This window comes from Acinetobacter sp. YH12095 (assembly GCF_013419245.1).
Lineage (GTDB): Bacteria > Pseudomonadota > Gammaproteobacteria > Pseudomonadales > Moraxellaceae > Acinetobacter > Acinetobacter towneri.
The window spans coordinates 1-44054 of sequence record NZ_VPAL01000019.1; the positions used below are offsets into that span (position 1 = coordinate 1).

Consider the following 44054-nt stretch of genomic DNA (forward strand, 5'->3'; position numbering starts at 1 on the left):
CAGCGTAATCTTTCGCTTCACCACCAAACTTACGTGCACATACTGTAGCAATCGCAGCTGTTAAAGTTGTTTTACCATGGTCAACGTGACCGATTGTGCCCACGTTAACGTGTGGCTTATTACGTTCGAACTTAGCCTTAGCCATGAGATCTTCCTTTTTAAAACAACTCATGGAGGATCACTCCATGAGCATTAGGTTTTTTAACTATGAATTAGTTTGCGCTTATAGTAATCGAAAGATTACTCGTCGTCACCTTTTTTACCACCAGACTGGAATTTAGCAATGATGCCATCTGCCACGTTACGTGGAGTTTCAGCATATTTAGCAAATTCCATAGAGTAAGTCGCACGACCTTGAGACATAGAACGCATGTGTGTTGCGTAACCAAACATCTCTGCAAGTGGAACTTCTGCACGAATTGCTTTAGTACCACCAGGTAAGTCGTCCATACCTTGAACCATACCACGACGACGGTTTAAGTCACCCATGATATCGCCCATGTAGTCTTCTGGAGTTTCTACTTCAACTTTCATGATTGGCTCAAGAAGAACAGGATCTGCTTTCATGAAACCGTCACGGAATGCGTAAGAACCCGCCATTTTGAACGATAATTCGTCAGAGTCGACATCGTGGTAAGAACCGTCGAATAATGTCGCTTTAATGCCTACAACTGGGTAACCAGCCAAGACACCATTCTTCATACGTTCTTGGATACCTTTGTCTACTGCACCGAAGAATTCTTTAGGTACTACACCACCTACAACTTCTTCAGCGAATTCGTAGTCTTTACCAGCTTCAGGATCAAGCGGCTCTAAACGTACGAATACGTGACCGAATTTACCTTTACCACCAGTTTGACGTACGAATTTACCTTCTTGCTCAATCGTCTTTTTGATCGTTTCGCGGTATGCAACCATTGGTTTACCAATGTTCGCTTCTACGTTGAATTCACGCTTCATACGGTCAACGATGATGTCAAGGTGAAGCTCGCCCATACCCGCAATGATCGTTTGACCAGATTCTTCGTCTGTACGAACGCGGAATGATGGATCTTCTTTCGCCAAGCGACCTAAAGCAACTGACATTTTTTCTTGGTCAGCTTTAGTCTTAGGTTCAACAGCCAATGCAATTACTGGCTCTGGGAATTCCATACGCTCTAGTGTAATCACTGCGTTTTCGTCACACAATGTATCACCAGTGGTTGTATCTTTAAGACCTACACACGCTGCGATATCACCCGCACGAATTTCTTCGATGTCGTGACGGTCATTTGCGTGCATCTGTACGATACGACCAATACGCTCACGCTTCATTTTCACTGGGTTATAAACCGGGCTACCCGCTTTAAGAACACCTGAGTAAACACGTACGAACGTTAAGTTACCAACGAATTTGTCGTTCATGATTTTGAACGCTAACGCAGCAAACGGTGCTTCATCAGACGCTTCACGAGAACCTTCAGTTTCGTCTTTGTCGTCTAAGATACCTTTAATTGCTTCAACGTCAGTTGGTGCAGGTAAGAATTCAATTACTGCGTCCAACATACGTTGAACACCTTTGTTTTTGAATGCAGAACCACACATTGCAGGTTGAATTTCACCCGCTAATGTACGTTGACGTAAACCAGCAATGATTTCTTCTTTAGAAAGTTCACCATTTTCTAGGTACTTGTCCATGAGTTCTTCTGATGCTTCAGCAGCAGCTTCAACCATGTTAGTACGCCATTCTTCAGCAGTTGCTTGAAGATCAGCTGGAATCTCGCCGTATTCAAACTTCATACCTTGAGAAGCTTCATCCCAGATGATTGACTTCATTTCGATTAAGTCAACAACACCTGTAAATGTGTCTTCTGCGCCTACTGGAACAACGATAGGCACTGGGTTAGCACCCAAACGTGTCTTCATTTGTTCAACTACGCGGAAGAAGTTTGCACCAGTACGGTCCATTTTGTTAACGAACGCTAAACGAGGTACTTTATATTTGTTTGCTTGACGCCATACAGTTTCAGACTGAGGTTGAACACCACCTACAGCACAGTAAACCATACATGCACCGTCAAGAACACGCATAGAACGCTCAACTTCAATTGTGAAGTCAACGTGTCCCGGGGTGTCAATTACGTTAATACGGTGTTGGTCAAATTGGTTACCCATACCTTTCCAGAAGCATGTTACAGCTGCTGAGGTAATAGTAATACCACGTTCTTGCTCTTGTTCCATCCAGTCAGTTGTTGCTGAACCTTCGTGAGTTTCACCAAGTTTGTGACTTTCACCTGTATAGAACAAAATACGTTCTGAAGTTGTTGTTTTACCCGCATCGATGTGCGCAGAGATACCAATGTTACGGTAACGAGAAATTGGGGTTTGACGTGCCATGATTTCTAGCATTCCTAAATTTTGTTGTTTAAAACAGGCGCTTTAAGCTGAAGGACAGCTTAAAGCGATTCGATGACAGTTTGGCGTAAACCAAGCTATCACCCTCCTGAATAGGGGCTGTTTTAGTCGCTTAGAAGCGGTAGTGAGAGAATGCTTTGTTGGCTTCAGCCATACGATGCACGTCATCACGTTTTTTAACCGCTGCGCCTTTACCTTCAGCTGCATCAAGCAACTCACCAGCAAGACGTAAAGCCATAGTTTTTTCAGAACGCTTAGCAGCAGCATCTACCAACCAACGCATCGCTAAAGCAGTACGACGGGATGGGCGTACTTCCATAGGAACTTGATAAGTAGCACCACCAACACGGCGTGCTTTTACTTCGACCATTGGACGAACTTTTTCAAGCGTAGCTTCAAAAAATTCAACTGGGTCTACTTTAGATTTTTCTTGAACGCGGTCTAAAGCACCGTAAACGATACTTTCAGCAATAGATTTTTTACCATCTTGCATTACGTGGTTCATGAATTTAGCGATTGTTTGGCTGCTGAATTTAGGATCCGGAAGGATTTCACGAGCAGCGACTACGCGACGTCTTGGCATTTTAAACTACCTATAAATATGACACTTCAGGGTGATCCAGCCGTAGCACAAAGTGTCGTGTGCATTTCGCTGGCCTTACTACACGTCGCTTGAATTTCACAAAATTAAATGCAGAAATCAGACAAGCGAGACGATAAAGGATTGCAGTTCTACGAACTAATCTACGAACTAAGAGTTTAATCTTTAGAAGATTATTTCTTAGGACGTTTAGCACCGTATTTAGAACGTGACTGGTTACGATCTTTCACGCCAGCACAGTCTAAAGAACCACGAACGGTATGGTAACGTACACCTGGTAAGTCTTTAACACGACCACCACGGATAAGAACAACACTGTGCTCTTGTAGGTTGTGACCTTCACCACCGATGTAGCTAGAAACTTCAAAACCTGAAGTTAAGCGAACACGGCAAACTTTACGCATTGCTGAGTTAGGTTTTTTAGGTGTAGTTGTGTAAACACGTGTACAAACACCACGACGTTGTGGACAAGCCTTCAACGCAGGAACTTTTGATTTTTCAACCAAAGTCGTACGACCCTTACGGATCAACTGATTTGTTGTTGCCATGTGGCAATTCTCCCGTTAATAAAAAGCCCCAAAAACATACTACTTTTTGAGGGCATGCAATTGTAAGCGAAGATAGAAAAATGGTCAATATTTCATAGGCAGTTAAAATACCAACCAAATTTCTACTTATCACTTGTTTTTATTCAGCTTTTGGCTTGCGAGCACTTGTACGAGTTCTCGGCTTTTTTGTAACCTGCTTTGCAGTTTCTTTGCTTGATGTTACTGGATTTTCCGAAACAGTTTCAGCCACTTGAGTTGAATCTTCCACTGGCTCCAAAGCATCTTCCAGCCTATATTCATCAATTTCTTCTGCAGGTACAGCAGGTTTTTGCGGTGCAACTTCAGCATGTGGCTCTAGCATTTGATCTGCCAATTCTTCTAGACCTTGCTGAATATTTTCATCGAGTTGTGCTGCAGTTGTTTCCACTTTGTTCGATTTTTTCTGCACTTTTACCGTTCTGATACTTTCATGGTCTGATACGGTTTGCAGCAAAGCATCTGACGGCGCAGATTCTGCTCTCTCTTGCCCCTCTACTAATGCATCTTGCTCTGCATGTTTGGCTTCATTGCCCTTCAACTGCTCTAAGAGTTTAGGCGCAGCCTGTGCCAGCAATTCCAACGATTTTTCATACGCATGAATGGCAGATAAATTGCTGTCTTTATGCTGAATTAAATAGCTACGGGCATTGGAAAATACTTGCTGTGCCTTGTGATGCACATCTTCCACTAATTTCCAGCTATATACCGCACTCACCGATGCGGTTGCTACAGGCGTGAGTTTATTCAACATGGAAAACTTAGGTACATGATTCAACCACGGCCATTTGACTTGACCTTGCTCATTTAAGAAGTATTTCTTTAATACCTCATAATCATTGCTTGAACCGAGCATATTTTGTAATTGATGCACATCATGAGTTTGCAGCATATTAGATAAGGTTTTTAGCCCCATCAACACTGCTTGCTTTTCTGCAATGACGCCTAAATCAATTTGTTTAAAAATAAACTGAACAATTTCTTGCTCAGTGTCTTTATTCAGTTCAAAACCGTAGGCACGCCCAACCTGATAAATGGTACGTAAAGACATCACAATAGATGCAGGCACATCAATGGTTGAACCGATTACTCCTGTTGCACCTGTCAATGCGCCTTGCAGTGATGCAATCCATTTATTTTGTTCTGCAAGTGCCTGACTAATTCGTTTAGAACGATCTACATCTTGAGTCAATTCTTCTAAATCGCGCACACCTGCTTGATCAAGCACATCATCAACAGAGCTAATATTGGAGGTAAAACTATTCAGCTGATCAAATAAATAATCTGAAATTTTGTCGGAAAAATCGGGCGACACAAAACTCGCTACCTGATTGACGCGATTATAGTGACGTCCTAAAAGCTGACGTGAAACTTGTGGCACATGCTGTCTGAGCATGTGTTGAGGATTGTCATACTGACGCGCTTGAAAAGCACTAAAACTACGTGCCTGACCTTCAATAATTTGCCCTGATTTTGCACTGTGCTCATCCTTCGCTACAGTACCCGGTGCAACTTGCTGCAATACATGGATGCCTGTACTGCTGAGCTTTTTAGCCACCCCAATCGCATTCGAGAAGAATCCGCTTGATTGTTTATTCTTGGAATCTGACATTCTTACTCCTCAATTTTAATTTCTATGATTTATGGGTAGATACTAGGTGTAGTCTAAGTTTATCTCAATATGATTGTGTATCTTTTGGTTGGCTTCCTGCATCTCATTTACCGCTTCGCTGCGGTTTGATCTTCCCTGCAAAGTGGCATCATATTTGCCATAAGAATTCAAAATTCTTTCTGCTATTATGAACGCAATTGTAAGACATGAGTCATACCGTATCAGCGATTGCTTGGCAGTCACGGTGTTCGGCTCAACATTATCACCATAAAAGGGATCTGTAGATGAAACGTGTTGTAATCACCGGCATGGGCATTAACTCGTGCATTGGTAATACTTTAGAAGCTGTGACTCATTCTTTACAAAACGGTATTTCTGGGACACGTTCCAACCCAACTTATGCTGAACTTAATTTCAAAAGCCACGTAAGTGCAGCAGCAGAACAAAACTTTAACCACATTGACCGTAAATTAAAACGCTTTATGGGCGTGTGTGCGATGTACGCTTACAACGCTGCAGTAGATGCCATTGAACATGCGGGCTTAAAGCAAGAAGATTTAGCAGGCAACCCACGTTACGGTATCGCGGGTGGTTCAGGCGGTAACTCAACTGCATCTGTTGCAGAAATGATTGAGCTACTTGAAGAAAAAGGCGCACGTAAAATTGGCCCGTTCTTCGTACCACGTAACATGTCGAACACCATTACGGCAAACTTGGGTGTTGCGTTCAAATTACAAGGTATCGCGCACTCAATTACCAGTGCATGCGCAACTTCTGCCGATGCAATTGGTTATGCCTACAACCTAATTCAATTGGGTAAACAAGATTTAATGCTTGCAGGTGGCGGTGAAGAAGATCACTGGTCACAAAGCTTATTGTTTGATGCGATGGGTGCTTTGTGTTCTAAATACAACGACACACCAGAAACAGCATCTCGTCCGTACTCTGCAGACCGTGATGGTTTCGTCATTGCAGGTGGTGGTGGTTTCGTGGTTCTTGAATCACTTGAACACGCACAAGCACGTGGTGCAAATATTTTAGCTGAAGTGGTTGCGTATGCTGCAAACTCTGACGGTGCAGACATGGTTGCACCAAGCGGTGAAGGTGCAACACGTTGTATCTTGATGGCTTTAGACGAAGCGAAACAACACGGTGTAGACGCAATTGACTATGTGAACACACATGGTACTTCTACTCCAGCAGGCGACGTGACTGAATTGAAAGCCATGGAACGTGCGTTTGGTGAAGGTAAAGTGCCTGCTCTTAGCTCAACGAAGTCAATGACTGGTCACAGCTTGGGTGCTGCAGGCGTTCAAGAAGCAATTTATTCTGTCTTGATGATGCAAAACGACTTCATTGCACCAAACATCAACGTCACTGAACTTGATGAAGGCGCGAAAGCATTTGATATCGTACTTGAAAAACGCGACACAAAATTGAATACTGTGATGAGTAACAGTTTTGGTTTTGGCGGTGTAAATGCCTGCCTTATTTTCAAGAAGTGGGATGAATAATCTCCTATAGGATAGTCGATGGATGCACCTTCTGATGCTTTTTTATGGGTAAAAGCATTACATATTATTGCCGTGGTTTGCTGGTTCGCTGCATTGTTCTACTTACCACGTTTATATGTTTACCATGCCATGAGTGAAGATACACTGAGCCATCAGCGTTTTGAAATCATGGAGCGCAAGTTGTACCGAGGGATTATGTGGCCGTCTATGATTGCCACCCTCATCACGGCACACTTTTTGGTAGATTGGGGCGATGCGACCCGCAATTACCACGATGCGTTATGGTTTTACCTGAAAGTAGCATTGGTCGGTTTATTGGTGATTTACCATTTGGTTTGTGGCTATTACCGCCAAAAACTGATTGGCAATGCGCATTATAAATCACACAAGTTCTGGCGATTCTTCAATGAAATGCCGACTGTGCTGCTATTAGCGATTGTAATTTTAGTCGTGGTAAAACCACAGTTCTAAAATTTGAAACGCCAAGTATCCTGACATCTCAACCTGATTCGGTTGTAAAAAAACCTCAGTGCAAAGAACTGAGGTTTTTTTATGGGTGACAACTAAAAACAGCACTTATGCTTTAATTCAACGTATTTGTGAGTAAGGCTGAAAGCCCAATGCCGCTGCTTGTTTCTGCTGAGATTGAGGAATCGTGACAATAGCAATTTTTCCATCTGCACCACCACAGACCTGTGCATACATCCGCCCATCTGAACCTACACTGGCCCGCTTCACCTGAATCTGTGCTTGCTGTAAACGCTGAACAATTTCCGTAAGGGTTAAACCTGAATCTGGCTCACACTGTCGATGTTGCAATGATGTGTACATTTCGACCTGCGCAGTAGGTGTTGTGGATGTAGCAGCATGATTGGCACATGCAGTCATCAGTATTGAAACCGCTACTACTGCAATAGATTGACTAAATATCTTCATCACATACCCTCTTTCAATATTAAAATTAAATATTCAAATTAAATATTGAAGCACGATCTTTGCAATAACACTGCGCTAGAAATGCAAACAGATGTAAGCATCTCGCTCATCCAGATAACTGTTCAAGCACCGACAAAATTTGCGCAAAACACTGAATTCTATGTTTTGGTGCAGCCAAGTCTAACTCCTGAGCCGAACCATAGCCGTATTCGACTGCAACACAATCGACTCCATTGGCTCGTGCACCTAAAATATCGTGTTCACGATCTCCAATCATTAAACATTGTTCAGGTTGCAATTGTTCTTGCTGCAAAATATAGGCAATTAAATCCGCTTTATTGGTACGCTCACCATTTAGTTCGCTACCGTAGGGATATTCAAAATATTGCAATAAATCGAAGTGATCTAAAATTTGGCGTGCATAAATTTCAGGTTTGGCTGTTGCTAAAAACAGTCGATAGCCTTGCTGTTTTAAATCTGCCAATGTTGCAGCAACATCTTCAAAGACATGATTTTCAAATAAGCCTGTTGCAGCAAAACGCTCTCGATAGCCTGCTAAGGCTTGCTCTGCCAATACGTCATGCACATCTACATGAAGTAATTTTGCCAAAGAGGCTTTTAAGGGCGGCCCGATAATCCAATCAATATTTTCCGTATCTGCAATAGGATGTCCAACCTTAGCCAAACCATAACGCGCAGAAGCGGTAATGCCCTCTTTCGGGTCGGTCAGCGTGCCATCTAAATCAATTAAAAGGTTCTTTATCACAATGTCAGCCTATGTGCCTAAATGACTATCGAGTGTTACTCCAAAGTTGCCTATACTAACGTAAATAGAAGCAATTAAGGATATGTGTGTGCGACCAACAGTACTATGTTTTTCTGGTTTAGACCCTTCGGGTGGCGCTGGTTTACAGGCTGATATTGAAGCCGTTGGCAATAGCGGTGCACATGCAGCGATTGCCTGCACAGCACTGACCATTCAAAACTCTCAGCAAGTATTTGGCTTTAAAGCAACGTCTAAAGAATTGTTATTGGCGCAAGCCAATGCGGTGGTGAATGATTTGCCCATTAAAGTTGTAAAGTCGGGCATGTTGGGCACCACTGACAATATTGCAGCGCTGGCAGATTTTTTACGTGCACATCCTGATTATTTATATGTGCTTGACCCTGTTTTGGTTGCCAATAGTGGTGGTTCTTTAGGTAATCAAGCGACTTTGGTTCAGGCATTTGTCGAGTTGATTCCACTGGCGACTTTAATCACGCCAAATACTGTGGAATTACGTGCCTTAACGGGTGAAGATGATTTAGAACGCGCAACAGCTAAATTATTTGCAATGGGCGCGCAGGCCGTTTTGGTCAAAGGTGGGCATGAAGATACCCCTGATCATATTCGTAATGCACTGTATATTAACAATGAAATGGTTTCAGAAACCCGCTGTCCACGGCTTGAAGGTGAATATCACGGTTCAGGCTGTTCATTGGCGAGCTTTATTGCAGGGCGCTTGGCAATGGGAGATCAACTGAAACAAGCGGTACAACATGCTGAAACTTGGTTGTTTGGTGTGCTTAAATATGCGGAAACGCCTGTACCGAACGGACAGAAAATTCCGAAAAGGTTTTAGTGCTTATCGTTCAACTCCTTCAAACCCTGATCACCTTGTATCAGGGTTTTTCATTGCAACTTTTTAACGTTCGTGCCGTTGTTTCAAATTTTCGACATGTTGACGATTGGTTTTCCAAGACTTATCAAGTAGTTCTTTTTCAATTCTCAGCTGAATACGTTTCAGTTTCATCGGTGAAATGACTTCTTGCCGAAAACCTTTGACATACTCAACCCATGCACTGCCTTTAAAAACATTGTTGGGCAAAGAGGTCTTAAACTCACAGTCTGGCATAAATACAATCACAGAATGCAGATATTCAGGCTCGACAATATCGCTCAATACTGATTCCAAAACTTTTATATGCTTATAGTTCTGATAGACAGGATTTTGAAACTTGTAGGTCTTTTTATAAATTTTTTGTGTCCATACTTTTTGGCGTTCTCCACCAAAAATCCAGCCTTTATAGTTTTTTGTTTCAATCACAAAAACCCCAAAAGGACTCAATAAAATATGATCTATTTGAGTTGTTCCTGCGAACTCATCAGGCAAAGTTACATCATTCAACAAGATATAACGTTCATCTAAATACAACTTCACATGCGTACTTACTGCGAGTTCCCCCACCTTTCCCTTTAGAAAAGGTTTGAAAATTTTGATCAGCCCTACACCTGCAACAAGCAGAATAAGCCACCAAAACTGCAACAATAATGTTTTTAACATTTCCCCTGCTCTATTTTATTTTGATCAAAATTGTTGTTGAATCTCAGTCATTTAAACTTTTGAAGTTGAAGATTCTAACTTTAACAAAATCGCTTTATTATCCAACCCGCCTGCAAAGCCCACCAATTTTCCACTTGCACCCACCACCCGATGACACGGTGCAATAATCGAAATTGGATTTTTGCCATTTGCCGCCCCTACGGCACGCATCGCATTCTCACTACCAACTTGTTCGGCAATTTGCTTATAACTACGAGTTTCCCCAAAAGGAATGCTTAATAACGCCTGCCAGACTTTCTTCTGAAATTCAGTGCCTTCAAAATCAAGAGGCACATCAAATTGCTGACGCTGACCTGCAAAATACTCTTGGAGTTGCTGCTGAGTTTTGAGCAAAATTGGATGATCATCTTGTCGAACTAAACTGGCTAAACGTACCCGTTTATGATCTTCGTTATCCCACATTACCGCAACCAATGCGTGATCGTGAGCCACCAATTTAAGCACGCCTACAGGAGTGTCCATTTCAGTAAATGCCAATTGCATTATTTTTCTCCTCAAGCAGGTTGGGTATCAGGTCATCCTGTTTTTAACTCAAACCGATCTGTTATTGAGTACACACTAAAAGACTGCATTCCAAGTTAGCTGGATGAAATTTTCATAAGCACCAAACCTGAAATAATCAGAACTGCAGCCAACATACGCATAGCACTGGCAGGTTCGCCTAAAACAAAAATACCGACTAAAAATGAACCGACTGCGCCTATACCTGTCCAAATCGTATAAGCCGTGCCTAATGGCAAAGTACGCATGGCATAGGCCAAAAGCGCAAAACTTAAAATCATAAAAAAGATAGTCACGATACTGGGCGTTAATTTACTAAAGCCGTCAGACAACTTCATGGAGTATGCCCAAACCACTTCAAAAATACCCGCCAATATCAACATCATCCAGGCCATAACGCCCTCCTTCAATAGCATGAAATCAGGCCGTCCTGAAGATTTTTCTTGTCGAGTGTTCAGTCACTTTGACTATTTCTAAAAACCCAAACAAGGGAGGTCGTTCCTCCTGTTGCAATTTAAGCCACCGCGCAGCGATGATCCGTCTATTTTAAACTTAAAATTTTGCGCGCACCATTCAATACAAACATGGCCACAACTAAGCCAATAATCAGGTCTGGATAATTCGACCCTGTCAGCATCACCAAACCGCCCGCGATAATCACACCTAAATTCACAATCACATCATTGGCGGAAAAAATATAACTGGCTTGCATGTGGGTTCCACCATCTTTATGCCCTGAAATTAGCCATAAACAGGTGACGTTTGCCAGCAATGCCACAGCACCAATGACCATCATCAACATGGATTCAGGCTCACTGCCTAAGAAGAAACGGCGCAGGACATCAAAGATAACCAGTGCAACCAAACCCAGTTGTACCCAACCAGACAAATGTGCAGCTTTGAGCTGTTTCTTGGCGGATTGACCCACGACAAATAAAGCCAAACCATACACGGCGGCATCGGCAAACATATCTAAGGAGTCAGCAATTAACCCAGTCGAAGATGCAATTAAACCTGCAATTAATTCCACCAAAAACATAGCGGCATTAATACCAAGCAAGGCATATAGCACTTTTTGTTGTGCAGCGCTGTTAGATACAGGCAGTTCAGTTTGTGTATTGGCTTCAGTCTGTTGCAACACAGCACCCAAACCCAATGCTTCTAATTTATGGGTAATTTCTGTGGCAGATTGGTTGCTGTGATAAACCTTTAAAAGTCGTGCAGGTGAATCAAAAGACAAGGCTGCAATATCATTATGATCTGCCAAAGCAATCCGCACCATTTGTTCTTCTGCGCCACAATCCATTTTAGGAATATGGTATGCACTCACCCACGGACTCAAAAGTTCCGAATCCAAAATTGTTGCTTTATCTGCCTTGGCAGTCGTTGCAGATGTACAGCTATTTTGATCAGCACAGCTTTTTTCTGTATCGCAAGACGAACCACAGCCTGTATCGCCACATGACTTGGAGTGTGTAGGCGCAGTTGCACAAGGCTGGTTTACATTTTTTTGCGTATCACAACCACAGCCAGTATTGTTTAGATTTTGGTTTTCTAAGTTTTTATCTTGATTCGATTGAGGATCTTGAGTTGATGAAGACATACGCCACACCCAAAAATACAATAGGCTCAGTATAAACCAAGCCTATGTATTTAGGGACAATCTATTCTATTTAGAAGCAGCAACGATCCATTGACTTAATCATTGATAAATACCCCTAATCATTAAAACCTGAAACGCAAGCCTATCGCATATAAGCCGCTCTGCTCGGAATCGGTTGCAGACTGCCAAGCAGTGTGTTGATCACCTTTCGTATACTCATAACCTGCACTGATATACGGCATGATGTTCTTGCTGATTTCATAACGCATTTCCACACCCACAGCTGCGCGGTTGAGTCCTGTTTTTTTCGCATATTTGGCATCATCCTGCAGAATAACATCTACATCTAAATAAGGCTGTGCGATCAATTTCTGAGTCAATAACAGATCCCGTGTGGTTTCCAAACTCAAAGCCGCATATTGATCCTCACCCAAATAAAAATAAGCATCGGTTTCAAAAAAATATGGAGCTAAACCATGTAAGCCAAACACAGCGTCAAACTTATCTTCTCGGTCTGTTTGATGCTCTTGCTGATTCACTTCGTGTCGATAACGCACACCTGCTTGCACATCCCAAAAATCTGAAATCATACGACTGTATAACAACTTGGCATCATATTCAGTCGCTTGTGACTCTTGCTTATCGCTATGAATTTTCAAAAACAACTTGTTTTCATCAGTTCCGATACGAGTTTGTAATTTAGATTTGAGCACTCCCTCGGCATGATCATTCACTTGCCATTGCGTATCTAAAGTGCTGACCGCGTACACCTGCGCACCATGTTCTTTACGATGATCGTGTGACTGCGACTCTTGCACGGACGAATCGGATTGATGCGATTGATGCGATTGATGCGATTGATGCGATTGATGCGATTGATGCGATTGATGCGATTGATGCGATTGATGCGATTGAGTATCAGCCTGAGCTGCAATTGTTGCAATCTCTGCTGAACTGGCATGTGCACTATGCACCTCTGTCGCTGCTAGCCCAACTGTACTGATGCAGCAGACAGAAATACTTAAAACTGTTTTCGCAAAAAGATTAATGTTGTGCATGTGCTGCTCCTTTTTGCGCTGTCGCTGAAGGGGTTTGAGTGGCTTGAATTGCTGTGGTTGAAAGCGGTTCATTTTCACTCACCTGCGCTACAATCAATTTATTCATCATTCCCGCGCTCATGTGATAGAGCAAATGACAATGTATTGCCCATTCACCTAATTCATCTGCAGTAAGCAGTGCAGTTACAGTTTGACCTGGCGGCACAATTAAGGTGTGTTTATTCGGCATTTCTGCTGCCGTTTGACCATTTTCGAACTGCATAAACATGCCATGTAAATGCATTGGATGTGCCATCATGCTGTCATTGATAAATTTAATCCGAATACGCTCACCATATTTCACCTTGAGTGGTGTGGCATCACTAAATTTCTTACCATTGATTGTCCAGATATAACGCTCCATCGTACCGCCTAAACGCACGACCAATTCACTGCTTGGTTCACGTGTATCTGCTTGTGGCTGCAGCGATTTCAAATCTTCATAGTGCAAGGCTTTATGCCCCGCGGGTGTAGAAGCATTTGCCCATCCATATACCACCGCATTTTTGTGTTCTGTTGAAGGCATGCCATGTTGTGTATGCGTATTTTCAGACATTGTTGCATGGTTCATCTTGGAATGATCCATTTCCGACATTACCGCATGATTCATCTTGGAATGATCCATTTCTGACATCGCTACATGGTTCATCTTGGAATGATCCATTTCCGACATCGCTGCATGATTCATCTTGGAATGATCCATCTCCGACATTGCTGCATGGTTCATCTTGGAATGATCCATTTCCGACATCGCTGCATGGTTCATCTTGGAATGATCCATATCCGACATCGCTGCATGGTTCATTTTGGAATGATCCATTTCAGACATCGCTGCATGATTCATTTTTGAGTGATCCATTTCAGACATCGTTGCATGGTTCATCTTGGAATGATCATCGCCTGAATGCTCTGTAGCATGCCCCATATCTTGCATGGTGAGTAAAGCACGCGGGCGCGCTGCAGGGAGCTGTAGATTTGATGTTGCAGAATGAAGTTCACTCTGCAAGCTACCCACAGCAAAACCTGAGCGGTCTATTGATTCCGCTTCAATTTGATAATGCGCTGCTTGAGGTTCAACAATCACATCGTAGGTTTCTGCAGTGCCGATACGAAATTCATCCACAGTAACAGGTTTGACTGGCTGACCATCGGCACTGACCACTGTCATTTTTAAGTTTGGAATCCGCACATCATAAAACGACATGGCAGAGGCATTGATAAAACGTAAACGCACTTTTTCATTTGGCTTAAATACACCTGTCCAGTTCTGTTCAGGTGTCTTGCCATTCATTAAAAAAGTATAGCCTGTGACATCGGAAAGGTCGGTTTTCAGCATGCGCATCTGATTCCACATTTTGCGGTCTGACCATGTGGCTTTTAGCCCATCACGCTGTACTTGACGCCAAACATCACCTAAGGTTTCACGCTGATTTTGATAAAACTCGGCTGAAATTTTTAAATCTTTCTGAATTTGATTGCTAGATTTTTCATGAAAATCTGACAGCATCACCACATAATCACGATCTGTGTATTCATGTGCGTTTACGGCTGGCTTGGCTTTAGGATGAATCACCAAAGAGCCGTATAGACCATCTTGTTCCTGACCTTTGGAATGTGCGTGATACCAATAGGTACCACTTTGACGTACTTTAAATTGATAAACAAAATGTCCTTGTGGCTTAATCCCTTGAAAACCATTAAATCCAGGCACACCATCCATCAAACCGGGCAACAATAAACCATGCCAGTGAATAGATGAGTCCTGATTTTTTAATTGATTATTAACGTGAATTACCGCCTCATCGCCTTCTTCAAATTCGAGTGCAGGCGCGGGAAATTGTCCATTGACTGTAATACGTTGAACAGGTTTTCCCGTGATATTGACCGTTTGTTCTGCAATGGTCAGGTGATATTCCTTGACCGCAGCAAATGCAGAACTCGAACACAATGCACAGACTGTTAAAAACAGCGCAGGCTGATAAAATTTAGACATGACTTAATCCTTAAAATAAAACGTAAAGGTGTTTTGAATTCAGGATTAAGCTTTGGGTGGACGTAAAATTTGCTGCCAATGCCCAAGTAAATGTTGAGCTTGATAAGCAGGCAATAGAATATTGACCGATGTAAGTGCTATAGGTTGAATCAGTTCAGGGACTTGCACATTCAACACACTGTTTAAGCTTTGACAATGCAACTGCGCACAGTCCTGACAATTCGTCTTTACAGTAGAAAAATCAGCCGAGCCATAACAATCTGCCGCATTTAAATCGGTATCCGTTGCGGATGTGTGCTGACTGAGATGATGGTTGGCCTTGGCATCATGCCCAGATATATGCTGCTTGGTTTCAGGATACGTTTGTAAAGCTGTGGTATGACAATCTGGTAAAGATGTCATTTCACTCGCTGCGGTTGCAGAATGTCGAATCTCAGACCCTGCTGCCTGATTTGACATCATCCAATCATGTGCAGGTTTTACCGCAGCACTAACAATACCACTCCACCCTATGACAAATGCCATCAGGACAACAAACCACATTTGTTTGTAGGGTTGAGTCAGCACTAAATAAATTCCTGAGTATGAAAGATGCAGACCTGAACTTGCACAAGAATTGAACATTTTTGCCAAGTACAATCCACAATCTACAATGCACTCAATATAATTCAAGCCCCACTTATACACAATATCTTCTGCATTGAAAAACAGAGTGAATCCGTGCGATTTAAAAGCCAACTAAAACAATCAAGTTATATATTAAGCAACTTATTTTTATAATTAACTGAGTAAATACTCAATAAATTCAGTGTATTTAAAATAAACAAAAAGGATTCGATTGAATCCTTTTTATACTTATTTTGTATAAGTCATAAACAATTGATGTACAAATGTTTATGACTTAATCGGCTTATCCATAGTGTTATCAACATAGATATCCATACGGTTATCTACAAAGTTATCCACAGCATAAGCACTTGTGATTGTAGAAATTTATACTTCGACTGCGCCAACTTTTGCCAATTCAGCACGCATTTCATCAATCACCGTTTTATAGTCTGGCTTGCCAAAAATTGCTGAGCCTGCAACAAACATATCTGCGCCCGCTTCTGCAATTTCACGAATATTGGCAGGTCCCACACCACCATCGACTTCTAAACGGATATCACGACCTGAAGCATCAATGATTTGACGTGCCTGACGTAATTTCTCTAAAGTCATTGGAATGAATTTTTGCCCACCAAAACCAGGGTTCACACTCATGAGTAAAATCTGATCAACTTTATCAAGTACATAATCTAAATAATGCAGCGGTGTAGCAGGGTTAAAGACCAAACCCGCTTTTGCCCCACCCGATTTAATCAGTTGCAATGAACGGTCAATATGCTCTGAAGCTTCAGGATGGAACGTGATAATGTCTGCGCCCGCTTCTAGAAAATCACCAATCATGCGGTCTACAGGTTTTACCATTAAGTGCACATCAATTGGTGCAGTAATACCATAGTTTTTCAATGCCTTACATACACCTGCACCGAAAGTTAAATTCGGTACATAGTGATTATCCATCACATCAAAATGCACCACATCGGCACCTGCCTGAAGTACATTTTCCACTTCTTCGCCTAGACGAGCAAAATCTGCAGATAAAATAGACGGCGCAATTAAATAAGGCTTGGACATGGGAGAACCTAGCTGAATATTGGGATTGTGGCGCATTATAGCAAAGACTGCTTGATGTGGTGGATTCTGTTACGATTGGATCATTCAGTTCGATGATTCAGTTGGATCATCCAATTTAATAATTCTATATCCGCAACGCTCTGTTGCAGCATTCCACTGTTCTTTCAGTCTAGCTTTGTTATGGTGAACACCATTACTCATTTGAACAACATGCTGGTTTCAACAGATGATAAACAGTTCTGCCCATATTCAAACAACGCAAGCAAGCCGTATTGCCAAGCGTCTACTCAACCACTGGAAACATAAATTTGATGTTGTAGACAATCCAACCCAATACCAAATTATGATGCCAACTGCCACAATTCTGCTTACGCCTCAAACAGATGAGCTTATGGTTAAAATTCAAGCCAAAGAGGCTGAAACAAATTTACGTTACCTCGAACAAGTTGTGCTTGATCATTTAAGTCGTATGGGACAAACAGAATTGAGCGCGGTTTGGCAACGGTACTAACTGTTTCATGTTAAGGCGCTAAACGCTGCGTTTGTTCAAAATCCTTAACCGCTTGAATACGTTTTTGTGTTGCAGGATGGCTTTGTAAAAAATCCAAAGGGCTTTTGGCGGTGTCTTCACCTGCATCTTCTGCCAAACGCTCCAGAAAATGGGCAAAATGAATGGTTGGAATGCCCTGAGCATGCATCGTATTTAAAGCATAATAATCTGCTTCAGATTCAAAATTACGTGAATAATTTGCCCCCACGAGCGCCACAGGCAAGGTCGAAACTAAATCTGTACCATCTCCTGTAATCGCGAGCAAAATAATACTAAACCCTAAGCTCGATAAAGCCTGTTGCAAGCTGTGTCGTTCTACCAAATGCCCTTGTTCATGTGCCAACACGCCAATGATTTCCTGATCATTCTCCGCCAATTCCACCAATTCATCGGTCAAAATAATGGTGTTATTCGGAATTGCCAGAGCATTCGCGCCTAAGCGATCACCTTGTCGAAACAGCACTTTGGCAGGTGTATCTCCTGCAATAAGCTGTCGATAATCTGTTAGAATTTTCTGCTGACGCGCTGCGGGCAGTTGGCTTGGCGCTGTCATGTCTAAGATATAACGCTCTGCTTCATCACCAATTTGCTTTAAGGTATTCGCAGGCAACTGAAAAGCAACGTATTTGGATGCACTTGGGATGCCCCATTGCACTGTGGCAAATACCATCAACAACACAAAAACCAGACTAAATACAATTAGGCTTGGCGTACGTTCCAATTTCCAAATAGAATGCTGCACCTGTTTATTTCGCAGTTGAAACCATTCAGGCAAGGCTTGGGAAAATTCAATACGTGCATCGTCTTTAAGTTCAATGACAGGTTGAATTTTACCTAGTGCGCCCACCAACATCATGTCTTGATAATGATAGTGTCGTTGTTGCTCTAAATTTTCACCATAACGGATAAGTACCGACTGAGCATCTATAGGAGAGATTTTGGCTGCCCATGGTTTAGACACCACACCATCATAAAACACCACATCCACGATCTGTGCCGCCATCTTCATCTCCTACCTTACAGCGATACATCAATATCAAAAATATCACTGATTTCTTCTGCTAGTGCGCTATGTTCAGCTTGCAGTTGATTGATCATCAAATCTGGATCATTTTTTAAATGTAGACTTAAAGACTCAACCTGATAACGATATAAACGAATAGCTGCCCATGGGGTCATTAAACCCAAACTCAGGACTTTCACAATCCAATTGGTCACCACAATCCAAGTATAGTGCCACTGCCCACAATCGGTCTGAAATTCACTACGACTGATACTGGTATTGTTCCATGTAGTGATAAAAATTCGCGCCGACATTAGTGGCCAAATTAAAAACAACCCCAACAGATAAACCGCTAGAAATAACCAAACCAACTGCGCAGGATTACGACTCAACTGTCCTGCCAAAGCCAACATTATCCCGACTGCAAGCAAAATGCCAAAAAACAAGAGAACAGGTATATACATCGCGCGCATATATGCTGGCCAATCTGCTTTCAGCTTAAATTTAAGCTGTCCTGCATATAAATGGTCCAGGCAATAACGCTTATACATCCACACCAACACAGGAAAAAATAAGCCCAATGTAAACAGATTAATCACGATACATTTTAAAAATACCCAATAGGCTTCTTTGTTACTGCCTGAAAAATAAAAACGCGCATTGCCAAATTTACTATTTCGCGCCTTGAAACGGATGGTCGCTCGAATCAACCACGGCACAGCCAAATATAAAACCACCACGCCAATAACCATGGCTTTGACTGAATAATTGGAAACCACCGAGATCGCAACATAAATTCCAATGGCAATTAAACGTCCCAATAAAATTTTATGTGGGATGCCTGTAAAATCAAAACGACGTTTTATTAATTCGGTATTGCCATAAAAATAGCGCAAACGACGTACTTTTGCCCACGGTGCATACAGCCCAAAAGTCACAATCATCAACAAAATATTGACAATCCAAATGCCAAAATACTCTGAGGCGCTACCATGAAATTGAAAATGATGAATCCGTCCAAGTAATGGATTCCGCGTGGGTGGCGTCGTAGGCTCCGCTGGAAAAAAAGGGGAAGATGGCGTTGCTTGTTGTGGTGAATCCCATTCTGAATTGTGCATGTGATGCCTTATTTATTTTATTGTGCGGTCGTTATTCTACCCAGACGCTCAAACCCACATGAGCAATCTTTCCAAACGGTAAAAAAGCAAGTGTTCACCATTCTAATAAAAAGTGAACAACTTGCCTAGAAAAGTTTAAAAATCAATGTGTAAAATTGAGTGTTTGACTTAGTCTGCTTGCAATTGTACAGCATGGAATTGCAAATGCTGATCTATAAAGCTTTGAATGAAATAATAGCCATGATCATAGCCTGCATGTTCCCGCAAACTCAATTTTTGCCCAACCGCATCGCAAGCTTGCTGAAATAATGCAGGATTGAGCTGACTGTAGAATTGGTCTTTCAACCCCTGATCAATCAAAATTTCACTGAACAATGCACCTTTGACCTGCACCAACGCAGTCGCATCGTGCTGTAGCCACAATTGTCGATCTGTACCTAAATAATTCGAAAACGCTTTTTCACCCCACGGACATTGGCTTGGCGCACAAATCGGAGCAAAAGCAGACACGGATTTAAATTTTTCAGGATATTTAAACGCGAGGGTCAATGCACCATGACCGCCCATACTGTGCCCCATGATGCCAACGTGCTGTGCCTGAATTGGGAACTGTTGCAGCACCAATTGATAAAGCTCATCGGTGACAAAAGTTTCCATTTGATAATGTGCCGCCCACGGTGCTTGTGTCGCATTGATATAGAAACCTGCCCCCTGTCCAATATCCCAATGGTCGCCTTTGGCAACAGCTTCGCCACGCGGTGAAGTATCTGGACTAATCAAAATCAGTCCCAATTGCGCTGCCATGTGCTGCGCATGTGCTTTAATCGCAAAGGTTTCTTCGTTACAGGTTAAACCTGCCAAATAAAATACCGCAGGACAAGCCTGCCCCGCCAAAGCTTGTTCTGGTAAAAAAATGCCAAACTGAGTTTCAGTCTGTAAAGCATTGGAATGAAAACGATAAATTCGTTGCTCACCCTCAAAACAGCGGTTGTTCTGAATTAACTCCATCACCCTCTCCTCTTTGGCTTATTGAACAGATTGTGCACTCAATTGAATTTCAGCCGATGTTGCAACACTTTTTTGAGGAAACAAACGCTGCTCTAATTGTGGCAACATCAATTCCATATTTTTACCAATTGCCCATTGTGGCTCTGAAGGTTCAAAACCTTGCGCTTGCTCCCATTTCGCCACAGTCACTTTGGCTTCATTAAAAGCATTAGCAAAAGAGTTTTGCTCACGCATAGCCTGATCAAAAAAGGCACGACCAAAATAAGTATAGTCAGCTTCGTTTGAACAGCCAAATGACTCACGGTCTGCCGCCGAAGCAGTAATCACTAAGGTATTATCATCTTGCAAAGCAGATACAAAGCTACCTGAATAACAGGCTGAAATGACGATCACACGCCAACGAATACCCGATTTATCCAAAGTATCGCGTAACCATTTCGGATCGACCTGATTTAAGTCAAGTGGTGCATTTTCAATTTCAAAATGATCTTTTAAACCGTGTGAGGTCATATATAAAAACAGCACATCACTTTCACGGTTCATGCGCTGTCCAATACGGCGCAGCGCTAATTCAATACTGGTTTGCGAAGCAATTGGAATTACATTGCGGGTCATTGGGTTATTAATTAACACCATCGAACGCCCAAAAGTACCAAAACGAGTATCAAACTGTTCACGAATCCGTTCAATTTCAGACATAAATACGTCTTGATAACTCGCCCCTGCAACACCTAAAAAGTACCAATGCGATTGAGCAAATTCCCCATATTGAATACTGTCTAAAGCTTTATTGAGTACACGACTTTGTGCATAAAAAGCTTCTTCGCTTAGACTTGGTGGAACTTCTTCTACTTTCCAAATGGGCTGACTTTTCACTGACATTTGCCAAACTACCAAAGTGAATAAGGTCGCCAAAACAATCAGCGCACGTTCCCACCACGGCCAATGCAATTCACGTGAAAACACCCATACCACTGCCAAACTTTGCCAAACAAATAGCACCATAAAAATGGTAGGCAAATAGTCATACAACACATACGGCAAGACATCCATCATGCCCATGTATTGAATCAAGCTTTGTAATAATGCAACGTGAGTATCTAATACCAACCACAACAAAGCAGGTACTAACAATAAACGCGGGTTATTGACACGCTGAGAAAGAATAATTCCGACAATTAAGGCAATAAAGGGCCACAAGGCATAACTGACCAAACCTTGTGGGTTAAATTCACCCACTTCTCCCGCGACCAACCAACTGAATAAGGTATTGGCAAGACCACCTAAAATCCCCCAAAAAATCAGTTGTAAGATAGAAGGACGAATAATTTGCAAAGAGCGTCGCGAACCCAAAAATAACCAAACGCCTGCGGCTTGGTTGCTTTTAAAATCGTGCCAAAAATTAATGGAGGGTTTGAAGTCAATCATAGGATTCTGTTAATCGCAGCTCGCGTTTCCACACTCCAAGTTTATGCTTGTCGTCGTAATTATCAATTGTCAATTTTAACTATATAACAAATCTTTGCGCATTATAGAAGCATTGAACGCCTTGCCAGTGCTTTAGTGGTAGAAATCTACCCATTGTTCAAATTTGCTTGGAAATAGGCATCAAATCGGCAAGCATCACCCTGCCATTGATGTGTGGTTTCCTGCCCCGCCAAAAATACAGCCAAACGTGGGCGCTTCACCACAACACGTTTGGCAATTTGCTGTGCCAAACCCAATAAATGATCACCCAAATCCATTTCACCATCTTCAGGTAACAGCAAATGTAATAACTGCATTTGTTTTTTGACTTGTGCCTGCTTTTTCTGCGCCTGTTGATGTTGATCTCGCTGCGGAAACATCGGGTCTAAATACACCACATCAACCACTTTGCCCTGCGCTGCGCAGTTGCGTAAATAATCTGCTGAATCTGTAAAAACCAACTGGATACGGGCAACAACACTTGCTAAAAAAGGATCATCTGCGGCTTGGCGTTTAGCATCCTCCAACAAAGTAAAAAGAATAGGATGACGCTCCAACAACGTGACCTGAGCACCCAAGTGTGCCATGAGTAAGCTGTCGTGTCCTAATCCTGCCGTAGCATCAATTAGGCTTGGTTTTTCCGACAAATTACAGGCACGAGCAATCATTTCCGATTTTAAAGAGGCACGTTTCAATCGCCCAACTTCAGCTTTCCAATCGGGTTGCATTTTCATGCCATTGGCACACAACCACAACCCTTCAGCATCTACACACAATGCCAATTCAGGGTTCAAACGCAAAAAACGCGCATTGAGTTTTTCTACTGTTTCAATGCACGTTTGCACGCCTCTAGACAAAAGCACAGCAGAATAATGCTGTGCTTGAGTGAGCCACTCGGCTTCGGTGTATAAGCGAAGTTCGCTTACCATAGTTTCCAGCCTGTGAATGCGAACAATAAAATGATTAAACCTGAAGCAATACGATACCAAGCAAAAATCATAAAATCACGTTTCGCCACATAAGCCACCAATGCACGGATCAGCAAAAGTGCGGAAACAAAAGAGACGATGATCCCGAAGCTGAGTACGGTCCAATCTTCAGTAGTTTGGAATACATCATAGCTTTGATATAAGTCGAGCAAGCCTGCGCCAATAATGACAGGAATTCCCAAAAAGAAGGAAAACTCAGTTGCTGCTTTTCGCGATACACCCAAGAACATCGCGCCAATAATAGTTGCACCTGAACGCGAAGTCCCCGGAATCAGCGACAATACCTGAATTAGACCAATCCAAATCGCATCTCGATAAGTTAGTTCTTCAACCTCATGGGCACGTACTTGTGGTGGATGTTTTTCAATCCACATAATAATAAAACCGCCAATAATCAAACCAATCGCCACGGCAACATCATTAAAGAGTAATTCTTTTACAGTCTGCCCAAAGGTCAATCCAATCAGAATAATTGGAATAGATGCCATAATCAGACCAAAGCCCAAGCGTCGACCTTTTTCTTCGCCAGTAAACATGCCTGTGGCTGCGCCCCATAGACGTGTCCAGTACTCATATATGACCGCTGCAATTGCTCCCATTTGAATGGCAATCACAAATACATCGCTTTTTTCTTTGGTCCAAAAGTCCATTAGCTCTGCAGCGAGAATCAAATGTCCTGTGCTAGAAATGGGTAGAAATTCGGTAATCCCTTCTACAATACCCATAATTGCCGCTTTGAGCAGCAGTAAAAGATCCATAAATAACCCTAATTATGCCTTGCCTTGTTCTGGAATTTTTTTCCAAGCATTGTCACGTAAATAGACAGGCAATGCTTGTTCTGCGCTGACCCATTGCTGTTGCTGTGCACAGACGCGTGCAATAGTAGCAATATCTTGTGCGGTTGCACTTAAGCCTTTGTATTGTATTTGTTCTTGATCAATGAGACCTGCACCAGAACCGACCAATTGAAAGCGTACCGTCTGTGCAGCATCGCTATAATTCAATAATTGTTCCTGATCAACCGCCTGCATGATTCCTTGTGCATCTAGCTCAAAACTGGCGATATACACTTCATTCATGCGTGCATCCAACACAGCCGTAACCGCAGTTAATCCTTCAAGACGATAAGCCGCCTGCGCCAATGCCTGCAAAGTCGATACAGGAATTACAGGCACATCATGCGCCCACGCCAAAGCTTGCGTGACTGCCGCATTAATTCGCACACCGCTAAAAGAACCTGGGCCACGGCTAAAGGCAATTGCAGTCAGATCAGCCGTACTAATTTGAGTTTCAGCAAAGCCTTGCTCAATCATCGGTAAGATGGTTTGCGTTTGTGCTTTTGCTCGCGCATCTAATTGAAAAAAGAGTTCCTGTGTTTCATCTACAATCGAAACGGAACACTGCTCATTGGCAGTTTCCAATGCCAGCAATTTCATGCACAACCTTCAAGGAGTAAATATCAAAAATTGGCGTTATGATACTCCACTCCTGAAATTCACGCGAGGATTTACATGCCTTTGATTGCAATTCCTGAGTATAAAATTCTATGTAATTACAGCTAAAAAATGCGTTTGACTAAACGATGCAAATTCTATTTTAGAGTGTTGCAGGCTCTAGGTTTACAAAATGCTGAAAATGTTCAGCATAGTGCAGCGCACTCATTTTTAAACGTGCTTCTGCAGACTCATCCAAAGTCTTAACCACTTTACCGGGAGAACCCATCACCACAGAATTATCGGGAATCACTTTCCCTTCAGGAATTAAAGCATTCGCGCCAATAATACAGTTTTTACCAATCACCGCATGATTCAGTACCACTGCATTAATGCCAATCAGACTGTTATCGCCCACGGTACAACCATGTAACATCGCCTGATGTCCAATAGTCACATAATCACCAATCTGCATTTCAATGCCTGCATCGGTGTGCAATACAGCATTTTCCTGAACATTGCTAAAATTACCCAATTTGATTTTACTGTTATCGGCACGTATCACAGCCCCAAACCAAATACTGACTTTCTGCCCCAACTCAACCTGACCAATGACCGTGGCATTATCCGCCACCCAACCATCCCACGGTTGCTGCATGGCTTTAGGCGCATATCCTTTAAATTTATACAACATGGTTCCTTCCTATCTTCACATCAAAATTTTTCTATTTCTTAAATGTTGGTGAATTTAACAAAAACGGCCATTCTTTACGATAATCCAAACCATATTCAAATAAAGACACCAACATCCGCGCTGTTAAACCCCAAACCACTTCATCTTCAACCTGCATGCTCGGAAAATATAATTTTTGTTGTGCAAAGCTCACTTCATACGGCGTTGGTGGCGCTTCCATCAAATGCTGTAAAGAAGCAAAAAAGATCCGATCAATTTCTGAAGGTTGTGCAATTAGTTCTACTTTTGGGGGAATCAGCCCCACCACAGGTTTGACTAACATTCCATTACGGGCTTTTTGCATTGGCAAGTCACCAATCAACTGCACTTCAAATGGATTTAATGCGGTTTCTTCCTGCGCTTCACGCAATGCCACCACAATATTACTGGTATCTTGCGGATCGCGTTTGCCACCAGGGAAAGACACCTCACCCGCGTGATTATTGAGTAAGGTAGAACGGCGGGTTAGCAATACCTTTGGATCAGACTCGTCGGTAATGGCAATCAATACCGCTGCATGCGCTTCCATGAACGTTTTAGAAAAGCGCAAACGTTGCTGTAATAGATGCGTGAGCGAATGATCAATCATGCCTTATAATTCTCCTTGTCTAAGTTTTCATCATAGCTGAAATAGGTGGGCAATAGATAGAGAGGATGCCAAAGTTGAAATTTTCAGTTATTCTGAGAACTCCCTTCAACAATGACGATCACTATGAACTTTTGTGGAAATTGTGGACAAAAAACAACAATGAAAATTCCGCTTGGCGATCAGCAATTACGTCAAGTGTGTAGCGCATGTGGCAATATTCACTATGTCAATCCAAAAGTCATTTGTGGTGCATTGGTCGTTTGGGAAAATAAAGTATTGTTGTGTCGTCGTGCAATTGAACCACGCTATGGTTTGTGGACTTTACCCGCAGGCTATATGGAAATGTTTGAAACCATGGAGCAAGGTTCTGCCCGTGAAACCCGCGAAGAAGCCGAAGCGGAAATTGAAATCGAACAACTTTATTGCATGTATAACATTCCACGGATTGGGCAAATTTATGTGCTGTTCAAAGCTCAATTGTTGAATGGTCAATTTGGTGCAGGTGAAGAAACCATCGAATCACGCTTGTTTAGTGAAGATGAAATTCCGTGGTCTGAATTGGCTTTCCCAAGTGTAGAACGTACTTTACAACACTACTTTGCAGATCGAAAAAACAATCATTTTACGACCCACTTAGAAACCTTAGGTTCACGTACAGATCATACGGGTTAAAAACCCCACATGATGTTCATTTGAATCAAGCTAAAATTCGAATAATAAATAGCCCACTCTAAAGTGGGCTATTTTCATCACTATGTCACCTAAAATTAATGCTAAATACGCACTTTATTTGGGTTATAACACTCAGCAACATCTAGACTTACAGCTCCACCTTGGGCTTTCACCAAAGCTTTATCTGCATCAGTTGCTAAAGCAGGGTTTTGAGCCACGTAAGTTGCAAGTTGCGCATGATAAATATTGCTCCACTTCACTGTTGAGCCATTGAAATCAGACAATGTAATACGTGTAGAGTTGGCTGCAACTAAATTGCCAATATTGGCACGTGCACCGCCCACCACTTGACCATTTCCACCTTCAACCGCTTCAATTTTGGTATTCAAACCAATGACTGCGCCATCAAGTTTATGAAATTTTGGATTGGCTAAAATCATACGTAAAGTGACTGCTTTATTGTCGATATCGGTTGCACCTAACACACCTATACGGTATTGCTGCACACCATTTGTATCAACATATTCAGCACCAGACTGACGAATTGCTGCACACTGACCAGACATATCGGTTTCTGTGGCATTTGGTGCTATATCTGTACGAATATTGCCATCCTCATCTAAAACAACACCTAATTTGATGCTATCTGTAGTCGTTCCGCCATCAAAATTAAAGGTCAAGGTTGCATAAATTGGGAAAATATAGCGACTGCCTAAAGGTACATTTTTCTGGGTTTTAAAAACGCGATTATCCAAAAAGTTCACAGAAAAGAATTTATAGGCATCAAAAGAACCTTTGAACTGATCGGTACCTATGGTTTGTTGCCATTGACCATAATCTGCAGGATTCGCTGTTGTAGATTTGGTCAATAATTTATAAAAACCTTCCGTGCCTGCAATTAAATAATCATTAAACACCTTACCTTGGGTAATTTTAAAATCATCAGCCGCATTGTCATTCACACTAAAACGGAATGGCCCCTGAATACGTTTATTCAATGGGTTGACCCATGTGGTTTGTGCTGCTGCAACCATACGCTCAGGACGCACTTTACGAATCAATTCACCACTCACCGTTAAAATTGGGTTGGTGGTGTTTGCAGACACCGCACCTTTCCACTGCATACCATAACCGAAGGTATACCCTGAACGGTCTGTAATCAGTTGATACTGCCCAATGAGGTGTTTCAAATCTGCGACCGTAGATTTACAATCTGCCAAATTACAGCCATATAAACCCTGTGGTAATTGTGAATCTTCTTTGGCTAAAATTGGATAGTTAGCTTGATAAGATGCCGAGTTATTCATGTAAACCAAGGTGTTTAATGCTTGATAAGCATCATCTTGAGATACCTGTGACACATCTACCCACGGGCGTATAATACTGGCATAAGCCCCTGAACGATAGTCACCAAGCTCAACGGACTCAGCAACATTTGCCAATTGTTCTTTTTTGAGTGTCGTAATCGTTAAAGGCTGAATATCGCCTGCGACAAAATTTTTATTTTCAAGAGATAAAGCCTGTAAAACACGTACAATTGCAGTCGCGACCTGTATCGTTTCGTCACTACTACTTAAACTCGTTGCTTGGCGTCCTGTTAATCCACGTGCCATATCTAACACACTTAAACGTGGATAACCCGCGCCTGCAGTACTGACCATTCCAATATCAGACAATGATACTGTGCCTAAATCAATATATTGATTGGTCTTTTCCTGAATAAAGAAGTGGACTTTATCTCCTTCACTACATTTACCTGTTGCCGCATTACTTTTCGGCTCAATCATGGTGATGTAGGTTTTACTGGTATCACTGCTACAGGTAAAATTCAAACCATCCACAGGATAATCCAATGCAAATTCCACGCAGTTTTTTTTTGTACTGGCACAACTCCCGTTGATATACGCCACAGCATTAGGCTCTGGATTAATATTGGCACTTTCTCCACCACAGCCACTCAATGCCGCCATCAATGCTGTCGTTGCAAAAGGTAAAATATGTCTTGTTTTCATCCTGAATTCTCTTATTGTTGTTAGCGTATCGCAATGAGTTTTAATTGCCCTTGGTTACTGAGCGCGCGATGTTCCATATCCACTGCAGAAGCCAATGGCGTTAATAATACATAGTGGCTATTTTTTGGAAGTTGCAGCATGCCCTCTATCACCTCGTGTTGTAAGACATTGCCTGCAGTATCCTGATTTCTAAAACCACCAGCACCTTCAATCACACAGCCTTTTTGATCCAGAAAAACCACAAAAGGCCAATAAAAGGTAGGTTGATTTTGCTTCGTAGCATAAGAGTTGATTTGAATATTTTGAATATTGCCTTCTAACTTCACCAATTCATAATCAAATTTTTCGGTTAAGGGAGCTCTAGGCCACAAATTTAAATCTTGTTGTGCTTTTAAGGTTTTAGCTTTATTTTTTTTGCTTTCAGCAAAACATTGCTGCCCCAAACCCTCAATTGCTTCAGCTTGATTAACACGATAATAGTCTGCAGCCAAAACAATAGCGTGAGGCTCAGCAACCGATTGCTTTTTAAATAATTTATTGAGAACGGAACGGCTTACACCACGTTCACGTTCGACCACTTGCATACGAGCACCACCGCCATTTTTTGTGTCAATTATGCCTTCTGGCATACTATAAAAGCGTTTTTTTCCTTCTAAATTAAACTCCTGATCTTCCAAATACTCACTTTTAACATACTGTTCTCCCGCCATCTCCATAAAACCCGTTTGTTGGGCAGATGCATGCGATGCTTGATCTGGTGTTTTTTTAGAAACAGACACTGTGGATGGATCAATCGCAAATTGCTGAGGAAGCTGTTGTAAACCCTCTAGCACAGATGGTTTGACCGCGACTTTGTTGATCGCTGCTTCTTTTGCCAATCCTGTTTGATGAACAGATTCCGCACTGGAAATATCTTGCTGCACTGCATTTGGCTCAGTGTGTGATGCACGCAATGATGAGTTCTCTTTGCTTTGACTAGCCTGATTTTGTGACATAGCGGATTGTTCTGAGATATTCGGCTTAGACAAATTCAGTTGCTTGCTCGCCTGAACAGAAATATTTTTAGATACCTGAACGGATGTTTGAGCAGTTATCTGCTGTACTTGATGCACCTTGTCTTGCTTAAACTGGTCTTGTTGTTGGTTTTCTTGTAGTTGCTTTTGTTGGACTTGCTTTTGCTGTTGTGCGGTTTCCAACGCCTGTATCGTTTGCTTTTTTTCTGCAGCATTACGCTGCACCACAATTGGACGACCATCTGGTCCAATAATGGTGTAAAACTGATTCGCGTAACACACCGATCCCATACTGAAAATCAGTGTGAGTATCGACTTTGAAAATAAAGTCCGTTTTATTTTCCGTACTGAACTTACCATCGTGTTCTATAACTCAATCCAAGAATTGTAATTTTTGTATCCGTTTTCACATTCAAACCCGCATAAGGGTTTAACAGCAGGTTATTCACACCTTCCTTATTGGCTAAGCTACTGGTATTGGCTGGAATTTTATCCTTACTTTGTAAAAAGCCGATGGATAAATCAAGGTCTGTATCTGCATCAAAACGATATCCCACACCCAGACCGAATAAACGTGCATTATTAATTGGTACCATAGTGTTACGTTTATTGTCAGGAATCGCACTACCACGTGGTTCATAACCCGCACGCAGTTTTAAACGGTCTGTGGCTGAATATTCGATGCCAACACCCCAGTTCCACGGTGACTTAAACTCTAATGGCAAAGCTAAACTGTCATCAGACACATGCTCCGAAAGCAATTTTGCAATTTTTAATGCCGAGATTTGACGGTCAAACTCGAATTTGAATTTATCCCATGCTTTATAGTCAGTCCAGCCCACATCAAAATTGACTTGTAAATCAGGCATGACTTTATATTTTATCCCCGCTTGAAAGTGCGCAGGATATTCAAAATCCATAGAAACCAAACCAGACTCACTGGCTGGAATATAACTTGGGAAACCTAAAATTGCCGCTAAAATCTGACCTGTTGGTGAAGACATCAAACCATTAATTAACTCACGCGGTGCTTTCGAGTTATCAATATGATATTTGCCCTTTAAGCGCATTTTAGCTGCACTCTGATACACCATACCAAAGCTAAAATCTTCTGTCGGTTCCCACAAAATACCCAAGTTATAACTCGGGCTTAAACTTTGCTCAACCGCCAATTGCATTTGCCCAAAACGCGAAAATGGATTCATACCTTCTTCGGCATTACAAATCCCGAGCAACAAAATATCGGTAATGATGTCTGAATTTTCTTTAAATGGGGTACAGACGACCTCATCCACCATACGCAACATCCCGATTAGTTCATTCGGGAAGCGCAAATCGGTATTCATGGCGATAGCTTGGTAAGACATCCCAATTGACGCACCGACTGACAATTCATCATTGACTTGATAGGCAATAGATGGAGAAAGATAGGTGATACGTTCTAAGGCAACCTGTTGTCCCATAAAGTTACCAGGGTTACCATTTTCGGCACCAAAGCCTGCAATCAGCGGTGCATATAATGCGGTGGCAAAGGTTACTTTGGAACCAGGTGGATTATAGGCAATACCGTTGGTTGGCGCTGCCAGTGGCATACCCTTACCTAAATCGACAAATTTTTTCAGAATCGGGACATACAACGTTGGATATTCGACATCGGCTTGTACTGTACCTTTAAAATCGGTACAAAAATCGGCCAAAATTTCTGGCCCATCGTTACACACCACAGGGTCATCAGAATAACCAAATACGTCATAACCTGCTGGAACAGAAAGCTCACGCTGTACATCAAAATGTGCCAATACCCCTTGCACATCTGTTTGCAAACCTTCAATTTTGGTCAGTGCAGCAGGGTTAAAGTGAATCGCACTAATACCAGGAGGATCTGCAGTGACCGCATTCCCCATAGTCAAAGAACGAATATCGACAGATAAGTTTTGTCCAAGCTGCGCAAAAGCAGCCCCTGAACAGCCCGACAGTATAATTGCAGTCACTAACGGGCGAAGTCGTATCATTTTCATGCGACTAGCCTCTTAGCGAATTTTTTTACCGAAACCGAGAATATCCAGTGGGAATGACAAACCAAGTGATACGTCTGGCGCGTCTTCGGTCAGACCGATTCCTACCGTACCATTCACAATGGTTTCAGGCGAAACGCGCACGCCTAATGAAATAGCTAAAGTCGCACTGGTTTGGTCTGCAGGCGAATAGCTTTCACCTCCTTCATAAAAAAACTCAGAACCAGTATTGAAGCTCTGCTGATAAGACATGGTCATCGACACATCGTAGTTAAACGAATATGCAAAACCAAAAGCAAAACCACCACTAATCCCTGGCTCAAATTCTTCAATAATACGGCTACCGCGAATTTGATTGAGACCGCTTTCTTTAAAACCATAGTTGGCTGAAGCAGAAGCAAACAATACAACTGGGTCAATATACTTACGCGTACTTGCACCGATGCCTGCAGAGTAGTAACCCTTACCTGTTGATAAATCTTTAACAGGATTAATCTCGTAAGGACTATCCCCCGTTTTGGTCGATAAATTTGCGAATAAAATTAAAGGTAAACGCCCCGCTTTTAATGGGAATGGCTCCCAACGCGCACCTAAAGAAATATCCCCCAAGCCTGCTGCCGTGGCATCTTTTAACAAGTCTGACTTTGCAACCAATGGTACAGAAGCAGATAAAGTTAAATTGTCACGCAAACCATATTGTGCGGTGAAGGTGTTAGTTAATGCGTGGGACGCATTTTCTTGCACACGAAGCTGATACAACTGACCTTGAGCCATTTCAAGGTCGAGCTGCGTATCACGATGATAGGTATAATCAATATCATAATAAGATGAAATATCACCTTGTTTCATGAGCGAGTATTGACGCTCATTCGAGGTAAATACTTCTTCTAAATTCGCCTCTTTGGTTGCATCGCCCTCTTGCTGTTGCAAAGCAGATGATGCTGCTTGTACGCCATTTGTAGCGACAACCGCACTATTTGTTTCAGCACTTGTATCTGCAGTTGATGCTGCTGTATTTGATACTTCTGCCTGTTCAGCTGTAGTTTCATATTCCCCTAATTGCGTCTCCTCTGCGGCATAAGCCACCCCAAATGCCATTTGAATACTGAGAGCCAATAAGGTTTTATTCATCCATTTACGATCCATGATTTACCCCTTCCATTTTTTATTTTTGTATTTCGTGAACAACTAATTACTTGTTTTTATAGTAGAGTCTTAAAAAACGATGCTCGTACTGTCCATAATTTTCGGAATCTTTATTTACATTACGTTCCAGACGTATTGTCGATGCTTTATCGGCTATTTTTTCCATCGCAAATTGTGGATATTGAATATCAACAAAGGCATAACGATTCACTGTTGCATCTTCCACATGACGCAAGTCTTTTTCTTGTAATGCCAACATAGTTTGACGATTTTGCGGTGCGACATTAATTAGAAATAAGGTGTTATTCTCCCAAACTTCTTTAAAGCGTTCTTCATCGAAACTGATATTGCCTAATGCAGGGTCTGCCACATAGACACGTCCATTTTTATATGCCTTATACACCACAAAATGTTTAAAACCTGCATAGGAAATCGGCACAATTGCAGGCTGTCCTTGTTTAACTAAATCCGAAAACTCCCCGCGATATCCACCACTTTCCATGCCCAAAGCTGCGACAAAGCGCTTCATATCCAATAGCGAAAAACTACGACGTTCAATAATTCGGTCGTATTCTCCATAACGCAGCAAGCCACTCATGGTTTGTTGCTCGTTTAATTGTGTTCCTACATAACCATTCAGCAAGGTTGTTAAAGCTGCAGAACCACAACTATAGTCATAGGCTTGGCGCACAATTCCACGAAATTGATCTTCTAAAGCAGGTTTAATTTGCACAGGCTCTCTGTGCATACGGGTAAAGGAATTATTTCTAGAATCCAAAGTTTCTGTGTAACGCACAGTTTCAGGATGCTGTTCTTTTAAATCAAAGGCTTGTGTGGCAGCGTAATAGATCAATGCCGAGCCCAAAGCGATCTCTAACATATATTTTTACTTTTTAGTTCTCGGCAATACCTGCCTAATATTTTTATTTTAGAGTTTTCACTCTACTTCCTTGTATTTAGAAAGATACTCGTTTTATAGAAAAAAAAAAGAGCTTTCTTTATTTTTTTGCGAACTCATCAGTTTATTTGTAAAAAAAAGCGCGTGAATTCACGCGCTTTTTCAGTTTTTAAATTAGTGACCAGAAATAGTGATAATAGCACCTTTGGTGTATACACCAGCATCTGGACTAAAGTAAGTTTGTAAACCTTGAACTTCCATATCACCAATAGAAGCAGCACCCTTACTGCCTAAATGGATACCTGCTACATAGTTATCTTTAGCACCACCAGTACTCACAATACGGATATAACCATTGTTAGTACCTTCCTTACCAATCACACTAATGTTTTGTTTTAAGGTTAAGTCCGTAGAGTTTGCATCAGTAAGTTTAATGCTATCTACATAGATTTGGCCTGCTGCACGATTACCTACAGTACCATCTCCAGTACCTGCTTTAGTAGAGTTATCTAAAATACCTAGGTCTTTGATCTCTAAACCACCCACCATTGTGGTATCTAATTTAATCATTGCCCCTTGTGGCGCTGCGCCTAATTGGATGTTGGCATCCATTTTACCTGTTTTTAAAGTTAAACCAGATAAAATTGCATTATAGTTTTTCTCATCATTACCACGGCGGATAGAGGTTGTACTTGTATTTTCAGCATTTGATGCAGATACACCAATTTCACCAATCTTGATATCTAAGCCAGATACTTGAGCTGCAACATTAATAAATGCTCCACCTGCAGCAGTAGAACCTGCATCTGTATCAATGACCAAGTCTGCTAAATTACGCGAAGTTAATAAGTAAGCACCTTTATTATCATAGTTCGCACCAATCACAATACCATGCTTTTCGTTTGCATTTCCAGCAATACCATTGCCTTTAATTACAATCGCACCAGCTTTACCTGGAGTGGTAGCATCAACACGTAAACCATCATTATCATGGATTAAAAGTTTTTCGATTTCGATTTTAGAAATACCAATCCCGATGCTTAAACCATCTTGACCAGTAGTTGCGCTTAATGCAGTATCGTCCATTGCCTGCATTGCCATTGCATTTGTCGTTAACGCGATTGATGATACCAAAGCAAGTTTAGTAAATTTTTTCATCTTGTTACTCTCCCGAGAGTATTATTTTTTTGGTTTACCACTCAGTGCCAGTGATTGTGTTTTTATTTGATGAGGACAACACTGACACACATTCCTTGAGTAGCCGGTTTGCACATACAAAGGTATATCTGAGTTATTTTTTGTTCAACTGCTGTTGGTCGCAATCCACATCTTACCGACAAACGGTTATTTGCTTTTTATCTGCTGCAATCATGTAAAATAGCCTTTTAAAATCTTTCAGCTGTTTACGCTTTATGTCCTATCCTACTCATTTTAAAAAATTATTCTGTGAACCTGAATATGAGGCTGCAAGAATTTTGCAAGCTTTGGCAGCACTTTCACATTGTATTTATTTGCAAAATAATGGAAAGGCACGTATTGCATTTTTGGCTGAACGCTATTGTGTGCAGCAAAACCATCAACATTTTTACTTTCAAAAAACGGCATTGGATCAATATGAATTAAGTCCAACTCAATTAGATTTAACAGCTCATCTCGGTGCTTTAGAAGATGCTGACACCGCCCCATTTTGCAGTGTAATGGGGTTTGTTTCGTATGATGCAGCAGCACAGCAACACATCAATATGCAGTCTCGTCCCCAGCCAAGTATTTTTTTAGGTCAATTTAAAAGCTATTTACAGCAAGAAACTGATGGCTGGTATTTTTATAGTTCAGACGATGCTGCTACTCAAATCTTTGATTTTATTTTAAATTTATATACTCAATCAACCATAATTGAACAGTTCCAATTAAGCCAAAAGTGTCAAGCCCGCTGGAATTTCACAGATTACCAACGCGCCTTTCAACATGTTCAAGACTATATAGTGGCAGGAGATTGTTATCAAATTAATCTTACGCAAGAGTTTAGCGCTGAGGCTCAAGGTCAACTTTTAGAGACTGCAGCTCAGTTTTGGCAACTGACCAATGCACCTTATGCAGGTTATTTACGTATTGGTGATTTTGAAATTTTAAGTTGTTCGCCCGAACTCTTTATCGATTTTGAGGAAAATCGAAAAATTACCACAAAACCCATTAAGGGCACGATGCCACGTTATGGCGATCCTGAATTAGACCGACAATCGAAACAACAATTAAGTGAATCTAAAAAAGATCAGGCTGAAAATGTGATGATTGTGGATTTATTACGTAATGATTTAAGTGTTTATGCCGAAACTGGCAGCGTCAAAACGCCAAAGTTATTCAATATTGAGTCTTTTAACCAAGTGCATCACATGGTCAGTGAAGTGACCGCAACACTAAAAGCCGAGATGAATCCTTTTGATGTGTTGATGTCTGCCTTGCCAGGTGGGTCAATTACAGGCGCACCGAAAATTCGTGCCATGCAAATTATAGATGAACTCGAAGGTGCAGCACGTGGCGCCTATTGCGGCTCTATGGGTTATTTTGATGCCGATGGAACGGGTTCTTGGAATATCCTGATCCGTTCTATTCAGAAATATCAGCAAGATGTTTCATTATGGGCTGGTGGTGGCGTCACGATTGCATCTGTTTGTGAAGCAGAATATCAAGAATGTTTTGACAAGGTTTCAGCGATGTTGGACTTATTGAACCGCTGGTACAAACCTGCGCAATAGCATGTCGCAAAAACAAAAAAAGCGAGTGAATTCAATGCTTCACTCGCCTCTACGATATTTTACAATTAAGCCAAAATATCGTATTTTAAAGTATCTACTAAGCGTTGATTTTGATCATCTGTACCAATAGTAATGCGCAAATATTGATTGATGCGTGGTTTATTAAAATAACGCACAATAATACCGCGTTCACGTAATGCTGCAGCTAATTCACCCGCATCCTGTTGAGGATGTGATGCAAAAATAAAGTTGGCGTGTGATGGCAATATCTTAAAGCCCAAGCTCGTTAAATCCGTCACCAATTTCTCACGGCTTGCAATAACTTTTTGGCATTGTGCTTCAAAATACGCCTGATCTTGAAAAGATGCCACCGCTGCTGCAATCGCAAAACGATCCATTGGATAGGAGTTAAAACTATTTTTCACGGCTTCCAGTGCGGCAATTAAATGCGGTTGCGCAATCGCAAAACCAACACGTAAACCTGCCAAAGAACGTGATTTAGATGTGGTTTGACACACCACAAGATTATCGTACTTTTCTACCAATTTTACTGCAGACTCTGCACCAAAATCGACATAAGCCTCATCAATCACTACCACTGAATTTGGATTGGCCTGTAAAATTTCTTCAATCGCACTTAAACCCAAAGCAATACTGGTCGGTGCATTCGGATTGGCGATGATGATGCCGCCATTGGCTTGCTTATAATCATCAACCACAATTTCAAAATCATCATTTAAAGGCAAAATTTTAGTTTTTACCCCAAAAAATTGACTATATACAGGGTAAAAACTATAGGTGATATCCGGATACAGTAACGGCTGTTCCTGAACAAAAAAAGCCTTAAAAATATGTGCAAGGACTTCATCTGAACCATTGCCAACAAAGACATTTCCAACAGCTACATTTTGCTGTTTCGCAATGGCTTGCTTAAGCTCAGACGCATCTGGATCTGGATATAAACGCAGTGCATCTGCCGAGTTTTCTAAAACCTTTTGCACCGCTTCCACCACTTTAGGCGAAGGTGGATACGGGTTTTCATTGGTATTCAATTTTAATAAATTTTGAATTTTTGGCTGCTCACCCGGTACATAAGGCTCTAGCTCACGTACTTCAGGGCTCCAAAAACGCATTTGTTCTGCTGTGATATTCATTTTGTATTCTCTTTAAACCCTCTCCTAACCTCTCCCAAAGGGAGAGGAATTTTCATTACTAAAGACACAAAATTTGTGTGGTTTAAATTCCCCTCTCTTTATTAGGAGAGGGTCAGGGAGAGGTTGTAATGCTATTTATGATTGATAACGATAACGTGCTGATCGTGCATGCGCATCCAGATTTTCCTGCTTCGCTAAAATATCAGCAGTTTTCGCCAAACTTTTCACGCCCTCAGCTGAACACATAATCAGACTTGAGCGTTTTTGGAAATCGTAAACACCCAATGGCGATGAAAAACGTGCTGTACCCGACGTTGGTAATACGTGGTTTGGCCCTGCACAATAATCACCAATAGCTTCTGGTGTATAGCGCCCCATAAAGATCGCACCCGCATGACGAATTTCTTCTGCCATCACTTGTGGATCATCCATACACAACTCCAAGTGTTCGGGCGCAACTTGGTTGATCAATTCAATCGCCTCTTGACGATCTTTGACTAAGATCAATGCACCACGATTTGCAATAGAAGTGCGGGCAATTTCAGCTTTAGGCAAATTCGCCAAGTGCTGTTCAATCGCTTGTTCAACCTGATTCAGCAATTGCGCATCTGGTGTAATAAAAATAGATTGTGCAACCGTGTCGTGCTCGGCTTGAGATAATAAATCCATCGCCAACCATTCAGGGTTATTTTCCCCTTCTGCATAAACCAAAATTTCAGATGGTCCTGCAATCATATCAATACCGACTTGACCAAAAACAGCACGTTTCGCAGCTGCCACAAAACGGTTACCCGGTCCTGTAATTTTATCAACAGATGGAATACTTTCTGTTCCATAAGCCAAAGCTGCAACGGCTTGCGCTCCACCAATGGTAAAGACACGGGTGACTCCTGCCAAATAAGCCGCTGCTAAAACCAGTGGATTCAGTTCGCCATTCGGTGCTGGTACAACCATAATAATTTCAGGCACACCCGCCACATGTGCAGGTACTGCATTCATCAACACCGAAGATGGATAAGACGCCAAACCACCTGGTACATAAATACCTACACGATCCAACGGAGTCACTTTTTGTCCAAGCGTATTACCCAAGGCATCTACATAAGTCCAGCCATCTTGTTTTTGCGCTTGGTGAAATTCACGAATACGTGTCGCAGCCAACTCCAAAGCTTCACGGACTTCTGTAGTCAGACCATCAAAAGCAGCTTTGAGCTGTTCCTGACTTAACTCAAGTTCTGAAAACTGATGCGCTGGATGTCGATCGAACTGTTGAGTGAGTTTAAGAACCTGAGCATCGCCATGCTGACGCACATCAGCAATGATTTGATCTACAGTTTTTAAAAGTTCAGGATCACTGACAGTTTCAAAAGCCAACAAGTCTGCAAAGGCTTGTTTAAAGCTTTGATCTTGAGTCGATAAACGTCGCATCAATTTACCCACAAGGTTAGATAGAAAACTTTAGTTTACCTTGTTTCAAGGGCTTTGTGGGAATCTATGCATTGCGAAGCAAGCATGTTTTATGGAAATTCACGTTCAAAATCATTCAAGAATAGAATAATGGCAAACATGAAAAAACCGCCATTGAATGGCGGTTTTTAAGATTGATTTACTGTTTGTGATTAAGCCGACTGTTGTTTGGCTAACTCACGTTCTGCCACTGCTTTTTCAAGCTGTGCTAAAATTGGATTCAACAAATGCTGCTTACGTTTAAAACTGGCTTTATTCACAATCAAACGTGAAGATACTTTACAAATTTCTTCCAAAGGCTCTAAACCATTGGCACGCAAAGTATTGCCTGTATCCACCACATCGACAATGTAATCACCTAAACCGACCAATGGTGCTAATTCCATTGAACCGTAAAGTTTAATTACATCAACCTGCTCGCCTAAGCTCGCATAGTATTGACGGGTTAAATTCACATATTTAGTGGCAATTTTTAAACGACCTTTCGGGCGCTGCATACCAACTTTTCCCGCAGTCATCAATTTACAATTGGCAATTTTTAGATCAAGCGGCTCATATACATTTTGCGCGCCATGCTCCATCAATACATCTTTACCTGCAACACCAATATCCGCCGCACCATTTTCAACATAAGTTGGCACATCTGAAGCACGTAAAATCAGAATACGTACCTGCTTGTGTGTAGTCGGAAAAATTAATTTACGTGACTTGTCTGGGTCTTCCAGTAAATTAATTCCCGCAGTTTCCAATAAAGGCAAAGTTTCTTTTAGAATTCGCCCCTTACTTAATGCCAAAGTTAAACCATGATCAAAATTGCCCATTACGTCAAAATTAGGATCATCGTTTCTCATGTCATTCATTAATTTACTCGCTTAATTTGGGCGCCTAAACCTTGTAACTTTTGCTCTACATTTTCATAACCGCGATCAATGTGATAAATACGGTCAATCAATGTTTCCCCTTCTGCCGCCAATGCTGCCAATACTAAAGAGAACGATGCACGTAAATCCGTTGCCATCACAGGTGCAGCAGATAATTTTTCCACCCCTGTCACGACAGCATCGTTGCCTTCAACCTGAATATTGGCACCCATACGTGACAACTCTGGGACATGCATAAAACGGTTTTCGAAAATTGTTTCAGAAATTGTTGCAAAACCACGGCCTATCGCATTCACAGCCATCAATTGTGCCTGCATATCGGTTGGAAACTCAGGGTGTGGCAACGTTCTAAAACTTACTGCTTTAGGACGTTTACCAGTCATATCCAACTCGATCCAGTCGTCCCCGCGTGTGACTTCTGCACCCATTTCTTCAAACTTGTCTAATACAGATTCCAATAATGCAGGATCTGTATGCGTGGTTTTTACCTTACCGCCCGTAATTGCAGCAGCAGCTAAATATGAACCTGTTTCAATACGGTCAGCGACTACTGAATATTCACAACCATGCAAATGCTCAACACCAGTTACCACTAAAGTATCTGTATCTAGGCCTTCAATTTTAGCGCCCATCTTAATCAGCATTTGTGCTAAATCGGTAATTTCTGGTTCACGTGCAGCATTACGAATGGTAGTCACACCTTCTGCTAGCACTGCAGCCATGAGGATGTTTTCAGTCCCCCCCACAGTCACCATATCAAAAACCACTTCAGCACCTTTTAAGCGCCCGTTGACTTTAGCGTGCACATAGCCACTTTCAACTTCAATCTCAGCACCCAAAGCTTCTAGTGCTTTAAGATGTTGATCAACAGGGCGTGAGCCGATGGCACATCCACCAGGTAAAGATACTTTTGCACTACCATAGCGCGCCACCAATGGGCCAAGCACCAAAATAGAGGCACGCATGGTTTTTACCAACTCATACGGTGCAAACTGGTTATCAAGTGTTGAAGTATCTGCAATTACTGTGTCGCCTTCATAGGACATAGTAATGCCTAGACCCGCAATCAGCTTCACCAAGGTATTTACATCTTTTAAATTTGGAACGTTTTTCAATGTAATTGGCGTTTCTGCAAGAATCATTGCAGCAAGAAGTGGCAACGCTGCATTTTTTGCACCAGAAATACGCACTTCACCTTCGAGCTTTTTACCGCCCTGAATTAAAAATTTATCCATTAAATTATTAAGCTCCAAATAAGCTTGCTTTACGCCATTCTTCTTGTGTCATTGCACGAATTGTTACCGCATGAACTTCACCGCTGGCAATATAGCTATTCAATGGTGCATACACAGCTTGTTGACGAGCAACAGGACGTTTGCCATCAAATTGATTATCTACAATACGAAGATCAAACTTGCCGCCTTGCCCACTTACAGCAACTTCAGCCTCTGGAAAAGCAGCTTTTAAAATTTCAGTGAGCTGTTCACTATTCATCACAAAGACCTCTTATAGGACCAACGGTGTAAAAACCTGTCATTTTACTATAAATAGAAAAAATTATTCATTAATCGTATACATTATCGCAATAAAAAAAGAGGTTTATCAAAAACCTCTTTTAAAACCACCTTAAGGCTAAATCGCTAAAGGCTGGTAGTCTAGTTGCATCTTCCGATGCTTCTCTAATTGGCGTTTTAATTTTTCAGTCATCATCTTAATAGAAGTATACATATCATCCGCACAAGCTTGCGCAAACAGCTCGGTGCCGGGCAAGCGAATAATCGCTTCAGCAATATGATTGGCACTGCCTTTTTTAGAATGTTTATCGATTTGATGATCTTTACTTAATTTCACCTGCATACTATTGACCTGATCCAGATGTTTGGTCATTTGTGCAAACTTAAGTCGAATATTTTCTTCAATTGCAGGGGTGATAGCTAAGTGATGTCCACGAATTGTTATTTGCATAATTCTATCCCTCACCTTCATTAGGATTAGGAAGGCATAGTTCACATGATTGATTGCCAAATAACAGATCACTGTAGCGGTCACTTTAAATCATGTCTAACTATTCCTTCAAAGAAAAAAGATTCATTATTTAGTCATAATGAATCCTTAGAATAGACCGATTTTAAAAATTAGATCAAGACTTTTCGTTCAGAAGATGATGCAATATTTAATGACTCACGATATTTCGCCACCGTTCTGCGCGCCACATCAATACCTTCGGCTTTCAGCAAATTTGCAATTGTATTATCAGACAAAGGCTTACGCGGATTTTCCTCAGAGACGAGTTTTTTAATTTTTGCACGAATCGCAGTTGAAGATGCTTCTCCACCAGAACTGGTCGCAACATGACTTGAAAAGAAATATTTCAATTCAAACAATCCACGTGGAGTGAGCATATATTTATTGGTCGTTACCCGTGAAACGGTCGATTCATGTAATTCAACTTCATCAGCTACGTCACGTAAAATTAAAGGCTTCATGCCTTCTGCGCCAATTTCAAAGAATTCACGTTGATGTTGCACAATACAAGTCGCTACCTTTAATAAGGTTTTATGACGTTCATCAACACTTTTTATAAAGTTTTTCGCATCTAGCATTTGATTACGCAAATATTGATTATCTTCACTTTGATCTGCGCGTTTAATCATATTGGCATAAAAGGAATTAATTCTAAGCTTAGGCACAACATCTGGATTGAGTTGCACATGCCAATGATCCTGTTTTTTACTAACTACCACATCTGGAATTTGGTAGTCTGAATCCTGATCTTCAAATGCAGTACCAGGATGTGCTTGTAATGTTTTCAACAATGCCACGGCATGTTGTAACTGCGTAGCGTTCAAACCTGTTTGCTTCAGTAGTTTCGGCAAATCATTCGAGATTAAAAGCTCATAATGCTGCATTAACTGTAGCGCTTCCTGACGGTATGGCACATCTATAGCCAAACTTTCAAGTTGAATAGATAAACACTCAGCCAAATTCCGTGAACCAATCCCAATTGGATCTAAACGCTGGATATGTTTCAGCACCACTAGAACTTCGTCATCTTCCACTTCATCTTCGTAGTCCATAGATGCCAATAGATGCTGCACCGATGTAGTAATTTCCGATACTTCACAATCCAAAAAACCATTGTCATCCAAAGCATCGACAATACAATATGCAATTAACTGTTCAACTTGCGAAAAATGCAACAAATTAATTTGCGTATGCATGTGTTCTTTTAGCCCTAAGTGGCCTTGACGATTATCCTCTCGCTCTTCATATTCTGCCGCCCCTAAACTGGTCGGTAAGTGGGTATACACATCATCCCAATCCGTATCTACCGGCAAATCATTTGGCAAATGATCTGCATTTAGTTCTTTTGTTAAATCTTTCTGATCTCGCTCTTGGTCTTCGAGTGTTGATAAGCTTTCAATACTGCTTTGCTCTTCTACTTTTTCTAATAAAGGATTACTATCCAATTGAATTTGAACTTCTTGTTCTAACTCCAAGCTTGAAAGTTGAAGCAAACGAATGGCTTGTTGTAACTGCGGTGTCAGTGACAAGGAGTTTGCAACTTTAAGTCCAACCGATAACTTCATATCTTACCACTCTTTTAAAATAATTGATTTTTCAACAACTTAATCCAATAAGTTATAATAAGCAATTTTTATGCCGTTTTATAAGATATAACATAGATTTATTTAAAATCATAAATATTTTTTAATACGGATATTTTAGTAATCTTTATTCTTAACATTTTATTTTATCCATAAAAAAAGTCCCCCATCTCATTGAGAAGGGGGACTTTGAATAATGAGCTGGCGATGACTTACTCTCACATGGGTAACCCCACACTACCATCAGCGCGAAGAGGTTTCACTTCTGAGTTCGGGAAGGGATCAGGTGGTTCACTCTTGCTATTGTCGCCAGCACAACTGTTATGGACTTGTTCGGGTCTTAGTTACATTGCTTAAGCTCGATGCTTTCGCTTGTAATGCCTTACTTGGTTCCAAATGAGTTATTAACAGGTTGGCTATTGTATCTGAAATTTCATGTTCAGCAAGGGCTGAATCAAGATATTTGATTAGATCAGGTTTAAGTGATCTTTTATGAATCGATTGATGCTTGTGATACAACAACTGTTTGGGTGTTGTATAGTCAAGCCTCACGAGCAATTAGTATTGGTCAGCTTCACATATCGCTATGCTTCCACATCCAACCTATCAACGTCGTAGTCTTCAACGGCTCTTTAGGAGGCATAAA

Annotated in this window: 43 protein-coding genes and 2 rRNA genes; 6 read left to right on the forward strand and 39 right to left on the reverse strand. The window is 41.5% G+C overall.

Translation table 11 applies throughout. The annotated features are described in order from the left end of the window. The 5 genes from FTU35_RS11250 to FTU35_RS11270 form a co-directional block, all read right to left on the reverse strand. Positions 1 to 145: GTP-binding protein (locus FTU35_RS11250; protein ID WP_257218308.1), on the reverse strand; the 145-nt coding region annotated here is incomplete at its 3' end. 95 nt (positions 146 to 240) lie between these two features. Continuing rightward, positions 241 to 2376 (reverse strand): elongation factor G, encoded by a 2136-nt coding sequence (gene fusA / locus FTU35_RS11255; RefSeq protein WP_180064739.1) that lies wholly within the window; start codon positions 2374 to 2376, stop codon positions 241 to 243. 130 nt (positions 2377 to 2506) lie between these two features. Further along, a complete protein-coding gene (gene rpsG, locus FTU35_RS11260; RefSeq protein WP_180064740.1) occupies positions 2507 to 2977 on the reverse strand; it encodes a 30S ribosomal protein S7 in 471 nt (156 codons plus the stop codon). Positions 2978 to 3168: 191 nt separating this feature from the next. Next, positions 3169 to 3543: a 30S ribosomal protein S12 gene (rpsL, locus tag FTU35_RS11265; protein WP_000246374.1), complete on the reverse strand. Its 375-nt coding sequence runs from the start codon at positions 3541 to 3543 to the stop codon at positions 3169 to 3171. A gap of 139 nt (positions 3544 to 3682) precedes the next feature. Next, positions 3683 to 5191 carry an EcsC family protein gene (locus FTU35_RS11270; protein WP_167846213.1) on the reverse strand — a complete coding sequence of 503 codons (1509 nt, stop codon included), beginning with the start codon at positions 5189 to 5191 and terminating at the stop codon, positions 3683 to 3685. Between the two features lie 284 nt (positions 5192 to 5475). Between FTU35_RS11270 and FTU35_RS11275 the strand changes: the two genes are divergently transcribed. Then, positions 5476 to 6705, forward strand: coding sequence for a beta-ketoacyl synthase N-terminal-like domain-containing protein (locus tag FTU35_RS11275; RefSeq protein WP_004975268.1), 1230 nt, complete (start codon positions 5476 to 5478; stop codon positions 6703 to 6705). A gap of 18 nt (positions 6706 to 6723) precedes the next feature. Further along, positions 6724 to 7176: a protoporphyrinogen oxidase HemJ gene (gene hemJ / locus FTU35_RS11280; protein WP_004975266.1), complete on the forward strand. Its 453-nt coding sequence runs from the start codon at positions 6724 to 6726 to the stop codon at positions 7174 to 7176. A 117-nt stretch (positions 7177 to 7293) separates the two neighbouring features. Here the strand turns inward: hemJ and FTU35_RS11285 are convergent, their stop codons facing one another. Together FTU35_RS11285 and FTU35_RS11290 are read right to left on the reverse strand one after the other, a co-directional pair. Continuing rightward, positions 7294 to 7641 carry a hypothetical protein gene (locus tag FTU35_RS11285; RefSeq protein WP_004975264.1) on the reverse strand — a complete coding sequence of 116 codons (348 nt, stop codon included), beginning with the start codon at positions 7639 to 7641 and terminating at the stop codon, positions 7294 to 7296. Positions 7642 to 7747: 106 nt separating this feature from the next. Next, positions 7748 to 8407 carry an HAD-IA family hydrolase gene (locus FTU35_RS11290; RefSeq protein ID WP_019837216.1) on the reverse strand — a complete coding sequence of 220 codons (660 nt, stop codon included), beginning with the start codon at positions 8405 to 8407 and terminating at the stop codon, positions 7748 to 7750. Positions 8408 to 8495: 88 nt separating this feature from the next. Between FTU35_RS11290 and FTU35_RS11295 the strand changes: the two genes are divergently transcribed. Further along, positions 8496 to 9263 (forward strand): hydroxymethylpyrimidine/phosphomethylpyrimidine kinase, encoded by a 768-nt coding sequence (locus FTU35_RS11295; RefSeq protein WP_167846215.1) that lies wholly within the window; start codon positions 8496 to 8498, stop codon positions 9261 to 9263. Between the two features lie 63 nt (positions 9264 to 9326). Here the strand turns inward: FTU35_RS11295 and FTU35_RS11300 are convergent, their stop codons facing one another. The 8 genes from FTU35_RS11300 to rpe all read right to left on the reverse strand — a co-directional run bounded on the left by FTU35_RS11300 (position 9327) and on the right by rpe (position 16899). Next, entirely contained in the window at positions 9327 to 9965 is a 639-nt protein-coding gene (locus tag FTU35_RS11300) for a nuclease-related domain-containing protein (RefSeq protein ID WP_167846216.1), read from the reverse strand. A 51-nt stretch (positions 9966 to 10016) separates the two neighbouring features. Continuing rightward, on the reverse strand, positions 10017 to 10508 hold the full coding sequence (locus tag FTU35_RS11305; RefSeq protein ID WP_004975257.1) for a methylated-DNA--[protein]-cysteine S-methyltransferase: 492 nt from the start codon (positions 10506 to 10508) through the stop codon (positions 10017 to 10019). Between the two features lie 95 nt (positions 10509 to 10603). Next, a complete protein-coding gene (gene sugE, locus FTU35_RS11310) occupies positions 10604 to 10921 on the reverse strand; it encodes a quaternary ammonium compound efflux SMR transporter SugE (protein ID WP_004975255.1) in 318 nt (105 codons plus the stop codon). Positions 10922 to 11067: 146 nt separating this feature from the next. Then, positions 11068 to 12129, reverse strand: a complete 1062-nt coding sequence (locus FTU35_RS11315) for a cation transporter (protein ID WP_167846217.1) — start codon at positions 12127 to 12129, stop codon at positions 11068 to 11070. A gap of 122 nt (positions 12130 to 12251) precedes the next feature. After that, positions 12252 to 13187 carry a copper resistance protein B gene (locus FTU35_RS11320; RefSeq protein ID WP_180064741.1) on the reverse strand — a complete coding sequence of 312 codons (936 nt, stop codon included), beginning with the start codon at positions 13185 to 13187 and terminating at the stop codon, positions 12252 to 12254. Continuing rightward, complete coding sequence (locus FTU35_RS11325) at positions 13174 to 15219, reverse strand: multicopper oxidase domain-containing protein (protein ID WP_180064742.1); 2046 nt, start codon at positions 15217 to 15219, stop codon at positions 13174 to 13176. Before FTU35_RS11325 ends, FTU35_RS11320 begins: the two co-directional genes overlap by 14 nt. A gap of 45 nt (positions 15220 to 15264) precedes the next feature. Next, complete coding sequence (locus FTU35_RS11330; RefSeq protein WP_373686822.1) at positions 15265 to 15786, reverse strand: hypothetical protein; 522 nt, start codon at positions 15784 to 15786, stop codon at positions 15265 to 15267. A gap of 426 nt (positions 15787 to 16212) precedes the next feature. Continuing rightward, entirely contained in the window at positions 16213 to 16899 is a 687-nt protein-coding gene (gene rpe, locus FTU35_RS11335; RefSeq protein WP_004975246.1) for a ribulose-phosphate 3-epimerase, read from the reverse strand. Between the two features lie 229 nt (positions 16900 to 17128). Between rpe and FTU35_RS11340 the strand changes: the two genes are divergently transcribed. Further along, positions 17129 to 17410, forward strand: a complete 282-nt coding sequence (locus FTU35_RS11340; protein ID WP_180064752.1) for a DUF2218 domain-containing protein — start codon at positions 17129 to 17131, stop codon at positions 17408 to 17410. 10 nt (positions 17411 to 17420) lie between these two features. Here FTU35_RS11340 and FTU35_RS11345 read toward each other — a convergent pair whose 3' ends face one another. From FTU35_RS11345 to FTU35_RS11385, 9 genes are all read right to left on the reverse strand, one after another. Then, positions 17421 to 18452, reverse strand: coding sequence for a M48 family metallopeptidase (locus tag FTU35_RS11345; RefSeq protein ID WP_180064743.1), 1032 nt, complete (start codon positions 18450 to 18452; stop codon positions 17421 to 17423). 14 nt (positions 18453 to 18466) lie between these two features. Next, on the reverse strand, positions 18467 to 19570 hold the full coding sequence (locus FTU35_RS11350) for a YjgN family protein (protein ID WP_180064744.1): 1104 nt from the start codon (positions 19568 to 19570) through the stop codon (positions 18467 to 18469). Positions 19571 to 19738: 168 nt separating this feature from the next. Beyond that, on the reverse strand, positions 19739 to 20578 hold the full coding sequence (fghA, locus tag FTU35_RS11355) for an S-formylglutathione hydrolase (RefSeq protein ID WP_180064745.1): 840 nt from the start codon (positions 20576 to 20578) through the stop codon (positions 19739 to 19741). Positions 20579 to 20596: 18 nt separating this feature from the next. Then, positions 20597 to 22006: a C13 family peptidase gene (locus tag FTU35_RS11360; protein WP_070154323.1), complete on the reverse strand. Its 1410-nt coding sequence runs from the start codon at positions 22004 to 22006 to the stop codon at positions 20597 to 20599. 146 nt (positions 22007 to 22152) lie between these two features. Continuing rightward, positions 22153 to 22974 (reverse strand): class I SAM-dependent methyltransferase, encoded by an 822-nt coding sequence (locus FTU35_RS11365; RefSeq protein WP_179989105.1) that lies wholly within the window; start codon positions 22972 to 22974, stop codon positions 22153 to 22155. Next, a complete protein-coding gene (locus FTU35_RS11370; protein ID WP_136143576.1) occupies positions 22968 to 23792 on the reverse strand; it encodes an undecaprenyl-diphosphate phosphatase in 825 nt (274 codons plus the stop codon). The genes FTU35_RS11365 and FTU35_RS11370 overlap by 7 nt, the downstream gene beginning before the upstream one ends. Positions 23793 to 23804: 12 nt before the next feature. Beyond that, the gene (gene tsaB, locus FTU35_RS11375; RefSeq protein WP_096902124.1) at positions 23805 to 24470 is read right to left on the reverse strand and encodes a tRNA (adenosine(37)-N6)-threonylcarbamoyltransferase complex dimerization subunit type 1 TsaB; all 666 of its coding nucleotides are present in this window, start codon (positions 24468 to 24470) and stop codon (positions 23805 to 23807) included. A 160-nt stretch (positions 24471 to 24630) separates the two neighbouring features. Next, positions 24631 to 25161, reverse strand: coding sequence for a gamma carbonic anhydrase family protein (locus FTU35_RS11380; protein ID WP_179989107.1), 531 nt, complete (start codon positions 25159 to 25161; stop codon positions 24631 to 24633). Positions 25162 to 25192: 31 nt separating this feature from the next. Further along, complete coding sequence (locus FTU35_RS11385) at positions 25193 to 25789, reverse strand: CoA pyrophosphatase (RefSeq protein WP_179989108.1); 597 nt, start codon at positions 25787 to 25789, stop codon at positions 25193 to 25195. Between the two features lie 123 nt (positions 25790 to 25912). On the opposite strand from FTU35_RS11385, the gene FTU35_RS11390 reads away from it, so the two are divergent. Beyond that, a complete protein-coding gene (locus tag FTU35_RS11390; RefSeq protein WP_179990327.1) occupies positions 25913 to 26461 on the forward strand; it encodes an NUDIX hydrolase in 549 nt (182 codons plus the stop codon). Positions 26462 to 26562: 101 nt separating this feature from the next. Here the strand turns inward: FTU35_RS11390 and FTU35_RS11395 are convergent, their stop codons facing one another. From FTU35_RS11395 to FTU35_RS11420, 6 genes are all read right to left on the reverse strand, one after another. Then, positions 26563 to 28473, reverse strand: a complete 1911-nt coding sequence (locus FTU35_RS11395; RefSeq protein ID WP_180064746.1) for a flagellar protein FilF — start codon at positions 28471 to 28473, stop codon at positions 26563 to 26565. Between the two features lie 20 nt (positions 28474 to 28493). Further along, positions 28494 to 29846, reverse strand: coding sequence for a putative pilus assembly protein FilE (gene filE / locus FTU35_RS11400; RefSeq protein ID WP_180064747.1), 1353 nt, complete (start codon positions 29844 to 29846; stop codon positions 28494 to 28496). Beyond that, positions 29840 to 31504: an OmpP1/FadL family transporter gene (locus FTU35_RS11405; protein WP_004975217.1), complete on the reverse strand. Its 1665-nt coding sequence runs from the start codon at positions 31502 to 31504 to the stop codon at positions 29840 to 29842. Before FTU35_RS11405 ends, filE begins: the two co-directional genes overlap by 7 nt. A 12-nt stretch (positions 31505 to 31516) precedes the next feature. After that, positions 31517 to 32647 (reverse strand): hypothetical protein, encoded by a 1131-nt coding sequence (locus FTU35_RS11410; protein ID WP_154320399.1) that lies wholly within the window; start codon positions 32645 to 32647, stop codon positions 31517 to 31519. 46 nt (positions 32648 to 32693) lie between these two features. Beyond that, on the reverse strand, positions 32694 to 33527 hold the full coding sequence (locus FTU35_RS11415; RefSeq protein ID WP_096902113.1) for a C39 family peptidase: 834 nt from the start codon (positions 33525 to 33527) through the stop codon (positions 32694 to 32696). A gap of 192 nt (positions 33528 to 33719) precedes the next feature. Continuing rightward, on the reverse strand, positions 33720 to 34703 hold the full coding sequence (locus tag FTU35_RS11420; protein ID WP_180064748.1) for a DUF6160 family protein: 984 nt from the start codon (positions 34701 to 34703) through the stop codon (positions 33720 to 33722). Positions 34704 to 34957: 254 nt separating this feature from the next. Here FTU35_RS11420 and pabB point away from each other — a divergent pair, with 254 nt between their 5' ends. Continuing rightward, a complete protein-coding gene (gene pabB / locus FTU35_RS11425) occupies positions 34958 to 36298 on the forward strand; it encodes an aminodeoxychorismate synthase component I (RefSeq protein ID WP_004975209.1) in 1341 nt (446 codons plus the stop codon). A 65-nt stretch (positions 36299 to 36363) separates the two neighbouring features. Here pabB and hisC read toward each other — a convergent pair whose 3' ends face one another. The 9 genes from hisC to FTU35_RS11470 form a co-directional block, all read right to left on the reverse strand. Next, a complete protein-coding gene (hisC, locus tag FTU35_RS11430) occupies positions 36364 to 37452 on the reverse strand; it encodes a histidinol-phosphate transaminase (RefSeq protein ID WP_004975206.1) in 1089 nt (362 codons plus the stop codon). 135 nt (positions 37453 to 37587) lie between these two features. Continuing rightward, complete coding sequence (hisD, locus tag FTU35_RS11435; protein ID WP_180064749.1) at positions 37588 to 38892, reverse strand: histidinol dehydrogenase; 1305 nt, start codon at positions 38890 to 38892, stop codon at positions 37588 to 37590. Positions 38893 to 39071: 179 nt separating this feature from the next. Further along, positions 39072 to 39779, reverse strand: coding sequence for an ATP phosphoribosyltransferase (gene hisG, locus FTU35_RS11440; protein WP_168418792.1), 708 nt, complete (start codon positions 39777 to 39779; stop codon positions 39072 to 39074). Beyond that, complete coding sequence (murA, locus tag FTU35_RS11445) at positions 39779 to 41035, reverse strand: UDP-N-acetylglucosamine 1-carboxyvinyltransferase (protein ID WP_168418791.1); 1257 nt, start codon at positions 41033 to 41035, stop codon at positions 39779 to 39781. The genes hisG and murA overlap by 1 nt, the downstream gene beginning before the upstream one ends. Positions 41036 to 41042: 7 nt before the next feature. Next, positions 41043 to 41294, reverse strand: coding sequence for a BolA family iron metabolism protein IbaG (gene ibaG / locus FTU35_RS11450; protein WP_070155716.1), 252 nt, complete (start codon positions 41292 to 41294; stop codon positions 41043 to 41045). A gap of 138 nt (positions 41295 to 41432) precedes the next feature. Continuing rightward, positions 41433 to 41765, reverse strand: coding sequence for a ribosome hibernation-promoting factor, HPF/YfiA family (gene hpf / locus FTU35_RS11455; protein WP_096902101.1), 333 nt, complete (start codon positions 41763 to 41765; stop codon positions 41433 to 41435). Between the two features lie 170 nt (positions 41766 to 41935). Next, positions 41936 to 43390: an RNA polymerase factor sigma-54 gene (locus FTU35_RS11460; protein ID WP_180064750.1), complete on the reverse strand. Its 1455-nt coding sequence runs from the start codon at positions 43388 to 43390 to the stop codon at positions 41936 to 41938. Between the two features lie 217 nt (positions 43391 to 43607). After that, a 5S ribosomal RNA gene (gene rrf / locus FTU35_RS11465) occupies positions 43608 to 43722 on the reverse strand. 223 nt (positions 43723 to 43945) lie between these two features. After that, positions 43946 to 44054: ribosomal RNA gene (locus FTU35_RS11470) — 23S ribosomal RNA — on the reverse strand; the annotation flags it as partial.

Excerpts from the sequence above, each read along its gene's own strand:
- rpsG (WP_180064740.1), bottom strand. The coding sequence starts at position 2,977 with ATGCCAAGACGTCGCGTAGTCGCTGCTCGTGAAATCCTTCCGGATCCT.
- rpsL (WP_000246374.1), bottom strand. The coding sequence starts at position 3,543 with ATGGCAACAACAAATCAGTTGATCCGTAAGGGTCGTACGACTTTGGTT.
- hisG (WP_168418792.1), bottom strand. The coding sequence starts at position 39,779 with ATGAATGACATGAGAAACGATGATCCTAATTTTGACGTAATGGGCAAT.
- FTU35_RS11370 (WP_136143576.1), bottom strand. The coding sequence starts at position 23,792 with ATGGATCTTTTACTGCTGCTCAAAGCGGCAATTATGGGTATTGTAGAA.
- FTU35_RS11300 (WP_167846216.1), bottom strand. The coding sequence starts at position 9,965 with ATGTTAAAAACATTATTGTTGCAGTTTTGGTGGCTTATTCTGCTTGTT.
- FTU35_RS11325 (WP_180064742.1), bottom strand. The coding sequence starts at position 15,219 with ATGTCTAAATTTTATCAGCCTGCGCTGTTTTTAACAGTCTGTGCATTG.
- FTU35_RS11390 (WP_179990327.1), top strand. The coding sequence starts at position 25,913 with ATGAACTTTTGTGGAAATTGTGGACAAAAAACAACAATGAAAATTCCG.
- rpe (WP_004975246.1), bottom strand. The coding sequence starts at position 16,899 with ATGTCCAAGCCTTATTTAATTGCGCCGTCTATTTTATCTGCAGATTTT.
- filE (WP_180064747.1), bottom strand. The coding sequence starts at position 29,846 with ATGGTAAGTTCAGTACGGAAAATAAAACGGACTTTATTTTCAAAGTCG.
- hisC (WP_004975206.1), bottom strand. The coding sequence starts at position 37,452 with ATGAATATCACAGCAGAACAAATGCGTTTTTGGAGCCCTGAAGTACGT.
- FTU35_RS11385 (WP_179989108.1), bottom strand. The coding sequence starts at position 25,789 with ATGATTGATCATTCGCTCACGCATCTATTACAGCAACGTTTGCGCTTT.
- hemJ (WP_004975266.1), top strand. The coding sequence starts at position 6,724 with ATGGATGCACCTTCTGATGCTTTTTTATGGGTAAAAGCATTACATATT.
- tsaB (WP_096902124.1), bottom strand. The coding sequence starts at position 24,470 with ATGAAATTGCTGGCATTGGAAACTGCCAATGAGCAGTGTTCCGTTTCG.
- FTU35_RS11285 (WP_004975264.1), bottom strand. The coding sequence starts at position 7,641 with ATGAAGATATTTAGTCAATCTATTGCAGTAGTAGCGGTTTCAATACTG.
- ibaG (WP_070155716.1), bottom strand. The coding sequence starts at position 41,294 with ATGAATAGTGAACAGCTCACTGAAATTTTAAAAGCTGCTTTTCCAGAG.
- FTU35_RS11350 (WP_180064744.1), bottom strand. The coding sequence starts at position 19,570 with ATGCACAATTCAGAATGGGATTCACCACAACAAGCAACGCCATCTTCC.
- FTU35_RS11415 (WP_096902113.1), bottom strand. The coding sequence starts at position 33,527 with ATGTTAGAGATCGCTTTGGGCTCGGCATTGATCTATTACGCTGCCACA.
- FTU35_RS11305 (WP_004975257.1), bottom strand. The coding sequence starts at position 10,508 with ATGCAATTGGCATTTACTGAAATGGACACTCCTGTAGGCGTGCTTAAA.
- sugE (WP_004975255.1), bottom strand. The coding sequence starts at position 10,921 with ATGGCCTGGATGATGTTGATATTGGCGGGTATTTTTGAAGTGGTTTGG.
- FTU35_RS11460 (WP_180064750.1), bottom strand. The coding sequence starts at position 43,390 with ATGAAGTTATCGGTTGGACTTAAAGTTGCAAACTCCTTGTCACTGACA.
- pabB (WP_004975209.1), top strand. The coding sequence starts at position 34,958 with ATGTCCTATCCTACTCATTTTAAAAAATTATTCTGTGAACCTGAATAT.
- FTU35_RS11320 (WP_180064741.1), bottom strand. The coding sequence starts at position 13,187 with ATGCACAACATTAATCTTTTTGCGAAAACAGTTTTAAGTATTTCTGTC.
- FTU35_RS11275 (WP_004975268.1), top strand. The coding sequence starts at position 5,476 with ATGAAACGTGTTGTAATCACCGGCATGGGCATTAACTCGTGCATTGGT.
- FTU35_RS11360 (WP_070154323.1), bottom strand. The coding sequence starts at position 22,006 with ATGATTGACTTCAAACCCTCCATTAATTTTTGGCACGATTTTAAAAGC.
- FTU35_RS11395 (WP_180064746.1), bottom strand. The coding sequence starts at position 28,473 with ATGAAAACAAGACATATTTTACCTTTTGCAACGACAGCATTGATGGCG.
- FTU35_RS11365 (WP_179989105.1), bottom strand. The coding sequence starts at position 22,974 with ATGGTAAGCGAACTTCGCTTATACACCGAAGCCGAGTGGCTCACTCAA.
- fusA (WP_180064739.1), bottom strand. The coding sequence starts at position 2,376 with ATGGCACGTCAAACCCCAATTTCTCGTTACCGTAACATTGGTATCTCT.
- FTU35_RS11345 (WP_180064743.1), bottom strand. The coding sequence starts at position 18,452 with ATGGCGGCACAGATCGTGGATGTGGTGTTTTATGATGGTGTGGTGTCT.
- hpf (WP_096902101.1), bottom strand. The coding sequence starts at position 41,765 with ATGCAAATAACAATTCGTGGACATCACTTAGCTATCACCCCTGCAATT.
- FTU35_RS11380 (WP_179989107.1), bottom strand. The coding sequence starts at position 25,161 with ATGTTGTATAAATTTAAAGGATATGCGCCTAAAGCCATGCAGCAACCG.
- fghA (WP_180064745.1), bottom strand. The coding sequence starts at position 20,578 with ATGGAGTTAATTCAGAACAACCGCTGTTTTGAGGGTGAGCAACGAATT.
- FTU35_RS11315 (WP_167846217.1), bottom strand. The coding sequence starts at position 12,129 with ATGTCTTCATCAACTCAAGATCCTCAATCGAATCAAGATAAAAACTTA.
- FTU35_RS11410 (WP_154320399.1), bottom strand. The coding sequence starts at position 32,647 with ATGGATCGTAAATGGATGAATAAAACCTTATTGGCTCTCAGTATTCAA.
- FTU35_RS11405 (WP_004975217.1), bottom strand. The coding sequence starts at position 31,504 with ATGAAAATGATACGACTTCGCCCGTTAGTGACTGCAATTATACTGTCG.
- FTU35_RS11270 (WP_167846213.1), bottom strand. The coding sequence starts at position 5,191 with ATGTCAGATTCCAAGAATAAACAATCAAGCGGATTCTTCTCGAATGCG.
- FTU35_RS11420 (WP_180064748.1), bottom strand. The coding sequence starts at position 34,703 with ATGAAAAAATTTACTAAACTTGCTTTGGTATCATCAATCGCGTTAACG.
- murA (WP_168418791.1), bottom strand. The coding sequence starts at position 41,035 with ATGGATAAATTTTTAATTCAGGGCGGTAAAAAGCTCGAAGGTGAAGTG.